This window comes from Gilliamella sp. BG7, assembly GCF_046635565.1.
Taxonomy (GTDB): domain Bacteria; phylum Pseudomonadota; class Gammaproteobacteria; order Enterobacterales; family Orbaceae; genus Gilliamella; species Gilliamella apicola_P.
On record NZ_JBIDFB010000002.1, the window covers coordinates 173,014 to 230,684 of the forward strand.

Here is a 57,671-nt window from a genome sequence, read left to right on the forward strand (position 1 = left end):
GGCCGCTGTGCAACACTTTGCGTTGCGGTCGATAATATTGCCAAACACACAACCATGGCAAATTATTCTGAACTCTGTTTACTTTATTGTGAATGCACTAGACATGGAGAAAAACAGCTAATTGCAGCAGCAATGACAGCAGGACAAGGTGATTTATTAATTGAAGGTCGCAATGGTGTGTTTATTGACAATAAAGGTAACGATTGGGATGCCAATGTTGTTAAAATAATCACTAAGCCAATCAGCATCCAACAAGCAATTTGGGCTCCTTATCAACGTATGGGACGTGTGATTACCGAACAAATTAACAAATGGGCAAGCAGCAAAGATGCCGATGTTGAAAAATCAAGTGAACAAGCACTACAAAATCCAGCTAATAAATTTGATATTGGTAAAAGTGTAGGGATTTTTGCTGCAATTGGTTTAGCCATTGGCGCAATCGGCACAGCATTAGCCACAATATTCCAAGCCATTTTTGCACTAGCTTGGTGGCAAGTACCTTTAGTTTTTATTGGGTTATTTCTAATTATTTCAGGACCTTCTGTTATTTTAGCATGGTTAAAATTACGTCGAAGAACGCTTGGGCCATTACTAGAAGCATCTGGTTGGGCAATTAATGGGCAAGTCAAAATTAATTTAATGCTAGGAAGCTTGCTCACTAGCAAAGCCCAGCTCCCTACCAATGCAAAACGTAATTTGCACGATCCAATGAAACAACGTCACAACAAATTAGTTATTATTTTTTGGTTAGCAATTTTACTTAGTATTGGAGTTACAGGAGGCTGGTTATGGCATGAAGGTTACCTTGACCGCTATATCGAACAGCACAAACAAGCACAAACCCAAAACAAAACTGACACAAATGCCAATATTGGTAAATAAAAGCAAAAAACCATTTCGCCGACAACCGTCGGCGAAATGAAACAACCATTAATGCTGATAAACCGGCAAACGACGGCAAATTGCAAGCACCTTTTCTTTCACAGCTTGGATGTTTTGCTCGTCATCGATATTATCTAAAACATCACAAATCCAATTAGCTAAATCTCGCGACTCGGCTTCTCTAAAGCCTCGGCGAGTAATAGCCGGCGTACCGATACGCACACCAGATGTTACAAATGGGCTTTGTGGATCTTTTGGTACACTATTTTTATTAACGGTAATATTAGCACTACCTAAAGCCGCATCAGCTTCTTTACCTGTAATATTTTTATCGACTAAATCAATTAAAAACAGATGGTTTTGTGTTTCGCCAGAAACTACTTTATAGCCACGTTGCAAAATCACCTCGACCATAGCTTTAGCGTTTTTCACCACTTGTTGTTGATAGATTTTATACTCAGGCTCCATCGCCTCTTTTAACGCAACTGCTTTAGCGGCAATTACATGCATTAAAGGACCACCTTGCGCTCCTGGAAAGACAGCCGAATTTAACTTTTTATATAATTTTTCACTACCACCTTTAGCCAAAATCAAACCGCCACGAGGACCACCTAAAGTTTTATGAGTTGTAGTAGTAACAACGTGAGCATAAGGAACTGGATTTGGATAAACACCTGCCGCAACTAGCCCTGCCACATGCGCCATATCCACAAACAAATAAGCGCCCACACTATCTGCGATTTCACGCATACGTTGCCAATCCACCACCCCAGAATAAGCCGAAAATCCACCAATAATCATTTTAGGTTTAGATTCTTGGGCTGTTTTAACTAACTTGTCATAATCAATACGCCCTGAATCATCAACACCATAATCCACAACATGATAAAGTTTACCCGAAAAGCTAACGGGCGAACCGTGCGTCAAATGCCCACCTTCAGACAGGTTCATACCTAAAACCGTATCGCCTGTATTTAAAAGTGCCATATAAACGGCAAAATTAGCTTGTGAACCTGAATGCGGTTGCACATTAGCATAATCAGCACCAAATAAAGCTTTAGCCCGTTCAATTGCTAATTTTTCAACAATATCAACATACTCACAACCCCCATAATAACGTCTTCCGGGATAACCTTCGGCATATTTATTGGTTAATTGCGAACCTTGCGCTTGCATTACTCGTGGGCTGGTGTAGTTTTCTGATGCGATCAGTTCAAGGTGATCTTCTTGGCGCTGTTCTTCACCTTTAATAGCATTCCACAATTCCGCATCATAATCGGCAATAGTCATATCTTTACTAAACATGTTAACTCCTAGTTATTAATCGCAACAAACCTTAAACGTTGTCGTACACTACAGTATAAAAAAACAACACTAATTATCCTTACTTAATCAGTGCTTAATTTCAATCTTTTTTTTTGAGTTATAAAAAATATTTATATATTGTTGAAATGTAGTATTATGACTGAGGTATGGCATACAAGGCATATTGCTAAAATAATTAAAAATTTTATTTGGTTTATAATGCAACTTCATTTAGTCGTTAATACATTCGGTTCCGATTTACAACGTCGTTATGGCGAAAAGATCTATAAACTTACTTTACATGGTGGCTTTAGCTGTCCCAATCGAGATGGCACTATTGGTCAAGGTGGTTGTACTTTTTGTAATGTTGCCTCAATCATTGATGAATCTATTCAGGTTAAATCAATTTCTGAGCAATTAACTTCGCAAGCCCAACAAATGAAAAAATCTAAACGATACCTTGCTTATTTTCAGGCTTATACCAGCACCTACGCCGAGGTTGAAATTCTAAAAAATATGTATGAAGAAGCCCTGAATAGTACAGATATTGTTGGGCTTTGTGTTGGTACTCGCCCTGATTGTGTTCCTGATGAAGCGCTTGATTTGCTTGCGCATTATCAATCCAATGGCTATGAAGTTTGGTTAGAACTTGGTTTACAAACTGCTCATAACAAAACCTTACACGATATTAATCGAGGGCATACTTTTGATGATTATTATCAAACCGTACAAAAGGCACGCAAGCTTGGCATTAAGGTCTGTACTCACTTAATTATTGGTTTACCGAAAGAAACCAAACAAGATAACTTTATAACCCTTGAGCGTGTGCTCGACTGTGGTGTCGATGGTTTAAAATTACACCCTTTACATATTGTTGAAGGTAGTATTATGGCAAAAGCGTGGCGGGCTGGACGGCTTCCAGTATTAACATTAGATAAATATGTCGATATTGCTGGCGATATCATTCGCCAAACTCCAGCAAATATTTTGTATCATCGCATATCAGCTAATGCCAGAAAACCAACTTTACTCGCCCCTGATTGGTGTGAAAACCATTGGCAATCGATGAATGCCGTTGATCACAATTTACGCCAGTTTGGTGCTCAAGGTAGTGCTATTGGTGATAGTTACTTTTTTAAATCATAAGTGGATTTAATGATTATGAAAAAGGACATCCTTTCATTTATCCACTTCGCGTTTTATTAATAATTATTAATTTATTTTCAACCGATAAATATGATGGATGATTTTTACAGGTGATCCAGACAACCTTTGTACGTTACCATTAGGTGGAAGAAATAGTGAAGACGTTTTCCTTATCCTTACCATGCCCTTAATTTTGTGTTTATTTTTTATCAAAAATAGAAAAATAAGATATATCTATTTGTCCCTTGCTATTCGCTATTGTTTTTGGTAATTCTTTTTACGTTTTCAATGGTGCTAACAATTTCATTTAAAATTATTATAGTTTGAGAGATTATCAATAGCGTAACGCACCCACACTAATAATAAAACAAAATTATAATGGTATAGACTCTTGAATTATTTTTACAAATGACAGTATGCTTATTCAACTGTCACTATGACCAAAATTTTCCAGCAAATTTGGTTCTATAAAAATCAAACTTTGCACCCAAATAAATACTAAGTATATAATACTCCTTTAAAACTTGAGGCAATCTGCATGCAACTGGCGTTTTGTATTTATAAATATTTTCCTTTTGGTGGTTTGCAACGTGATTTTTTGCAAATTGCTAAGGCTTGCCAAGCTCAAGGTCACCATGTACGAATTTATGTGATGTCATGGCAAGGCGATAAACCAACAGGCTTTGATGTGGTTTTGGTGCCTAAAAAAGGCTGGTCTAATCATAGCCGTAATCAATCTTATTACCGTTTGGTGAAAGCTCATTTACGAGCAAATCCTGTTGATTGTGTGGTTGGCTTTAATAAAATGCCTGATTTGGATGTTTATTTTGCGGGTGATACTTGTTATGCCGAAAAGGTTTCACACAAGGGCTTTTTGTATAAATGGTCAAAACGCTGTAAGCACTATTTGGCTTTTGAAGATGCGGTATTTAATCAACAAAGTCAAACCAAAGTTATGGTACTAACAAAACAGCAAATTAATGACTTTGAACGCTATTACCACACTGTTCCATCACGCTTTTACCTATTGCCACCCGGTATTGCGCAAGATCGTCAATATCATTCCCAATCAACGGCTAAAGGTAAGCAATTTAGGCAAGCCAACAAAATTGATGAGCACAATTTTGTTATTGTGCAAATTGGATCAGATTTTAAGCGTAAGGGAGTGGATCGTTCTTTAACCGCCATTGCCGCACTACCTTGCGATTTGAAGCAAAAAGTGACTTTTTTAGTGGTGGGGCAAGATAATCCCGAAGCTTATCAAAAACTAGCTAAGCAACTCGGCATTGAGCATCAAGTACGTTTTTTTGCCGGCCGTAATGATATCCCTGACTTTTTATTCGCGGCAGATTTGCTATTGCACCCTGCAAGACAAGAAGCAGCCGGTATGGTACTTATTGAAGGGTTAGCCGCTGGGGTGCCAGTGATTGTGTCAAGCATTTCGGGCTATGCTTATCATATTGATGATGCCAATGCTGGTGTTGTGCTTGATGAGCCTTTTGTACAATCGGCGCTAAATGAGGCCTTGCAAAATGCTATAACAAATCACGATCAGTTATTAACATGGCATCAAAACGCAATACATTATGGTAAAACCACTGATTTATACCATTTAGCACAGCGTGCCACAGAGATTATTTTAGGTTGTGATAATCATGAATGAAATTAAGTTAAAATCGCCTTTTGAGCAGTTATGGGCTGATAAAGATCCCTTTGCAGAAGTTGAGTTAATATCGGGCAAAGTCTATCGCGCAGTAAAACAACGTAAGACGTTGAATTTTGAGCTTGGTGGGGAATCATATTTTATTAAAATTCATCGAGGCACCACAGTGAAAGAGATTGTTAAAAATCTTATTTCGTTACGTTTGCCTGTTTTGGATGCTAAGCAAGAGTGGGATACGATTGAGCGTTTGGAGCAAGTTGGCGTTAATACGATGGATGGGCGAGCATTTGGTCGTAAGGGACTAAATCCGTTAACTCGTCATTCGTTTATTGTGACAAGAGATCTTAACCCGACTGTGAGTTTAGAAGATTTTACTAAGCCATGGTTAACTAACCCACCTAGCTATCATATAAAGCTTTCTTTAGTTATTTATTTGGCAAAAATGGTGGCTCGAATGCATGCCGCTGGGGTTAATCATCGTGATTGTTATTTGTGTCACTTTTTGCTTGATATTCCGCTTTTTGAAAATCATCTGCAAATAAAATTATCGGTAATTGATTTACACCGTGCTCAAATCCGTAAAACCGTTCCTGTTCGTTGGCGTGATAAAGATTTAATTGGGCTTTATTTTTCCTCCATGAATATTGGACTAACCGATCGTGATATTTGGCGTTTTTTGAAAGTGTATTTTAATCAACCTTTAAAAACAATTTTGCGCAATGAATCTAAGTTAATAGCGAGCACGCATCGAAAAGTTGAACGAATTCGTAAAAGGACAGAAAAATATCATCTTTAAATAAATAAGGAGATTTTATGTTTATTGAGCAAATTGATATTTCCGGATTTAAAGGTATTAGTCAACTATCTTTAAAATTAAATGCAAGTTCTAGCGTACTAATGGGTGAAAATCGTTGGGGGCGGTCAAGTTTAATCAGCGCTTTGCAATTGTTATCACTGGATAACACGTTTTATCAATTTGTCGATTCCGATTTTTATCATGATCAATACCAATGTTATGGCGATAATATTATTATTAAAATCACTTATTGCCAATCGCACTTACATGAATTAAATAATCAAGATTATCAACCATTACGCTCGGTTTCGTATCAACCACACCAAGATAATCTGCATCGTATCACTTATCAAATTTCTGCTAATAAACATGATAACCAAATTATAACACAACATAAATTGCTCAATGCACAAGGCAATCCCTTTAATATAGAAAACGAAAAATTATTAATTGCAACATTAATCAAACTAAATCCAGTAATGACACTTAAAAACGCAATTAGTCCAGAGCAATTAACTGTTACTAACGAACCATTATCCGAGCACTACATTAGCCAACTTTTAAACCAACTAAAAGCCCATTCAGCCGAATTAACCCAAGATGAATTAGCTCGAGGCCTACAAGCCGCACGCTCATTATTAGAGTATTATTTTGTCGATCAAGCACACCGCAATCATTACAAACAAAAAAATGCCAAAAGTACACCAAGATCAGAAGATTGGAATATTTTGGAACAAATTAATGATGTATTGGATAATCTTGATAATGATTATTTACGAACTGTATTTTTAGGAATTTTCGGCTCTATTATTGATGCTAAAGGAAATTATTCACTTTCACAAAGTTCAATGCCTATTTTAATTTTAGAAGAGCCTGAAAGTTTGTTACATCCAATCATTTTATCCGTTGCATTTCGCTTACTAAAAAACTTCCCTACACAAAAAATTATCACGTCTAACTCAAGTGATCTGGTATCATTATTTTCATTAGAAAACCTTTATCGTTTAATTCGTCTTCCAGATAAAATTATTGCCAAATACATTGAACCTTATTCATTAAGCGTTAGTGATAGTCGCCGTATTGCGTTTCATATTCTTTATCGCCGATCAAATGCCTTATTTGCACGATGTTGGTTGTTGGTCGAGGGCGAAACCGAAGTGTGGTTGTTACGTGAACTAGCTGAACAAAGTGGTTATCATCTGAGTTCAGAGGGAGTTCAGCTTATTGAGTTTGCTCAGTGTGGTTTAAAACCGCTTATAAAATATGCCAATAAAATGGGAATTCATTGGTATGTAATTACTGATGGGGATATGGCGGGTAAAAAATATGCCGATACGGTAAAATCGTTATGTGGTGAAGATAAAAATCCTGATGATTACTTAACAGTTTTGCCTGCGCGAGACATTGAAAACTTTTTATTTAAACATGGTTTTAGTCATGTCTATAAACTTGCCGCTTATAATACAACACAGCATATTGATCTGTCTGTACATCAAATTATTCAAAAAGCAATTCATAAAAGTTCAAAACCTGATCTTGCGATTGCCATTTGTGATGATGCAAAATCACGTGGTATAAACGCTATACCGCGTTTGCTAATGGATACTTTTTCGAGAATTATTAGTTCATCTAAAGGGTTAGTTTAGATAATTACATTTTGAAAAATATTTAAAATAGCTATCAAGAAGATAAAACTATTCCGCCAATATAAATCGGCGGAATAAAATAAAAATTAATTCTATTTGGAGATTCGTTTATATTTAGCACGTTTAGGCTCTAATGCTTCAGCACCCAATGTGCGCTTTTTCCATTCTTCGTATTCGGTAAAGTTACCTTCAAAGAATTCAACATGACCTTCGTCTTGATAATCCAAAATATGGGTCGCAATACGATCTAAGAACCAACGGTCATGGGAAATCACTAAAGCACACCCCGGAAACTCTAATAATGCATTTTCAAGCGCGCGTAGCGTTTCAACATCTAAATCATTGGTTGGTTCATCAAGTAGTAATACATTACCACCCACTTGCAATAATTTAGCTAAATGTACACGACCACGTTCACCACCTGAAAGTTCACCTACACGCTTTTGCTGATCAACACCTTTAAAGTTAAAACGACCAACATAAGCACGACTTGGTATTTCAAAATTGCCAATACGCATAATATCTTGACCGTTTGAAATTTCGTCCCAAACTGTTTTTTTGTCGTCCATACTGTCACGGAACTGATCAACTGATGCAAGTTGCACTGTTTCACCTAAAGTAATCGTACCTGTATCAGGTTGTTCTTTGCCTGATAGCATTCTAAATAGTGTTGATTTCCCTGCTCCATTTGGACCAATAATGCCAACAATTGCCCCTTTAGGAATACTAAAAGATAAGTTATCAATCAACACACGGTCGCCATACGATTTAGTTAGGTTGCTTACTTCAATCACTTTATCGCCTAAACGTTGTCCAGCTGGAATAAAGAGCTCGTTAGTTTCGTTACGTTTTTGATAATCGTTACTGTTTAGCTCTTCAAAGCGAGCTAAACGGGCTTTGCTTTTTGCTTGACGACCTTTCGGATTTTGTCGTACCCACTCAATTTCTTTTTCAATCGATTTCCGACGTGCCGATTCGGTTGATGCTTCTTGCGCTAAACGCTGATCTTTTTGTTCAAGCCAAGATGAGTAATTGCCTTCCCATGGAATACCCTCACCACGGTCAAGCTCTAAAATCCAACCTGCAACGTTGTCTAGAAAGTAGCGATCGTGAGTTACTGCAACAACCGTACCTTCGTAGTCATGTAAGAATCGTTCTAACCATGCTACCGATTCGGCATCTAAGTGGTTGGTCGGTTCATCCATTAATAACATATCAGGCTTTTCAAGTAATAATTGACAAATTGCTACTCGACGGCGTTCACCACCTGATAAATTTTCAATTTTCGCATCCCAATCAGGTAAACGTAGTGCGTCAGCGGCTCGTTCTAATTGATTATCTAAATTATGCGCATCTTGTGCTTGAATAATGGCTTCAAGCTCTGCTTGTTCTTTGGCTAATTTGTCAAAATCGGCATCAGGATCAGCATAAGCGGCATATACTTCATCTAATCGAGCCAATGCTTGTTTAGCCTCACTAACCGCTTGCTCAATGGCTTCACGCACAGTTTGTTTAGGATCTAATTTCGGTTCTTGGGGTAAATAACCAATTTTAATATCAGGTTGTGGGCGTGCTTCGCCTTCAATTTCGGTATCAACACCCGCCATAATTCGTAGTAAAGTGGATTTACCCGCTCCATTTAAACCGAGTACACCAATTTTTGCACCCGGAAAAAAACTTAAAGAAATATCTTTTAAAATATAGCGTTTAGGGGGAACAATCTTCCCTACGCGATTCATGGTATAAACATATTGCGCCATAAAACATCATCCGTTTATTGGGTTAAAATAGCAAAAGGCATTTGCTATATGATTAATTGCGTATATTGTAGCGATTCTGAGGATTGGGTCTAGGGTTATTTGTAATAATGTGAGTAAATTGGTTAAATGGTGTTAACGGTAGATTTATATAAAACCGTTCAAATTCACCCCATATGCATATATAATCAACAATACCTTAAATTAAATTTATTATGCATATCTTGGTTATTTAGATATTTTCAATTTTATAAAATTGAAAAATTCAACAAAGGCTGTTTATTCTATACTCAAAAATATGGTGGTTATTTCTTCTTTAATGAAGAATTTACCCTAGAACAACAAGTACTAAAAGATAAACTCAAGCAATTTCAAAATTATTCTCAAAAATGATATAAAGCCATTTGAAGGTATCCCACCTTTTACTAGGTGGGATAATTGAAAACGTTATTTTTTTATAAAAACGTAAAAAGTTGCTCTTTAGGTAAGCGTGATTTTGGTCGATGCGCATTGCCGTCATTTTCAGCTCGATAGCCTAATGTGGCAACAACGATACTTTTAAGACCCTTGCTTTTCAGATCTAAAATTTCATCCATTTTTGCCGCATCATATCCTTCAATCGCTGTTGAATCAATACCAATTGCCGCTGCTGCAAAAAGCAGTTGCCCCAATGCAAGATAAGCTTGTTTACTTTCCCAACATTGTTGCGATTCAATGGTTGCACTATTGAGCTTTACAAAGTGCCTACGACCTTGATCTTGTGCTTGTTTAAGATCGGTTGAAGGATATCTGCCGTCTTTATCTTCTTGATTAAGTAGATTGACTAAATGGGCTTCGTCTAATGGTGTTTTAATGCAAAAGACAATCGTATGCGAAGCGCCAGTCACCCTTGGTTGATTAAATTCAAGTATAGCTGGTAAAATTTTATTCTTTGCCTCGTCGTTATCAATAACATAAAAATGCCATGGTTGTGAGTTAACTGATGATGGGCTGTTTCTTAAAACAGTTAATAATTGTTCAATCTTATCGACAGGAATTTTTTTTGTTGGATCATAATGTTTGGTAGTGTAGCGTTTTTGAGAAATATCAACTATGTTCATTATTGTGCCCTCGTGAGTTATTCTTTTTACCATTATAATTCGGTTTTATTATGTCTCAACTTATTATTTTAATAGATTTGTCAAATAGTAAAGCAATATTTATTAGTATTATATATTTGTCACTTTTTTAATAAAAATAAATATATTAAGATTGGCAGAAAATAATCATTGACACCACAAATATCATTTGGTAAAAATATCATCAGTTTTAGTTTTCATTAATTACAATCCAAATAGAGATTTTTTATGTTTGTTAACTATTTATCGCTTGACCTCAGCCTCCTCCTCGCATCAACTTGCGCGGATAGCTTGTGTGTGAAGTAAAAAGAAGTAGTTAAATAACCAACTCAACAAATTAACAAGAACCCGCGCTAAAGTGCGGGTTTTTTGTTTTTTTAACTTGAAATACCGAGATAGCGCTAAAATATATAAAAGGAAAAACAATGAGCGATCAAGTCATTATTTTTGATACAACGTTACGCGATGGTGAACAAGCATTACAAGCAAGTTTGAGCGTTAAAGAAAAGTTACAAATAGCGCTTGCTTTGGAGCGAATGCGGGTCGATGTGATGGAAGTTGGCTTTCCTGTTTCATCTCCTGGTGATTTTGAATCAGTCCAAACGATTGCTAAGACCATTAAAGATAGCTGTGTTTGTGCATTGTCTCGTTGTGTTGATAAAGATATTGATGTTGCTGCCGAGGCATTAAAAGTTGCAGATCAATTTCGAATTCATACTTTTATGGCAACATCAACCTTACATGTTAAAGATAAATTAAAAATGACATTTGATGATGTCATTGAAAGAGCTGTGCACTGTATTAAACGTGCACGTAATTATACTAATGATGTGGAGTTTTCTTGTGAAGATGCAGGCCGTACCCCAATTGATAACTTATGTCGTATCGTTGAAGCAGCAATTAAAGCAGGGGCAAGAACGATCAATATTCCGGATACTGTCGGTTATACTGTCCCTTATCAATTTGGTGGCATTATTCATACCCTATTTGAACGTGTCCCGAACATTGATCAAGCGATTATCTCTGTTCATTGTCATGATGACTTGGGTATGTCGGTGGCTAACTCGATTAGTGCGGTTCAAGAAGGTGCTCGGCAAATTGAAGGGGCGATGAATGGTTTAGGCGAACGTGCGGGTAATACCGCACTTGAAGAAGTTATTATGGCGATTAAAGTTCGTCAAAATATCTTAAACGTTCACACAAATATTAATCACCAAGAGATTTATCGTACTAGCCAAATTGTTAGCCAAATTACTAACATGCCAATTCCGGGTAATAAAGCAATTATTGGTAGTAACGCTTTTGCCCACTCCTCAGGAATTCATCAAGATGGGGTTTTAAAAAATCGTGAAACTTACGAAATTATGACCCCTGAATCAATCGGATTAAATCAAATCCAATTAAATTTAACCTCTCGCTCAGGACGAGCCGCCGTTAAACATCGTTTAGAAGAACTTGGTTATCACGATAAAGATTATAACTTAGATCAAGTCTATGAGGCATTTTTAGAATTAGCTGATAAAAAAGGCCAAGTATTTGATTATGATTTAGAGGCATTAATATTTATCAATCAATTAAAAGATGAAAAAGAACATTATGTTTTGGATTATTTTAATGTTCAATCAGGTTCGACGGTTGTTTCAACCGCTTCGGTTAGCTTGTTAATTGGTGATAAAAAGTATTCTGATGCTGCAACAGGTAACGGTCCTGTTGATGCTGTTTATCAAGCTATCAACCGTATTACTGGCGAGCCTATTTCGATTGTAAAATATCAGTTAGCTTCTAAAGGACAAGGTGAAAATGCTTTAGGACAAGTTGATATTGTTGCCGAATATAAAGGTCGTAAGTTCCATGGTGTTGGGCTTGCAACCGATATCGTTCACTCATCGGCTTTGGCTTTAATTAATGTATTGAATAATGTGTATAGAGCAAATCAAGTTGCACAAGAAAAACAAAAATTACATCATGACTAAAAGATAATTTGTTTTGCCGTTTAACAGCAAAACATGAAAATTAATTTAGATTGTAAAGGAATAAAAAATGTCACAAAACTACCATATTGCAGTACTTCCCGGCGACGGTATTGGCCCTGAAGTAATGAGACAAGCCTATAAAGTATTAGAGGTTATCCGCCAAAAATATCAGCTTTCAATCACAACTAGCGAGTATGATGTTGGGGGGGCTGCGATTGATATTCATGGTTGCCCATTACCTAATGAAACACTTGAAGGATGTGAAAAAGCTGACGCTATTTTATTTGGTTCAGTGGGTGGTCCTAAATGGTCTAATTTACCACCTGAAAAGCAACCTGAACGTGGTGCGTTATTGCCACTACGTAAACACTTCAAATTATTTGCTAATATGCGCCCTGCTCGTTTGTATCAAGGCTTAGAAGATCTTTGCCCATTACGCACCGATATTGCAGAGCGTGGATTTGATATTTTATGTATGCGCGAATTAACTGGCGGTATTTATTTTGGATTACCTAAAGGACGTGAAGGTAGTGGTGCTCAAGAAAAAGCATTTGATACTGAAGTTTATCATCGTTTTGAGATAGAGCGTATTGCAAAAATGGGGTTTGAAGCCGCACGCTTACGTCGCAAAAAAGTAACTTCAATTGATAAAGCCAACGTATTACAAACTTCAATTTTGTGGCGTGAGGTGGTTAATGAAGTAGCTAAAAACTATCCTGATATCGAACTTGAGCATATGTATATCGATAATGCCACAATGCAACTTGTTAAAGATCCATCTCAATTCGATGTTATTTTATGCTCAAATTTATTTGGAGATATATTATCCGATGAATGTGCCATGATAACTGGTTCAATGGGGATGTTGCCTTCTGCTAGTCTTAATGAACAAGGCTTTGGCTTATATGAACCTGCTGGTGGTAGCGCACCTGACATTGCTGGTAAAAATATTGCTAATCCTGCAGCACAAATTTTGTCATTAGCTTTGTTAGTCCGTTATAGCTTTAAACGTGATAATATTGCCTCAGCTATCGAAACAGCAGTAAATAAAGCATTAGAGCAAGGCTATCGTACTATCGATCTTGCACAAAAAGAACAACCCGTTTCAACTGATGAAATGGGAGATATTATTTGTAAACTAATTTAAGCACATTGTTTAATGATAACTGAAAATAATGTGATAAAACTAAGTCTTTAGTACTTGTTGTAAAAATAATAAGGAATATGCAATGTCAAAAACACTGTATCAAAAATTATATGATGCACATGTCGTTTACGAAGCGCCAAACGAGACGCCTATTTTATATATCGATCGCCATTTAGTGCATGAAGTAACTTCACCACAAGCGTTTGATGGTTTACGAGCTATGAACCGTAAAGTACGTCAACCACACAAAACATTTGCAACAATGGATCATAACACTTCAACAAAAAGTAATGATCTTAGCGCATGTAGTGAAATGGCTCGCATTCAGCTAACTGAGCTGGCAAAAAACGCCAAAGAGTTTGGGATTTCGTTATATGATTTGCAAAGCCCATTACGTGGTATTGTCCATGTAGTCGGCCCTGAGCAAGGTATGACTTTACCGGGTATGACTATTGTGTGTGGTGATTCACACACTGCTACACATGGTGCATTTGGTGCATTAGCTTTTGGTATTGGTACTTCCGAAGTTGAGCATGTGCTAGCAACTCAAACCTTAAAACAAGGTCGAGCTAAGACCATGAAAATTGAAGTTAAAGGGCAAGTCGCTGAAGGCATTACGGCCAAGGACATTATATTAGCTATTATTGGTAAAACCACTAGCGCTGGCGGTACAGGTCATGTAGTTGAATTTTGTGGTGATGCTATTAAATCATTATCAATGGAAGGACGCATGACATTATGTAATATGGCAATTGAAATGGGAGCAAAAGCTGGCATTATTGCGCCAGATGAAGTGACTTTTGAGTACTTAAAAGGTCGTCAATTTTCACCAAAAGGTGAAGACTTCGACAAAGCGGTTGCTTATTGGAAAACGCTAAAAACCGACGAAGGTGCACATTTTGATACAGTTGTGACGTTAGAAGGAAAAGATATCGCACCACAAGTCACTTGGGGAACGAATCCTGGTCAAGTAACTTCAATTGATGCAACAGTACCGAATCCTAATGATTTTGCTGATCCTATTGAAAAACACTCTGCAGAGCGTGCATTAACTTATATGGGATTAACCGCTGGCACCAAAATGACTGATATTAAGATCAATAAAGTGTTTATTGGTTCTTGTACAAACTCACGTATAGAAGATTTACGAGCTGCTGCGCAAATTGCTAAAGGCCGTAAAGTGGCTGAAGGTGTACAAGCATTAGTTGTACCCGGTTCAGGACCAGTGAAAGAACAAGCTGAAGCCGAAGGATTAGATAAGATTTTTATTGATGCAGGATTTGAATGGCGCTTACCGGGTTGCTCTATGTGTCTTGCAATGAACGATGATAAATTAGCACCGGGAGATCGCTGTGCATCAACTAGCAACCGTAATTTTGAAGGTCGCCAAGGACGTGATGCTAGAACACATTTAGTTAGTCCTGCTATGGCAGCAGCCGCAGCTATTACTGGTCATTTTACAGATATTCGCAAACCATTTTAAGGAGAGACTTGTCATGGCAAAATTTACAAAACATACTGGGCTAGTCGTTCCTTTGGATGCGGCTAATGTTGATACAGATGCAATCATTCCAAAACAGTTTTTACAGAAAGTAACACGCACTGGATTTGGTAAACATGCCTTTCATGAATGGCGCTTTTTAGATGATGCTGGCGAGCAGCCTAACCCTGAATTTGTCTTGAATAAACCCCGCTATAAAGGTGCTAGCATTTTATTAACACGTGAAAATTTTGGTTGCGGTTCTTCTCGTGAACATGCTCCATGGGCACTTGCTGATTATGGATTTAAAACCATTATTGGTTCAAGTTTTGCCGATATTTTTTACAATAACTCATTTAACAATCAATTATTATTGGTTAATTTATCCGAAGAAGATATCGATGAGCTATTTAAAATTGTCGAAGCTAATGAAGGCATTGAATTTACCATCGATTTAGTTAATGAAGTGGTCATTGCCGGCGATAAGCAATATTCATTTAAAATTGATGCTTTTAAACGTCATTGCTTGTTAAATGGGTTAGATAATATTGGCTTAACCCTACAACATGAAGATGCAATTAGCGACTTTGAACATAAAACTCCAAGCTTTTTAGCTTAATTTTATTAAAGGGCGCAAATTGCGCCCATGATTAAAATAAGAGATATATATCCAAAAAATTTGAATTCAAATTTAAAGCTGTTTTCGTTGACTTGATGGTGGAATTGATAAGGCTTCACGGTATTTTGCTACGGTGCGACGTGCAATAATAATGCCTTGTTCTTCAAGCATCGAAACTAATTTACTATCACTTAATGGCTTTTTACTATTTTCTGCCGATATATATTTTTTAATTAATGCTTGGATAGCTGTAGATGAAACCTCACCACCTGAATCATTATTAACATGACTTGAGAAAAAGAATTTAAGTTCATAAATTCCGCTTGGACAATGCAGATATTTTTGAGTTGTTACACGAGAAATGGTCGATTCATGCATATCAATTGCCGTTGCAACATCAGACAAAATCATTGGTTTCATGTATTCAGTACCATGTTCAAAAAAAGCTTGCTGATGCTCAACAATAAATTGGCTGACTTTTAATAAGGTTTCGTTACGGTTTTCGATGCTTTTAATAAACCAATTAGCTTCTTGCACATGAGATCTAATATATTGCCCATCACTTTCATTTGCTAATTTTGCCATATCAGCGTATTGCTGGTTAATACGTAAAGCTGGAACTGTATCGCTATTTAAATACACAACCCATTTTCCTTGTACCTTTTTTACCATGACATCAGGTATGACATAGTCTGGAGAAGCAGTATTAACCAAATCGCCGGGATAAGGTTGTAAACGTTGTATAAAATCAACAGCCTCTTTTAACTGTTCATCTGTTGTATTTAACACTTTTTTTAAGTTTCTATAATCGCGTATGGCTAATAAGTCTAAATAATTATCAATAATTTGTTTAACTAATGGTGGAGTGTCTAAATGTTGAATTTGAATAGACAAACACTCTTGCAACGATCTGGCACCAACACCGATAGGATCAAAATTCCATATTCGTTTCAATACTGCTTCAACTTCGGCAATTTCAACTTCATCATTACCTTGCTCTTCAAGTATTTCTTCTGTTGAAACTGTTAAATAGCCTCTCTCATCTATAGCTTCAATAATAGATACCGCTATCGCCCTATCTGTATCGCTAAAGGGTGTTAGTTCAAGTTGCCATTCCAGATAATCATGTAATGTTTCGTGAGTTTCACCTTGATAGATAAGCAATTCATCATTACGATAATCTGAGTTAGTTCCAGATGGAGTTCCTGCACTATAAATATCATCTAAAGATGCATCCAGTGGAATATCATCGGGAATCTCTTTGCTATCTAAAGCCTCACGCGTATCAATATTTTCTGTTTCATCGTTTTGTTTAACGTTCACTTCGTCATATTGATCATCAACTTCAAGTAATGGATTGTTTTCAAGCGCAGTTTGTATTTCTTGTTGGAGTTCTAAAGTTGACAACTGTAGTAATTTAATCGCCAATTGTAATTGCGGCGTCATGGATAATTGTTGAGAGACTTTCAGTTGTAAACTGGTTTTCATCATAATCTGAACTCGTTTCCTAAGTAAACGCGTTTAACATATTCGTTACTTAAGATGTCACTAGGTGAACCTTCAGCAATTAAATGTCCTTTATTAACAATGTAAGCACGTTCGCAAACATCTAACGTTTCACGTACATTGTGATCGGTTATTAATACACCCAACCCTCGATCGCGTAGATGCTTAATAATATTTTTGATATCTATCACCGAAATTGGATCAACCCCAGCAAAGGGTTCATCAAGTAAAATAAATTTAGGATTAGCAGCTAACGCTCTTGCTATTTCTACTCGACGTCTTTCTCCACCTGATAGAGATTGTCCTATGCTGTCACGAATATGAGAAATATGGAACTCTTCAAGTAATTCTTCGGCACGATCGATTTTCTCATTTTTATCAATATCTTTGCGCGTTTCTAAAATTGCCATAATGTTATCTATAACAGACAATTTTCTAAAAATAGACGCTTCTTGTGGTAAATAGCCAATACCTTTTTGAGCTCGCTCATGTAAAGGTAAGATACTGATATCATGATCATCAAGGTAAATTTTACCTGCATTTAATGTCACTATACCAACAACCATATAAAAAGTAGTGGTTTTACCCGCACCATTAGGGCCCAATAATCCAACAATTTCGCCAGAGTTGACGGTTAAACTCACATCTTCAACAACTCGTCTTTTTTTGTATACTTTGGCCAGATTTTCCGCTTTTAAAATTGACATTTATTTATTCATCCCTTTAACTTGGTTTGGGATAATAGTGCTTTTTACTCGCATATTCTTGCCAGGATTGGCTAAAATTTGCTGTTTTTTAACATCGTATGTAATCAGATCACTAACAATATGATTGTCTTGTTGAAATAATTCAGCATAACCTCGTAAAATAACATTATTTTGTTTTACATTGTAAATAACTTGTGAAGAATGACCCGTCACAACTTTATTGTTTTCTGATAAAATTTGCTTATAATTCACAGGATTACCATAGGCTGTAATTTTTTGCTTATTTGTGTCTTGTGTGTCGGTGATAACCACTTTATCAGCTTTTATTGTTAATCCTTCTTGGATAATAACAACATTGCCAATAAATGTAATTGTGTTATTTTCAATATCAATTTTTTGATTATCTGCATCTATCCTAATGGGTTTATTATTAGCAAACATTCTATGTTCTTCTTTAGAGTCTTTAGATTGCAAAGTAGGTTCATTAGCGAAACTACTTAAAGAGATTGGTAGCAATAAAATTAATGAAAAAACAACTTGTTTTAGCGAATTCATGTTTTATTTCACCTCTGTGTTATAATATGTTTTTACATTTTCAAGTATATTAGCCGTTTTGGTGTGTAAATTACCCGCCAAACCAATACCAGTTGAATAAAACCCCACCCCATTAATGATGACAGGATCTTTTGATTTAACTAATTGTGAAGTTAAATCTATCACTGCATTATCAGTTTTTACTTGTTTTAATTGGGTTTCTTGTGTCAAATTATCTAATTGAACATCATTATAAAGATAAATAAGTTTATCTTTTGTCAACGTCGCTGTCTTTGCTTTAATATGCCATATAGCTGAATGGTTCTGATCATAAAACGTAAAATTGGGCAAATCAAATTCAGTATTATCTGAATCATCAAAATGCCTAACATTACTGGACTCAATTTTATAAATAAGATCCCCAGATAAATCGTAAATATCTGTTAACATTTCATCACTTTGATAAATCGGCTTATCTGATATATTTGGGGTAGATTGTTCTACCGCCTCATCTCCTTTTTGATAATTATAATAAACACCGATAACAACAATGAGAAGTAAAAAACTGATTAGATTTTTTTTATTCATAACTTACGTTTTTCACATTAATTAGAAATTATTATTTCGAATGCCAAAATTTTAATTATTCTACTTTATTTTTCATTAAATTAATATCGAACATTAAAAGAAGTTAAATCGTTTTGTGGCAATAATTCAAAAATATTAACACGTGAAATACGCGACGAAGCAGGACCTCCATTTTCAATCCATTTTATCAATTTTCTTATTTGTAAGCTATCACCTTGAGCAATAATCTCAACACTTCCATTATCTAAATTTCGAACATAACCGACTAAACTCAGTTTTTGTGCTTGCTGATAAGTAAAAAAACGAAATCCTACACCTTGCACACGGCCACCAACATTTATTTTAATTTTTTTAATCATCCTTCAACCTCATTTTATTATTATTTTAAATATATTTTTAGCTTAATGATGAAATACTAATTTAGATTATAAATGCGGAATAAAATTTCTTATCATAGTTAAATAATTTATTAAAAAATAAATACTATTTAATGAATAGATACTAAACGTCTAGTTTTATATTAGATTTATTAATAATCTTACTATTATTAAGTTTTTACTTATCGACTAAATTTTATTTTTTAATATATTAAACAATTATAAATAATTAAAACGAAAAAAATAAAAATGTTATTAAAATATAGAAAAAGGCTGTTCTTTATTTGGCTATTGTCAGTATTAAGCTACTATATACTTGATTCATATTCTTTTACCAATATTGAAATTGATACACAAAAAATTAGCAGAGTCACTGATGAATTTAATAGTGTAAATGTCTATTATAATGGTAGCATCTATAATGTATAGTGGAAAAAACATTACTTAAATCAAAAACATTAATGTGTTGAATTTAACAAATGCTCTTATTATCAGCGCTTCAATCATAAAATACTAGATAGTTATGGTCATGCTAAAAATTACTTCGATGAATCAATTCCTGATGGTCAACTTAATCCTAAACGTAATTTATTACAATTTCATAATGGTTCACCAACTAAACCACAAGTTGAAGATATTATTGTTTTTGGTTGGTCAAGATATGGTCATATTGCCATTATTAGCAAAGTTAGCGATAACAAAATTGAAATTATTCAACAAAATCCTGGTCCCAACAAAAGCAGTCGTGCAACTTATACATTAATTTTTAATAAGAGATTATGGAAAATAGATAGTTTCCGTATTTTAGGTTATTTACGTAAAAATAAATAATTGCCTGCACCAGAGTAAACTACAACAAAAAAACAAATGGCATAATTACAGAAAATATTCAAAATAATAATTCAGATATTTAATCAAAGATTAATCAACAAACCATTCATTCTTCTGTTTTGATACTATTTTTATAGTCTCCAAAATAGCCGATAAATGTTCATGTTGAGCTATTGCTGCAAGATCTGGATCATGATTTTTTAAAGCTATCAGAATTTTTTCATGCTGTTTAACAAGATCTTCGGGAGGCGAAATTTCTTCTAATGAAAGAAATCTTACGCGATCCATCATAGCTTTAATATTTTCAACCATTTCCCATGCCATTTGGCAGTCTATTACGTTCATTAAAATTTGGTGGAATTCATCATCTTTTTCTAGAAAATATTGAATATTTTTATGTTTATTGGCCTCTTTTTGTTCATCAATATTTTTTTGCAGTAATAAAATATCTGAATTATTAATTTTTAATGCGGTTTGTCTAATAATTGCACATTCAACTGCATCTCGAATAAATTGCCCATCAATAACTTTTTTAATCGATATTTTTGTGACAAATGTTCCTCTTTGCGGCAAAATTTGGACAAGCCCCGCTTCGGCTAACTTAATAAAAGCTTCTCTGACTGGTTGCCTTGAGACATTAAATTGGCTAGAAATCTCTTTTTCTGAAAGTAAAACACCAGGCAATACTTGACAAGTAATAATCGCTTTTCTTAATTTACGGTAAATTTGTTGATTAACGGGTTCTGAAATATTTAAGTCGGCAGATTTAAACATATATCATCTTAGATAAAAATTAAATTATGAAGAATAGTAGGGGATTTTTAAATATAAGAAAAGTTTTTTTGATAAATGACTATCAATATAAAAAGCTTATTTGATCTAAATAGAAGTAAAGGTGAAAAATGTAACGCCCTTGTGGATAATTACACTTTGCTTTTATTAATTATGTTAGTTTTGTTAATAATGCTTTAAGAAATTTTTTCTAACTGTTTTACTGACTGTTTAGCACCAATATCCCGCAAAGACAAATAAGCTTTAGTCACCTGCTCAACAAAATATTGATTGTTAGGTAGATCATCACCAAATACATGTGATAATAACAATAACGATTTTACTCGTTCTTGATTATCTTGACTATTTGCTACTAGTTCTTTCAGCTTATCGGCAATTGGGTCACTTACCTCAATCTTCCCACCCGCATCATCAGTCCCACTTACATACCGCATCCAAGCTGCAATACCTAAAGCTAAACAATCAAATGGTGTGTTATTTGCTAAATGAAAACGGACTGAATCAAGCATACGTTGAGATAATTTTAAGGTGCCATCCATGGCTATTTGCCAAGTACGATGTTTTAAACCTGTATTACGATAACGATCAAACAACGAATCAGCATAAGCCTGTAAATCAACGCCTTTCACTCGTAGTGTACTTGCTTGTTCATTTATCATCAAATGCCTTGCAGCTTTAACATAAAAAGGATCTTGCATACATTCATCTATATGTAAATATCCAGCTAAATAGCCTAAATAAGCTAAAAATGAGTGACTACCATTTAACATACGTAGCTTCATCTCTTCATAAGGCAAGACATCACTAACAAGTTCAGCGCCAGCTTTTTGCCAATCAGGCCGGCCAGCAACAAAGTTATCTTCAATAACCCATTGCTTAAAGGGTTCGCCAGCAATACCTGCAGGATCTTCGATTCCTCCCAGTTGTTTTTGAATTTTTTCCATCGTTTCTGGTGTCACTGCTGGTACTATTCGATCAACCATTGTTGAAGGAAATGTTACATTTTGTTCTATCCAATTAGCCAAATTTGGATCGCGCAGTTTCGCTAACGCCAAAACGACATTCCGCGTTACATGACCATTTTCTGGCATATTATCACAAGACATAACTGTAAACGGTTTTAAACCTTTTTCTTTACGTAAATATAATGCTTCAACAATCACACCAGGGACAGTTTTTGGCTTAGTTGGATTTTCAATATCGTGTTTAATTAGTGTATTATTGGTATCAATTGATGCCGTTGCAGGTAAATAGCAATAACCTTTTTCGGTAACAGTGATTGACACAATAGCAATTTCAGGGCGTGTCATAACTTCTAGTATTTTGACAATACCATCTATATCGGCATGTAATGCTTCTTTAGCAACACCAACAACTTGAGTTGACCAATTGTCATAAGCCATTTCACAAACACTAAATAAGCAATCTTGCTGTTTTAAATCCTCAATTTGCTTTTCACCGCCGATTAAATTGACTTCACAATATCCCCAATCACTACCATATTTAGCCGCTAAGATATCAGTAAAAACTGCCTGATGAGCACGATGAAAGGCACCAAGACCAAGATGGACAATTTTAGTTTTAAGCTTATTTCTATCATAGTTTGGTACAACTACCTCTTTAGGTAGTTGTGATAAAGTTTTAGTTGATAGTTTCATTATTTTTCCTTCAAAATTTTAAATTATAATGCGGCATCATTTAAATCAGATAAATCACGGTCTTTAACTTCCGGCATAAAAATCGCTGATATCAAACCAATACAAGAATAAACAATGATCATAACAACAATTGGCCACCAATCGTTGACAATATTACAGAAAATTCCGGCTAATAAAGGACCAAACCCGACTGCAATAAGACCTCCAGCTTCTTTAGATATTGCCATTTGAGTAAAGCGATTACGAGCACCAAACATTTCAGCCATTGTAATATTTTCTAGTGCAAATAGCCCTAGTACGGCAATATTATGAATAATAATAAAACATAACATTATAGTGCTAACGGAATGACTTTTATCAACAACAATAGATAGCATTGGATAAGCAAGAATAATTGAAGAAACAGTCAAAATAATATATGGAATTCGTCGCCCAATTTTATCCGATAACCATCCTAAAAAAGGAATAGTGATAAATCCTACAATCGAACTAATCATTAAAGCATCTGTGGGTATACCTTTTTCGAATAATAAAGCCTGCACTAAATAACCTGCTAAAAAAGTTTGAATTAATCCTGAATTTCCTGCCTGTCCGAAACGTAAACCAGTTGCTAGCCAAAATGATTTACTTTTTATCATTTCAACTAATGAAATGTGTTTGATTGGTTGGATATTTACATCATTAACACCATCAAATACAGGGCTTTCTTTTAAGTTCATTCTAAGCCATATGGCAAAGATCATAACGATCGCACTTACAAGAAAAGGTACTCTCCATCCCCATGCAATTAACTGTTGTTTATCTAACAAAAAAAACGTAATTGCCCAAATTGCAGTAGCACTCAATGTACCGCAATTAGTGCCCATTGCAACTAATGAAGAAATGGTTCCTCTTTTTCCTATAGGAGCATATTCTGCAAGCATAGTGCCTGCCCCTGAAATTTCAGCACCAGCGCCCAATCCTTGTACTATACGTAAGAGAACCAACATTAAAGGAGCTAAAATACCTACTTGAGCATAAGTTGGTAGTACACCAATTAGTGTTGTACAAATACCCATCATAGTAATTGTAATAAATAATACTTTCTTTCTACCAATTGCATCGCCCATTCGTCCAAAGATAAAAGCACCAACAATTCGGGCAATGTATCCTGCCCCATAGGTTCCCATAGCTAAAATTAATGCCATAATTGCCGATTGTTCAGGAAAAAATATTTCACGAAATACTAGTGCTGCACCTAAAGAATATAACTGAAAATCCATAAATTCTAATGCTGTTCCAAGCCATCCAGAAACAGCGGCTTTAACTAAATCTGAAGCATTTCTTTCACATTTAATCTTTCCTATGTTATTCATATTTTACTCGCCTTATAATTTTATATATAAAAAGATCATCAATAAAAATGTATTTAAAAATTTCTAACTAATAGTGAGTAACACCTTGCAACACAGTTTTTGATCTTTTTCAAAAGTTTCTATCGCTTGAATGACTTGTATATAATCGAATTGATGTGTAATTAACTTTTGTGGGTCAATTAATTTTTTCTTAAGCCAATCAATTACAACTGGAAATTTATTAGCATTTAATCGAGATGAAAAAATAGATAATTCTTTACTTGTAATACATTGCTGAGTTATCTGACAGGCATCACCTGAGAATCCCATAATCAAGATTCTTGCTGCTGGTGATGCAATACTAATTGCTTCTTGCAAAATGGAGGGATGACAGGCTGCATCTATAATAACTGTCGGTTTAATACTAAGCTTATCCAGCTCATCTTTTAAAAATAAAGAAGTGTTGTTTATTACTCTGTCAGCACCACTAATTTTTGCCATATCTAAACGTTCTTCAATTCGATCAACAACAATGACCTCTTTAACGTTATAAACTCCTTTTAACGCTTGTACTGAAGTTTGTCCCATTGGGCCTGCGCCGTAAATTAGTGCAATATCATTTTCAGTTGGTTTTAAATGGCTGGTTGCATTCGCTGCGATAGTAAATGGCTCAATCATCACTGCAAATTTATCACTAATTTCATCTGGGATAACATAAGCATTTTTACTTGGAACTACTGCGTACTGACTAAATCCACCATCTCGATGAACACCTAATACAATTAGAGATGTACAAACATTAGGACGGCCTACTAAACAAGAATAGCACTGCCCACAACTAATAACGGGATCGACGGATACTCTTTCTCCAATTCTAGATCTATCAACCCCTTCACCAACTTCATCAATCACACCAAAAAATTCATGACCAATAACCCTTGGATATTTAACAAATGGGTTATGCCCACGGTATATATGGCTATCTGAACCACAAATACCTGCTAATTTTACTTTTACTCTTACTTCCCCCTTTGCAGGCTGAGGAACTTTTCGTTCCTCAATTACCAATTCATTAGTTTTTTTGATTACAATACTTTTCATATAACCTCCTATAATTTACCAATTCCACAACGTACCATCTTCTAAACGAGCAACAGGTAAATAAGCTGGGTTGTAGGGATATTTTTCAGCAAGTTTTTCGTCAAAATCGATACCTAGTCCTGGTTTGTCACTTGGGTGCATGTAACCATCTGTAAAGGTCCAATTTGGTGAAAAGACTTCTAGCATTTGCTGTGAATACCCCATAAATTCTTGCACACCAAAATTAGGTACCCACATATCGAAATGTAGTGCTGCAGCATGGCAAATTGGAGATAAATCAGATGGTCCGTGAGATCCTGTTCTCACTTGATAAAGAGCAGAAAAATCAGCAATACGGCGCATATGGGTAATACCACCTGCATGAGTAATTGTGGTTCGTATATAATCAATTAATTGCTCTTGAATCAGTTGTTTGCAATCCCAAATGCTATTGAACACTTCACCGACTGCAATTGGTGTGACAGTATGTTGACGAATTAAACGGAAACATTCTTGATTTTCAGCAGGTGTTGGATCTTCCATCCAAAATAGACGATAATCTTCTATGCTTTTCCCAAAACGAGCGGCTTCGATAGGTGTTAGGCGATGATGCATGTCATGCAGTAAATGCTCATTAAAACCAAATTTACTTCGTACTGCATCAAACAATTTAGGCATAAAATCAAGATACTTCTCGGTTGCCCAATATTGTTCTTCAGGATAATTCCCTCTTGTTGCAGGTTCATAAGCAAGGTTTTTCCCTTTACTTTGACCATAGGTTGTCTTCATGCTAGGGATACCACATTGTACGCGAATTGCTTTAAACCCCATTTCCTTATGTTTAGCGTAATCATCTAATGCTTCATCAATACTTGAACCAGTCGTATGACAATACACCATGACCCCTGTTCGTGATGCACCACCTAGTAGCTGGTAAAGTGGCATATTAGCCAATTTTCCTTTGATATCCCAAAGTGCCATATCTATGGACGAAATGGCTGACATGGTAACTGGGCCACGGCGCCAATACGCACCTTTATAGAAATATTGAAAGATATCTTCAATTTGATGAGGATCTCGCCCTATAAGTTGCGGGCAAAGATGATCTTTAAGATAGGATGCTACAGCTAATTCTCGACCATTAAGTGTTGCATCTCCAACACCATAAACACCTTCATCGGTAGTTATTTTTAATGTAACAAAATTCCGCCCCGGACTACATACAAATACTTCTGCTTTTAAAATTTTCATTTAAAACCTCTTTTGTAAATTTAAGCATGATAAAAATAACGACATAAATACTACCATACAAGTAGAGTTGCATGTCTTTGTGAGATTTATCACAGAGAAAGAGAATTTTTGTTAAAAAGTTTCAGGTAATACTATGTTTCAGTATAAAAAAGGAAATAAAAAGATAGCAAACTGGCAATCATATCTGTTTTTAACTGTATTAACGGTATAATGACTCTGGGTATGACTGGAATTTGGCTGTTATAAATGCCAATGGTTTAAAAACAATACGCTATGTAATTAATGGACTCTATTTTGATATTATTAATAGATAATTATGATTCTTTTACTTTCAATATTCACAATTATTTGTGTCAAGTTGGCGCAGAAATTAAAGTGATTAAAAATGACGAAATGACAATTGAACAAATAAAAGAGCTTAGCTTTTCTAAGATTATCATTTCACCTGGTCCGGGATCCCCTACCGATGCTGGAATATCACTTGCAACTATTGCCGAATTTAGTCATATTTGCCCAATATTGGGAGTTTGTTTAGGGCACCAAGCGATTGCTCAATATTATGGTTATAAGATCATCAAAGCACCAACACCTATGCATGGAAAAGTCGATGAAATAACGCACGATGGTCAAGGCGTGTTTAAAGGGATCAAAAACCCACTTTCTGTGGTTCGTTATCATTCATTAATTGCTTGTGATAAGCTTTTACCAAAAGACTCTCAATTAATCGTAACAGCAAGAAACAATCAAGGATTGATTATGGGATTACGTCACAAAAAGTTACCCATCGAGTCAGTCCAATTTCACCCTGAAGCAATTAAAACCGAATTTGGTTTACAAATGATTGATAATTTTGTCCATGAGTAATACTAGAATGAAAATTCATATCGACTTTGAAGATCAACATAAATATTTTTGCAACCCTATCGCCATTTTAAAGTCTGATGATTATTCAACAATCAAACAACAATTTGATTCAATCGAAAAATTCACACAACAAGGCTATTATGCGGTTGGATATCTCGCTTATGAAAGCGCAATGGGGTTCAATAGTGAAAATAAAACAAAACAGAATTATGATTTGCCGCTATTGATATTTGGTATTTTTGATAAATTTTCTATCATTGAGCAAAAACATGTAGAAATAAGTGATTACACTCCACCAACTTTTGATTTGATAAGCGATACATCAATTGAGGAATATAATCAAAAAATTAACTTTATTCGATCTCAAATTGAATCAGGCAATACTTATCAAACCAACTATACAATTCAATTTACTACTTCATTTAATGAAAGTGCTATTAATTATTACCACTTTCTACAAAAGAACAATCAAGCCGATTATTGCGCTTATATTGAGTTTGACGATTATTGTATTTTATCAATTTCGCCAGAATTATTTTTTAAGTTAGAAAATAAAATTATTACAACAAAACCAATGAAAGGAACAACTGCGCGCGGTTTAAATAATCACCAAGATAAACAACAATTAGAATTATTATTCTCTGAAAAAAACCAAGCTGAAAATATGATGATTGTTGATTTATTACGTAATGATTTAAGTCGGGTTGCAAAGGCAGGATCAGTTACAGTTCCTAAATTATTTTCAGCCGAAAAATATCCAACCGTTTGGCAATTGACTTCTATGATTCAAGGTGAATTGAAAGAACATGTTAATTTATATCATATTTTTCAAGCACTATTTCCTTGTGGATCAATAACTGGAGCGCCTAAAACCAGTACAATGCAAATTATTGCAGATATTGAAAACTCACCACGTGGAGTTTACTGCGGGACAATTGGTTATATTGAACCATATATGAACAAAGCTATATTCAATATCCCAATTCGGACTTTAACCATACACAATCAACAAATGCATTATGGTGTTGGCGGAGGGATCACTTGGGATTCAACCTCACAAGAGGAATATAATGAGATTTTAGCTAAAACAGCAATTTTAACTCGCACCACCTCTTCTCCCAAATATGTCATTGAATCATTATTGCTTGAAAAAGGACAATTTTTCTTATTGGAAGAACATTTAAGGAGACTTTCTCAATCAGCTGATTATTTTGATTTTAACTATGATATCAATGCAATTAAGTTGCAACTTATTAAGTTAGCAAATGCAACTAATAAAAATATTGGGAATATCTATAAAGTCAGAATTTTACTGCAAAAAAATGGGCTATATACCATTAGCGAGAATATAATTAACTCGCCAATGGAGATCAATGAAATCGCATTTGCAAAGCAGTGTGTTCATAACCAAAATGTATATTTGTATCATAAAACGTCTAATCGGGAGCATTTTCCTAATTTAATTACAGGAAAGGAATATATTAATTTTAACCAACACAATGAAATAACTGAATTTGTTAACGGTAACCTCGCATTGCTGATTAATGATCAATGGATTACCCCTAAAAAAGAATCGGGGTTACTAGCTGGCACCATGAGGCAATTTTATTTAGATCACAATCAATTGTTAGAAAAAACGATTTTAAAAGATGACCTTTTAAAAGCCGATAAAATCGCATTTATCAATAGTGTTCGTAAATGGGTAGAAATTGATGACAAGGTTTTTAGTCAGTTCAAACGATCATTAAGATCAATTACTGTTTAAATTCAAATATTCCGCCAACATTATGGCGGAATATTATTATGACATTAAAGTTTTATTGAGTTTGCAAAGTCTAGTTCTTCATCCTGCCAACCTTTAGATAGCGCGTTAACTAAAGCATCATATCCATTACTTGCTAAAGGAACATGGCGTTCAAATGGTTTGCTTTCAATATTATTTTTACTATCAGTAACAACCCATCGTCCTTTAATCACCGCATCACCAGTATAGCTTCCATGAAACCCATCAATAAATAACTTAACCGTCAATGTTGGCGTTGTAATTGATCTGCTAGAGACTAAATAATTTGGTAACATGACCGTTAAATCTTGCGTCAATCGTTCTTGCAATTGCTGAGATAGTGTTGAAGCCCATAAATGATGCATTGCTGTTTCATATTTGATATTATCAGTTTGTAATACAATACCTGGTTTATTTAAAAAACTCACCACATCTACCGACTCAATCCAAATAAAATATTTGGTAGTTTTTATTTTTTGCGATACTGGACTCTGTAAATTACTAGTTAGTTGAAAATAGCTTTTACTTGGGTTGTTAGCTGAACAACCGACTAATATAGCAAGTAATGGCATAAATATGACTGTAAGTAGCTTTTTATATATTTTGTTCATCATTTTTTACCTTTTGCTTTAGGCTCTTGATCTTTCTTCGCTGGAGCAGAAAAAATCAGTGCATTGCTCTTATCATTAAGAGTATTAAGTAATGGCGTTAATTCATCCATCATCTGTTGCACTTTTTGTAAACTCTCTTTCATTTGGGTATTGAGTTCAGAACCAGGTTGTAATTCTTTCATTGTTTCATTTAATGATCGTAATGTCTTTTGCAGATCTTTTGGTATATTTTGCATCTCTTTACTTGCCATAATACGATTTAATGATTTCATTAATCCTTCACTCGAAGCTAATGATTGATTAAATTGTGATAGTGTGTTGTTAAGTGGCAAATTATTAAAATTGTCAAGTAACTGCATAATTTTTGCCTGAATTTGTGCAATCCCTGTCGAAGTCGCCTCAATTGTATCGTAACCAAACTGCTTCGCTAGTTGAGGATCATACTTATTTTTTAACTCAGGATAAAAATCAAGATCTATATATAACGCACCAGTGAACATATTTGAAGTTTTTAATGACGCTCTTAACCCATTTTTTTGTTCTTTCATTATCAAAGCGGCAATATCGATTTTCTCATCAACTAATTCAGATAAACGATCAGGCTCTATCCTAATTAATATCGGCACCCTTTTATTTAAAATTGATGATTTTTCTAACATTTCAGCGGTATAAAATGGTACTTTAAATACTGTTCCTAATCTAATACCATGATATTCAACTGGTACTCCCTCTGTTAACCCTGAGATAGAATCTGAAAGCATAATAAGAAATTCTTTATATTCAGTATACTGTGAATCTTGGATAGATTTTTTATCTTCATATAATGTATAAACTGCATTTTGCTCAGCAGGTGCACCTAATTTGGAGCCTTCAGGTAAATCAAAACTAATTCCTCCAGACATTAATACATCCAGAGAAGGAACATCTAGACTTGCCCCTCGAGATGAAAGAGTTAAATTGATACCCCCTTCTTTCCAAAATCGTACGTTTTGTGTTACTAACACATCATAAGGTTTAGTAATAAAAATTTGATATTTCATCTTACGCGATTCAACATCAAATTCCGAAGTCTCCACATTGCCTACGCGATAGCCATGAAACATAATAGCTGCCCCTCGAGGAATTACACCATTTTGCTCACTTTCTAAATTCAGGCGAATTCCTTTGATACTAGGATCGGACAACGGAGGCGTATCAAAAAGCGCAAAAGGCTTGTTTTGAAAACCGTGAGTATCGTTTCCAGCGGCCAATTCTATATAGATACCGGATAAAATAGTACCTAATCCCGTTACTCCATCACGACCAATTTCTGGCTTAACAACCCAAAAAATCGAATCATTTTTCAGTAACGGCTCCATATCATTATAAATACGGCCTTTTATAACCACTTGCTGGTAGTCATCAGATAACGTCACTTCATCGACTATACCAATATCAACACTGCGATTTTTAATTACCGTTTTACCTGCAACAATGCCACTTGCATCTTTTGCTAGTAATGTGAACGAAGTACCTCTATAAGCATAATGAGAGTAGATTATCCAAAGACCAACAATTGCAGTAACAATAGGAATAATCCATATTGCTGAAATAGCTCTAATTTTAATTATTTTTGCCAATTTACTTGATGTAGCCATATTGTTCCCATTAAACTATTTTTTATTTTGCGGACGATCCCAAATTAAACGAGGATCAAATTTTTGTGATGCAATCATTGTGATAATAACGACAGTTGCAAAAAATGTAACACCAATATCTGGATAAACCCCCATCATTTGCTGATTTCTCACTAAAGAACAAACAACAGAAACAACAAATATATCTATCATTGACCATTTACCAATAAACTCAACTGCAGTATATAATTTTTTCATTTTTAAGCAATTATTCTTATTTTTCCGTTTTACTGCTAATGCAAAATAACAAAGCCAACTTAGTGAAATAATTTTTAAAATTGGTATAACGACACTAGCGAGAAAAATAACAAGAGCTACAGGTACATCACCTGCTTGCCACATATAAATAACTCCATCCATGATATTTGAAGTTGATGCCACCCCCAAAACAACAGTTATCATAATTCCAAACAAATTAGCTGGAATGTAAAGAATTAATGAAGTAATTAATAAAGCTATAGTCCATTGTATTTTATCACGATCTCTAATTTTACTTTTTTGTTTACATCTAGGGCATTTTTTATAATTTATGGGTAATATAGCCTGACAACAATTACATAATTTTAGATTTTGGCTAATTCCTGTTTTTCCAACTTTCAATGAATTAACAGCAAAGTTATTACGATGAATTTCGTTCCAAATTACTTCAGGAGAGAAAATAACTAAAGATTTTATATAAAAAAAGACAAATAGACAAAATGCCCAAAACGTACCAGTGACCCCAATACTGCCATAACTCATTAATTTAACAAAACTGACCAAAACACCAGTAAGAAAGATTTCCGGCATACACCAATGTTGAAATTTTTCATAAACAATAAGTAGATCGCGTTTGCGATATTTTGTTAATTGAATTCTGGAGCAAAGCAGGACGGTAATTAACAAATTAAATATAGGAAAAAGCAAAACAAATAAAATAAAAAGCGCTGAAACATAGCTATATTTATCTAAATAAAGGGTTTTAGGAATATCTAATGCACTAACACCAATGTAATTTCCTACAATTCGGATATCAATAAAGACAAAGCCGCAGGCGACAATAATCATAATTAATGAACAAGTAGCATACATAGCAGCTCTAAACTTCATATTGCTACCATTTTTAGCTAATGTAGTATTACAGCGCGGGCAAACAGCTTTATGCCCTACTGTTATATCAGCTAATTCTATGACCAAATCACAGTGTGAGCATAAAACATAATGTTGTTTATCAATGGCCATTATTTTCCTTTATTTCGAAATATTTTTGAATCTGTATAAATATTTTAGATTAGCATTACATTTAAATGTAAAACTAATGCATTATTATTAAATAATCTTTTGAAGAACAAATATTTTAATGAATAAAAGTTGGTTGTGTCTGATTCAAAACCAATCATATCAAATGATTTTTTTTTATGAAAGTATTACTAAATTAAATTGGCGAATTTTAATTATTATTAAATATAAAAGAAAACAATCTTTATCAAATACATTATTCTTTCATTATTAGCTTAAATTTGATAAAAATTTATAGTTATAAAATTAACAGAATAAACCAATAAATTTAATCTTGAATATTGATATTTTATCACCATTTGTTAGTTTCAGTTATTACATCAAATAAATTATCCATAAAAATTTGTGAAGTAATTTCCATAATTAACTAAATAATTGTTGTGTATAAAAAAACTTGATACTGTATAACAATACAGTATAATGATTATCAATCTTAACTTCTTGGAATTTTACAATATGAACGAAAATAAACAACGCGCACTTTCCGCTGCATTAAGTCAAATAGAAAAACAATTTGGTAAAGGTTCAATTATGCGTTTAGGAGATACCCAAACGTTAGATGTGGATGCTGTATCTACAGGTTCTTTAGGACTTGATATTGCACTAGGTATCGGCGGTTTACCAATGGGTCGTATTGTTGAAATTTTTGGACCAGAATCATCTGGTAAAACAACACTTACCTTATCTGTCATAGCACAAGCTCAAAAAGAAGGTAAAACTTGTGCATTTATTGACGCTGAACATGCACTTGATCCAATTTATGCTGCTAAACTAGGCGTTCAGGTTGACGACTTATTAGTTTCTCAACCTGATACTGGAGAACAAGCTCTTGAAATTTGTGATGCATTGGTTCGTTCTGGTGCTGTTGATGTTATCATTGTCGACTCAGTAGCTGCATTAACACCAAAAGCTGAAATTGAAGGTGAAATGGGCGATTCTCATATGGGATTACAAGCTCGCTTAATGTCACAAGCCTTACGTAAACTAACTGCGAATATAAAAAATGCAAATTGTTTAGTTGTATTTATTAACCAAATTCGTATGAAAATTGGTGTTATGTTTGGTAGTCCAGAAACAACAACTGGCGGTAATGCACTAAAATTCTATGCTTCTGTTCGCCTTGATATTCGTCGTACAGGATCTGTTAAAGAAGGCGAAGATGTTATTGGTAATGATACTCGAGTTAAAGTAGTTAAAAATAAAGTTGCAGCACCTTTTAGACAAGCAGAATTCCAGATTCTTTATGGTTGTGGTATTTCCAAAGAAGGCGAATTGATTGACTTAGGGGTTAAACATAAATTAGTCGATAAAGCTGGTGCATGGTATAGCTACAATGGCGAAAAAGTTGGGCAAGGTAAAGCTAATTCAATTAAGTTTTTACAAGAACATCCTGAAATCGCAAAAGGACTCGAAACAAAACTACGTGATTTATTACTAAATAGCCCAGCAGATTTTACAGCACCTGAAGACGATATTTCATTAGAGAATGACAGCCTTGAATAATGAAAAAAAACTCAATAAATCAATCTTAAATAAAGCTGTGCAATTACTTGCACAGCGCGATCACTCTTCATATGAACTAAGCAAAAAAATGATATGCTTTTTTGCAAAAAAGCAACAAAGTACAGAAGAAGAATATCATGACCAATTGACTAAACTAAAAACTGAAATACAAGATGTGATTGAATATTGTATTAATCAAAATTGGATAAATGACACCCACTATATTGAAAAATATATTGTTATTCGTGCCAATAAAGGTTACGGAAAATATAAAATTGCAATGGAACTTAAACAACGGGGCTTATCTATTGACTTAAGTCGTCAACTATTGCAAACATCTAATATCAACTGGGAAAACCTTGCATATAAACAATTATTAAAAAAGTCAAAACAAATCAAACCTGAAAATAACAATAAAAAACAAAAAGTTGTTAATTTTTTAATTGCTAGAGGTTATACACAAGATGATATTAAAGCTGCTTACGATTTGTTGACTTAAATAATTATAATATCTAGAATACAAAATATATAATTTAAAGCCTATTACAAATAAAGCTCATTAATTCTTTTTTATTTTATCCCTATTTACTTGTAATATTAGTTAGCACCACTCCAATTTAGGAATATTTACTTTTCAACTTTAGTTGTAACGGGTATATTACTATGTTTAAAAATCTATCGTTTTATATGGAAGCATAAATGAAAAGTACTGCAGAAATTCGTCAAAGTTTTCTTGACTTTTTCCGTGACAAAGGACATGAAGTTGTCGCAAGTAGTTCCCTTGTTCCACACAATGATCCAACACTATTATTTACCAATGCTGGAATGAATCAATTTAAAGATGTATTCCTTGGTGTTGATAAGCGTTCTTACACTAGAGCAACAACATCGCAACGTTGCGTTCGTGCTGGTGGTAAACATAATGATTTAGATAATGTTGGTTACACTGCTCGGCATCATACATTCTTTGAAATGTTAGGAAACTTTAGTTTCGGTGACTACTTTAAACATGATGCAATACATTTTGCATGGGAATTATTGACCAGTAAAAAATGGTTTAACTTACCTAAAGAGAAGTTAACCGTTACCGTTTATGAGACAGATGACGAAGCATATGCAATATGGGAAAAAGAAATCGGTATCCCTAAAGAACGCATAGTACGTATCGGTGATAATAAAGGTGCTCCGTATGCCTCAGATAACTTCTGGCAGATGGGGGATACCGGCCCTTGTGGTCCTTGTACCGAAATTTTCTATGATCATGGTGATCATATTTGGGGAGGACCTCCTGGTAGCGCAGAAGAAGATGGTGACAGATTTATAGAAATTTGGAACATTGTCTTTATGCAATTTAATCGCCATCCTGATGGCACAATGGAACCACTACCTAAACCGTCTGTTGATACAGGTATGGGACTGGAGCGTATTGCTGCAGTTTTGCAACACGTTAACACTAATTATGAAATAGATCTGTTTAAGAAATTAATTAATGATGCAGCTAACGTTATTCAGACTAAAGATTTAGAAAATAAATCGCTACGCGTTATTGCCGACCATATTCGCTCTTGTGCATTCCTAATTTCGGATGGTGTTTTGCCTTCGAACGAAGGGCGAGGCTATGTATTACGCCGCATTATTCGCCGCGCAGTGCGCCATGGGCACATGCTAGGAGCAAAAGATATTTTCTTCTATAAACTAGTTAAACCACTAATTGATGTGATGGGAAGTGCAGCGATTGAATTAGAAAATAATCGAAAACTAGTCGAAGACGCACTCAAAATTGAAGAAGAGCAGTTTTTGAAGACACTTGAAAGAGGATTATCCTTATTAGATCAGGAATTAGCCAAAATAACAGGTAAAGTTTTACCTGGAGATATTGCTTTTAAACTATATGATACTTATGGTTTCCCATTAGATCTAACGGCAGATGTGTGTCGTGAAAAAAACATTACTATCGATGAAGATGGCTTTAACCAATGCATGGAAGAGCAACGAAAACGAGCTCGCGAATCAAGCTCATTTAATGTTGATTATAGTAATGTTATCAAACTTGATGATAAAACTGAATTTTTAGGTTACCAAGCAACAGAATCATCAGGAAAAGTTATTGCTATATTTAAAAACGGTCAAAAAGTCGAGAATATTCACGCTGGCGATGAAGCTATTGTCGTTTTAGACAAAACACCATTTTATGGAGAGTCTGGTGGCCAAATTGGTGATAAAGGCTTACTAAGTGCAGCTAACCTTGAATTTAGTGTTTTTGATAGCCAAAAATATGGTAACAGTATTGGTCATATAGGACAAATCATAAAAGGTTCTTTAAAAGTTGGTGATAATGTCACTGCTGCTATTGATGTTGAATTACGTGAACGTATTCGCCGTAATCATTCAGCTACGCATCTATTACAAGCTGCTTTACAACGTATTTTAGGTAACCATGTTCATCAAAAAGGGTCTTTAGTTAATGATAGCTATCTGCGTTTTGACTTTTCACATAATCAAGCCATTACGCCAGAACAAATTATTGAAATAGAGAACTTAGTAAATCAACAGATTCGTCATAATTTACCAGTAGATATTGAGCTAATGCCAATTGATAAGGCTAAAAATAAAGGCGCAATGGCTTTATTTGGTGAAAAATATGAAGATATCGTTAGAGTTCTGACAATGGGCGATTTTTCAATTGAACTTTGTGGTGGTACTCACGTAGATAGAACTGGTGATATTGGTTTATTTAAAATAATATCAGAATCAAGCATAGCTTCTGGTGTACGCCGTATTGAGGCAACTTCAGGGCAAAATGCAATAGATGTGATACATAATGAATCCAATTTATTAACTCAGATTGGACAACTAACTAAAAGTGATAAGTCGGCAGTTTTAGTGCGCATTGAGCAATTGATCGATCAAAATAAACAGCTTGAAAGAACAATTGAACAATTAAAAGCACAGAGAGCTAGCCAAGAAAGTGCACAACTACTTAATCAATGCGAAAAAATCAATGGTAAAAATTTACTAATTGCTAAACTTGATAACGTTGAAGCAAAATTATTACGAACGATGATTGATGATCTTAAAAATCAATTAAAGACAAGCGTGATAATTTTGGCCGCCGTCAATGGTGATAAAATCAATTTAGCTGCTAGTGTAACCAACGATTTAGTCAATATAGTTAAAGCTGGAGAATTAGTTTCCCAATTAGCTTTAAAAATAGGTGGTAAAGGTGGTGGGCGACCTGATTTTGCTCAGGCAGGTGGAATGGATCTCTCAGCATTACCAGAAGCTTTATCTTCTGTGAAAAAAGAAATCAGTAATAAATTACAAGCAAGTTAGCCAGATATGCTCAAATATTTGTTAGTTGAATATTAAGTGTTTCTGTAATATTCCGTCTTTCTGTCTTATTGATGGGGGCTGACGAAGCTATATATTAAAATTGTTTGAATATACTTAACTGATATTAGGAGATCTAATGTTAATTTTAACTAGGAGAGTAGGTGAAACACTAATAATTGGTGATGATGTAGTTATTACTATCTTAGGCGTGAAAGGAAATCAAGTCAGAGTAGGTATTAATGCACCTAAAGAAGTTTCTATTCATAGGGAAGAGATATATAACAAAATTCATCAATCACAAGATACAAATGATGAATTATTGGAGCCAAGAGAGTAATATTGAGTAGTAAATAAACAACTAGCACGCGTAAACAAAAAAATGTTTGACTTATTTTTTGTAAAACGTAATATGTGCGCCACACATTATGATTTTGTTGTTCAAGCAAAGTCATAATGTATTGGTGAGATGGCCGAGAGGCTGAAGGCGCTCCCCTGCTAAGGGAGTATGCGGTCAAAAGCTGCATCGAGGGTTCGAATCCCTCTCTCACCGCCATTTAATAAATTAAAGTATGCATCCGTAGCTCAGCTGGATAGAGTACCCGGCTACGAACCGGGCGGTCAGGGGTTCGAATCCCTTCGGATGCACCATTTTAAATAAATTCAAAACGCATCCGTAGCTCAGCTGGATAGAGTACCCGGCTACGAACCGGGCGGTCAGGGGTTCGAATCCCTTCGGATGCACCACTTTTTTAACGAACTTACACGCATCCGTAGCTCAGCTGGATAGAGCACTCGGCTTCGAACCGAGCGGTCAGGGGTTCGAGTCCCTTCGGGTGCGCCATTTCGGTTGAATCCCAATATAATTCTAGTATACTAAGCTCACAAATTTTTATATTGGTAAATCAATCTACTTTTAATTTATATGTTCTCTTTTCTATAATAGAATAACGATAAAGTAGAAACATATTTCCTAGTTAATAATAATGGACATTATTTATGTTGGACCCAAATTTACTCCGAAATGAATTGGATGTTGTTGCTAATAAATTAGCACGTCGAGGATTTAAATTAGATGTTGATACGATTCGTCACTTAGAAGAAAGACGCAAAGTATTACAAATTGAAACCGAGAACTTACAAGCCGAACGTAATGCTCGTTCAAAAGCAATTGGTGAAGCCAAAGCACGAGGCGAAGATATTACCGCTGTCCGTGAGGAAGTCAATAAACTTGGTGAAAAACTCAATAGCGCTAAAGCAGAGCTTGATATCCTACTAAGCAAAATTAGAGATATCGCTTCCACTATCCCAAATATTCCTGATGCCTCTGTTCCCGACGGAAAAGATGAAAATGATAATGTTGAAATTTCTCGCTTTGGCACACCAAGAAAATTTGATTTCCCAATTCAAGATCATGTTGCATTAGGAGAACGCTTTGGTGATCTTGACTTTGCAGCAGGGGTAAAACTCACAGGTGCTCGTTTTGTGGTCATGAAATCACAAATAGCACGCTTACATCGTGCGATTACTCAATTCATGTTAGATTTACACACAGAACATCACGGTTATGCCGAAATTTATGTTCCGTATTTAGTCAATCAAGCGACACTTTTTGGAACAGGACAATTGCCAAAGTTTGCTGGTGATTTATTTCATACTAAACCGCTTGATGAAGAAGCTGAAAGCAGTAATTATGCGTTAATTCCAACTGCCGAAGTGCCTGTAACTAATCTTGTGCGCGATGAAATCCTTGATGAAAGTGTATTACCTTTAAAAATGACAGCACACACCCCTTGCTTTCGCTCTGAAGCAGGATCTTACGGTAAAGATACTCGCGGCTTAATCCGTATGCATCAATTTGATAAAGTAGAATTAGTTCAAATTGTTAAGCCTGAAGAATCGATGAAGGCATTAGAAGAGTTAACTGCTCACGCAGAAAAAGTATTACAATTACTTGAATTACCATATCGAAAAATTGTGTTATGTACTGGCGATATGGGCTTTGGCTCTTGTAAAACCTATGATCTTGAAGTATGGATACCAGCTCAAAATACATACCGAGAAATTTCTTCTTGCTCAAATATGAGGGATTTCCAAGCTCGCCGAATGCAAGCTCGTTATCGTAATAAGGCTGATAATAAAACATATTTAGTACATACACTAAATGGTTCTGGTCTAGCTGTTGGACGTACACTTGTTGCTATTATGGAAAACTATCAACAAGCAGATGGTTCAATTAAAGTTCCATCCGTTTTAGTACCTTATATGAATGGTGTTGAGTTTATTAAATAACTCACATTATCTTAGAGAATAGCGCTATCTATTAGCGCTATTTTTTTATTAATAAAGGTGAAAAAAATGATAAAAGGTGTAGCGCTTTCAATACTGGCATCATGTCTCTTTGGGTTACTTTATTACTACCCAGTTTTGTTACACTCCTTATCTGTTGTTGATATTTTTTGTTGGCGATTACTAACTTCATTTCCTACAATAGCTATATTAATCATTGCAGGAAAACAGTGGTCAGTTATAACTGCACTTTTTAGACGAATAAAACAACAACCACTTTTTTTATTAGGGTTATTATTTTCTTCTGTTTTGCTCACAATACAGATGATGATTTTTATTTGGGCACCACTTAACGGACATGGGTTATCAGCATCGCTAGGTTATTTTTTATTGCCACTAGCAATGGTGATTTCTGGGAAAATTTTTTATAAAGAAAAGCTCAGCTTCTTGCAAAAAATAGCTGTTGCACTTGCAATATTAGGCGTTGCTATTGAAATTTACATCACTGGTGCTTTCTCATGGGAAACCGCTGTTATTGCTTTGGGGTATCCAATCTACTTTATGACAAGGCGCAAATTGCGAATAGATGGCATTGTGGGCACGTTTTCTGACTTTTTCTTTATCTTCCTAGGGTGCCTTATATATTGTGCCTTAAATTATCGTTTAGACAAAATAATTAGTGATCTTTCTGATTTCCCGATTTACATACCAACCTTGGGGATCATCACGGCTATTGCTTTTGCAATCTATTTTGTTGCAAGTCGCTTACTGCCTATGGGATTATTTGGTTTATTAGGATATGTAGAGCCAGTACTACTAACAGTTATTTCTATACTGTTTTTGCATGAGAAATTTTCATCAGAACATATTGTATCATATGGATTTATTTGGTTATCTGTTTGCATTCTAGCTTTTGAGGGTGGGATTTTTGTTATACGTGCAATAAAACGAAAAAGATTACAATAGATACAAAAGAGGCACAATTGAATGCGCCTCTTATCAAACAATCTATCAACTATTTACTAAATGTAACATAATGACCATAGCTTTCTAAAATACCTTGGATCCTATCAAGGGTTTCTCTTGGTGGAGCCTCAACGCCTTCCAACTTATATTTATCACCAATCGTATCCCATTTATAAGCACCTAGTTTATGATAAGCAAGTAATTCTACACGCTCAATATTATCCATCCCCTCAATAAATTTACCAAGCAGATGTGCGGAATTATCATCATCAGTCCACCCAGGAACAACAACATAACGTATCCAAGTTCGCTTATTAATTTTTTGCAAATATTTAGCAAATTCAAGAACTCGTTTATTTGACACTCCAACTAATTTTTGATGAATTTCATCATTAACTTGCTTTAAATCAAGCATGACCAAATCTGTTACCTCTAAAAGTTCATCAACAACATGGTCGAGTTGCCTTGCATAACCATTAGTATCCAAACAAGTACTAATGCCTTCTTGATGACAAGCTATAAACCATTGAGTAACAAACTCAGCTTGTAACGTAGCCTCACCGCCCGAAGCTGTCACACCACCACCATTGGGCATAATAAAACTTTTGTAAGAAACAATCTCTTTCATAAGCTCATCAACGGTGACCTCTCGACCAGCTTTTAAATCCCATGTATCACGATTATGGCAATACAAGCAACGCATTAGGCAACCTTGAAAAAAAACAATAAAACGAATCCCTGGACCATCAACAGTACCAAAGGATTCAAAAGAGTGGATACGGCCTTTAACAGGCGACTTAGTTGTCATAATAATATTTTGTTGTTCCATAGATAATCTCGAATCATTGCTCATATGACTTTTTAATAATTTTAACTCCACTATCGTCAAACTTAAACCAATAGTATTAATCGCCATGAATTATATTTCGATTAATTATACTGGATAAATATCAACAATATTAAATTATTATCATCGTATTAATATTTAATTAAAGTTGGCAAAATAGTGTTCGTGCTGATAAAAAAATAGCGCCCTTAAGGACGCTATTTCAATTAATCTAACAATTAACTAAACTAAATTTTTTGCGTAAATGTACGATTAATTACGTCATTTTGTTGTTCTTTAGTTAATGAGTTGAAACGCACCGCATATCCAGAAACACGAATAGTTAATTGTGGATATTTTTCAGGATGTTCCATCGCATCTAATAATGTATCACGATTTAATACATTAACATTTAGATGTTGACCACCTTCTACTGTAGCTTCGTGATGGAAATAACCATCCATTAAACCAGCTAAGTTGCGTTTACGCACATCATCATCTTTACCTAATGCATTTGGAACGATAGAGAAAGTATAAGAAATACCATCTTTAGCATAAGCAAATGGAAGTTTAGCAACAGATGTTAATGAAGCTACCGCACCTTTTTGGTCACGACCATGCATTGGGTTAGCACCTGGTCCAAATGGCGCACCAGCACGACGTCCGTCTGGAGTATTACCTGTTTTCTTCCCATAAACAACATTTGATGTAATGGTTAATACAGATTGTGTAGGAGTTGCATTACGATAAGTTTTAAGTTTTTGAATTTTCTTCATAAAACGTTCAACTAAATCAACAGCGATATCATCAACTCGTGGATCGTTATTACCAAATTGTGGATATTCACCTTCAATTTCAAAGTCAGTAGCTAAACCATCTTCATCACGAATTGCTTTTACTTTTGCATACTTAATCGCAGAAAGAGAGTCAGCTGCAACTGAAAGACCAGCAATACCACAAGCCATAGTACGAATAACATCACGATCATGAAGCGCCATTAATGATGCTTCATAGCTGTATTTATCGTGCATATAGTGAATTGCATTTAATGCTGTTACGTATTGTTTTGCTAACCAATCCATAAAGTGGTCTAAACGAGCAAACACTGTATCAAAATCTAAATATTCATCAGTGATTGGAGTCTCTTTAGGACCAACTTGCATTTTTAATTTTTCATCCACACCGCCGTTGATTGCGTATAGTAGAGTTTTAGCAAGGTTTGCACGCGCACCAAAGAATTGCATTTGTTTACCAACAATCATTGGGCTTACACAACATGCAATAGCATAGTCATCATTATTAAAGTCAGGACGCATTAAATCATCATTTTCATATTGTAATGATGATGTATCGATAGATACTTTTGATGCGAACTCTTTAAATCCACTTGGTAATTTTTCAGACCAAAGGATTGTCATGTTAGGTTCTGGAGATGGCCCCATTGTATATAAAGTATTTAAGAAACGGAAAGAAGTCTTAGTAACTAATGTACGACCGTCAACACCCATACCAGCGATAGATTCAGTTGCCCAAATTGGGTCACCAGAGAATAATTCATCATATTCTGGCGTACGTAAGAAACGAACCATACGTAACTTCATAACAAAATGGTCAACAATTTCTTGAGCGTCTTTTTCTGTAATTAAACCAGCTTCAAGATCGCGTTGGAAGTAAATATCAAAGAAAGTCGAAGTCCGACCTAATGACATTGCAGCACCATTTTGTGATTTAACCGCAGCTAAATAACCAAAGTATGTCCATTGAACTGCTTCTTGTGCAGTTTTTGCTGGGGCAGAAATATCGAAGCCGTATTTAGCTGCCATTTCTTTAATTTGGCCAAGTGCACGATGCTGTTCAGCAATTTCTTCACGACGTTGCATAATCATTGGAAGATCAACACCGTTTTCGAAATCAGCTTGTAGTGAATTAAATTGTGCAAATTTATCTTGCATTAAGTAGTCGATACCGTAGAGCGCAACACGACGGTAGTCACCAATAATACGACCACGGCCATAAGCATCAGGAAGACCAGTAATAACACCTGATTTACGGCAACGAAGAATATCTGGAGTATAAATATCGAAAACACCTTGGTTATGAGTTTTACGATATTCAGTAAAGATTTTTTTGACTAAAGGATCAAGCATTCTGTTATAAGCTTTACAAGAATTCTCGATCATTTTGATACCACCAAACGGAATAATTGCACGTTTTAATGGTTTTTCAGTTTGTAAGCCAACAATTTTTTCTAAATCTTTTTCAATATAACCTGCATCATGAGCAGTAATTGTCGAAATAACACTTGTATCAAAGTCCACAGGGGCATGGGTAGCATTTTCAATTTTAATGCCTTCCATTACTTTATCCCATAACTTAGTTGTGGCTTCAGTTGCGCCAGCTAAGAAAGACTCATCGCCCTCATATGGCGTGTAGTTTTTTTGAATAAAATCGCGGACATTAACATTATTTTGCCAATCACCATCTTTAAATCCTTTCCAAGCTGCTGCTTGTACTTCGTTTAAATTACTCATAATTTTCACCTCAGGTTTACAAAAATAGCTATTTACCCTATTACATATTAGGGTAAATATTATAAAATCAATGTGGCTTACGTAAATATAAAGCCCAATAAGGTAGTGCTACAGCTAAACCACCTAAAATATTCCCAATTGTAACTGGAATTAAATTTTTAAATACAAAATGCGATATAGTTAACTCTTTAAATGCATCTGCCGACACACCAGCTGCTTGCCAAAACTCAGGGGACGCAAAGTTCTTAATCACAATACCCATAGGAATCATAAACATATTTGCAATACTATGCTCAAAACCGCTGGCAACAAACATCGCAACAGGTAAAACCATAATTAGCATTTTATCAAGTAAACTACGACCAGCGTAACTCAACCAGGCGGCCAAACAGACCATTAGATTAGCTAGAAAGCCAAGACATACTGCCTCAATAAAGGTGTGATGTAATTTATGATCGGCGGTTTGTAAAATATTTAGTCCCCACAAACCATTAGCTACCATATACTGGCCAGAAAACCAAATAACTGTGACAAACAGTATAGCACCAATAAAGTTACCAACATAGACCAAAATCCAATTACGAATCATTTTAGTCCAACTAATTTTATGGGTCATTTTAGGTAAAATGGTCAATACTGTTGAAGTAAATAAGTCAGAACCACAACAAACAACAAGCATAAGTCCTAAAGAAAAACAAATACCGCCGACTAATTTTGCCAAACCAAAAGCAACGGTTGCTGTTCCTGTTGTTACGGTAATATAAAATACAAAAGCGATAGAAATATAAACACCAGCAAGCATTGCGGATAAAATCGTACTACACGGGTGTTTGTTTACTTTGTAATTGCCAAGGTCTTCAGCAATTTGGGTCATTTGTGCGGGAGAATATGAATCCACAAGTTTATTGGTACTCAAACTAACATCCTCAAAAAAACTAGGGTTTTATGAGACGCATAGTATACTCAAAATCTGAAGCAGATCACGTTTTTTTATTAAAGAATTTTAAAACCACAAAAAAACGCTGTTTATTAAAGAAGTTGCTAGCAGTAAAAAGTGTAATGTAACAATTTCTGAAAAAATTTATCCACACTTGATGTATTAATCTTGCTCTATTTATTTTATATATATATTAAATGGCTAAATATTGGCTGATTATGTCGCATCACCATTAAAATACGTATCACACTGTTTCAATTTTTCCCATTTATTTATGAGTAAACCGGTTGAGTAAATTTTAATATACGCAATAGGCATCACAAATTTTAACATATTATTACATGTTCCTTAACATTCGCGCTCGTTACCCGCAAAACATTCAATATTTACTACTTGCTTGAAAGAACCACACTATTCTAATCAGGCTTTTTAATACATTACAAATGGTCGGACGTTTCAACTTAAAACGTTTCAAAAAAAAGTAGTAAATATTATTATTTTTTCTTGTGTAGTCGCTCTTTTCCTTATCTGTGATAGGGTATTAATTTCAATTTTTATGTATATCCATTATTGTTGTTTCTTAAATCACTATAAACAACGCTAATAATTTTATAACTTATATTTTAATAAAAAAACAAACTTTTATAAAATCACATATTTCCCCTTTTGCCTAATCAAAGAATTATTATTCCTATCTTTTCAGAATTAACCATCACCTCATCATTTATAAGTAATGATGAGGTGATGGTTAATGATTGTTACTAGCTTATTTATTATCTAAAATCCGACTAACTTTTATTAAATAATTACGTGATTCTTTCGAGACGTGAGATGTGGCCAGTTTTCGATAAACTTGTTGTGGTGTCATTGAGTTTATGATGTTGATCGCTTCGTTGCGATCGTTAGAAAATGTGCGCAATACACTACCTGCCCCACCGTTATAAGAAGTAATCATGGCGTATCTTAACGAGATTGGATTATTGATGCCAGCTAAGTATTTGGTTTTTAGTAATGATAAGTAAGCGGTACCCATATCAACGTTATTACGTGGATCAAGTAAGAATTTTCGACTTGGTTCACCTGATTTGCCTCGTAATTTGAAAATATCACGTCCAGCGGTGTGTTGCTGTACTTGCATTAGTCCTAGTGCATCAGTACGGCTAACAGCATATGGGTTAAATGCTGATTCAACTTCCATAATGGCTAAAATCAAACGTTCATCAATAAAATAACGATTAGATGCTTCGGTTACGATTGGTAAGAATTTTTTGGCACGCTGATTTATGTGGTTAGGAACTAGTTTAATTTCAACATAAGTGATTTTATGAGAACCTGATGAGCGGGTTTTTATGTTATTGGTAAGTAGATAATCAGCAAAACTATTAGCTCTGCCACTCCAACGAATCGGTTGATGATCTTGATCTAATACCTGATTGTATAAAAATGGTTCTTGAGATAAGTCTTGACTGATTTTGTCATGGCGTATAATGTCAACTGGCTCTGACATAAGTAATGTCGAAACTATCGCTTCTTTTAGGTTTTCTATTGGTGATTCTGTCATGGTTTCAATAGTAATTACACCTGAAACGAAGTTAATATGGACGCGAGTTTTTAGGTTATCTTCATATTGAACGTAGTCTTTTGGACCTGCTATAAGGACTTCTTTAGGCCCCCAAATTTGTTCAATGTTATTAGCATATTGGCTAATTAATATATTAAAAGCATTAGTGTCTTTAATATAATAGTCTTCATCTTTTTTTGAATTCGTACTAGGACAACCTGTTAGAAGAGTTACAGTAATAATTAACGCTATGATTTTTTTATTTTTTTTCATTTTACATCTCAATTTTTGGGTTTGTATCCGTCAATAACAACTTCTTCGCCTTCAAATAGAAATTTGATCATTTCAGCTTCAATTTTTTTTCGATGTTCTAGATTCATCATATTGAATTTATTTTCGTTAATTAACATAGTTTGTTTTTTGAGCCATTCTTGCCATGCCTGTTTGGATATTTCGTTAAAAATACGTTTTCCAAGCTCTCCTGGGTAAAGTTGAAAATCTAATCCTTCTGCTTCTTTTTTTAAATAATGGCAATAAACAATACGACTCATTTTTATCTCTTTTAAGTACAATTAACAAACAAAGGCTGATTATACCTGAAAATAATTATAGATAAGAAGAAAATTATTATATTAATTTTAAATTGAATTCACCTTTAATTAGTGAATATTAATTTAAAATATTTGAATAATTATTTACTTTACACCGCAATTAGTTCGATTAAAATGATAGGAACTAGTTAATAAAATAAATAAGGATTAAACAATGCAGCCAAAAATCACACGTGAACTTTTTGATAAAGTTATTTTACCTATTTATGCACCAGCAAAATTTATCCCCGTAATGGGTAAAGGGAGTCGTGTTTGGGATCAAAATGGTGAAGAATATATTGATTTTGCAGGTGGCATCGCTGTAAATGCGCTTGGGCATTGTCATCCAAGATTAGTTAAAGCATTACATGAACAAAGTGAAAAGTTATGGCATGTAAGTAATGTTTTTACTAATGAGCCGGCTTTAAATCTTGCTCAAAAACTTATCGATAATACGTTTGCTGAACGTGTTTTTTTTGCAAATTCTGGTGCCGAAGCTAATGAAGCTGCGTTTAAATTAGCTCGTCATTACGCAATACATAAATACAATCCTTATAAGACTAAAATTATTGCTTTTTATCAATCTTTTCATGGGCGTACATTTTTTACCGTCTCTGTTGGTGGTCAGGCTAAGTATTCGGATGGTTTTGGTCCAAAACCAGCTGATATTATTCATGTTCCTTTTAATGATCTTGATGCAGTTAAAGCCGTAATGGATGATCATACTTGTGCGGTTGTACTAGAGCCTGTGCAAGGTGAAGGTGGGTTAACTTCAGCCACACCAGAATTTTTACAGGGTTTGCGGGAGCTATGTGATGAATATAAAGCGTTACTGGTGTTTGATGAAGTGCAGTGTGGAATGGGTCGAACAGGCAGTTTATTTACTTATCAACAATACGATGTAAAGCCCGATATTTTGACCTCGGCTAAAGCACTGGGCGGTGGATTTCCTATTAGTGCTATGTTAACAACAGACGAAATTGCTTCAGTTATGCATCCTGGTGTGCATGGTACAACTTATGGTGGTAATCCTTTAGCTTGTGCTGTGGGTTGCGAGGCTTTTGATATGATTAATTCTCCTGAAATACTTGAAGGTGTGCAAAAACGACGTGCTGTATTTATTGAGCAATTAGAGGAAATTAATGATAAATTTAAATTATTTCGAGAGTATCGTGGGAAAGGGTTGTTGTTAGGTGCAGAGTTACAGCCCAAATTTCACAATAAAGCTCGTGATTTTTTGAACGTAGCATCCGAATTTAAAGTGATGATTTTAAATGCCGGACCTAATGTTTTACGCCTTACCCCATCACTAATTATTTCTGAAGATGAAATTAAAGAAGGTATGACTCGATTAGCAAAAGCTGTGGAAAAAGTTGTCAATTCTTAAGTTTTTCTATACAGTAACGGCATTTTAGTCAATTAAATGCCGTTGCATTTAAAGGATACTTATTTATGACCAATATTCACCCATTAAATTATGCTAAAACTCATTTTATTTTGAGTGCACCTGATATTTCTCATCTACCTATTGATAATGGTGTTGAAATTGCTTTTGCTGGCCGTTCTAATGCTGGTAAATCAAGCGCTCTTAATACATTAACCAATCAAAAAGGACTTGCTAGAACGAGTAAAACGCCAGGTCGAACCCAACTTATTAATCTTTTCGAAGTTGAAGAAAATTGCCGTTTAGTAGATTTACCCGGTTATGGCTATGCTCAAGTGCCAGAGGCGATAAAGCGTAAATGGCAAAAATCATTGGGTGAATATCTGCAAAAACGTGAGAGTTTAAAAGGTTTGGTTGTATTGATGGATATTAGACACCCGTTAAAAGATTTAGATCAACAGATGATTGAGTGGGCGGTTTCTGTTGATATCCCTATTATGTTACTGCTTACTAAAGCTGATAAATTAGCTTCTGGCGCTCAAAAAAAACAAGTTAATATGGTGAAAGAAGCCATTTTACCTTTTCAAGGAGATATTACTGTCGCTCCTTTTTCATCACCTAAGCGTATTGGACTTGAAGCTCTAAAACAAAAATTAGATGAATGGTTTAGTTTGCAATAAAGGATCATTCAATGAATAGTTCAACATTTTCGTTTCAATCTTTATCACCAGATTTAATTATTGATAGCCTATCTTCAATAGGATTGAGTATAGATTCTGGTTTGACTGTGTTAAATAGTTATGAAAATCGTGTTTATCAATTTCAAGATGAAGATCATAAACGTTATGTGGCTAAGTTTTATCGACCAAATCGTTGGGATCGTCAGCAAATTCTTGAAGAACATCAGTTTACTAAGCAATTAGCTGATGCTGAGGTTCCCGTTATTACGCCATTAACATTTAATAATACGACACTACACGAATATCAAGGTTATCTGTTTACGTTGTTTGCTAGTGTTGGAGGGCGACAATATGAGATGGATAATATCGAGCAAATGGAATCTGTGGGTATGTTGCTTGGTCGTATCCATCAAATTGGTGCTAAGCAGACATTTTTACATCGTCCAACTATTGGATTAGAAGAGTATCTTTATCGGCCACAAGATATCTTGCTATCTAGCGCTTATATTTCTAAAAAAGTTCAAACTGACCTTAAAGATATTTTAGCCCAGTTAATAAAAACTGTTGAACAGCATTGGCATAACGATTGGCAGCCTATTCGATTACATGCCGATTGCCATGCGGGTAATATTTTATGGCGCGATAATGCAATGTTTGTTGATTTTGATGATTCTCGTAATGGCCCTGCAATTCAAGATCTGTGGATGTTACTGCATGGTGATCGTCAACAGCAACGTTTACAGTTGGATTTATTGATTGAAATGTATCAGGAGTTTTGTGAGTTTGATCATCATCAATTAAAGCTTATCGAACCTTTAAGAGCGATGAGAATGGTTCATCATTTAGCATGGATTTTAGAGCGTTGGCAAGATCCTGCTTTTCCTATCGCCTTTCCATGGATTACTGATGAGGATTTTTGGCGTCAACAATTAGCTGAGTTTAATAAGCAAATTGATGCAATTAAAGCTCCTGCAATACAGTTAATGCCAATGATGTGAATATAAAGCGTATTAATTGAGTAGTTTTAATAATTCGTTTAAATTAGGTTGGTTTGTGACTAACTTCTCTTTTTTTTGTTTAGAAAGCTGTTTTATTTTTATTCGGTACTCAAGCCTGAGCGCCATCGATCTGTCACCAATATAGATTTGGTACACAATAGTTAAATCTTTTTGCCCTTTTAGATGCTTTGCACCTTTGTTGGTTTGATGTTGGTGAAGCCTTCTTTCCACATTTGTTGTAATACCAGTATAGAGTGATTTTTTTGCTGTTCTAATAATATATAAAAACCATTCGGATGAGCTATTAGACATAACTAACCAATAATATAAATTCAATTATTTAACCATAATATCATTTTAATGGCATAGCAAATATTCATCACTTTTTAATTAATATTAATCGTACTACTAGTTAAACGTTACTGTTTCATTTACTTTAACGCAGATAATGTTTAAGATAAGTCAACTTTTTTGATGTATTCTGGGATAATAAAATTTGAATAACTTTGCAAAGATTATTGAAGTTCAACGTGGCGATATGAAGTTCGCCTATGTGCAAAATGACGAAATCAATTATTTAGAACTTTTTGACCAATTTTTGGCAGAAGAAGGACATCATGAATTACTCGATCCTAGCGATAAATTAGAGCGATATACTTATTTAATCGATCATAATGAATCAAAATTTATTTTTAAAATTGATGGCGGTGTTGAGCATCGTTTAGAGCGTCGTTTAATCGCCAAAATTACAGGCGACTTTTATTTCAATTTGATTCGTAAACTCGCCAAAATATCACTTGATAATGCCGATATTGCTTATGAACTGTATTTGGTTGCTTTTGATCAAAAATCTAAACGCCATTATATGATTTTTAATTTTATCGAAGGACGTTCTTTAAAGTGGGAAGAAATGAAAGAGTATGGCGAGCAAGTTAAAAACTGTATTGAAAAACTGCACAGTTATAATTTAGTATCTAATGATATTCATGGCGGAAATTTTATCTTAACGCCTGAAGGAAAAATCAAGGCCATCGATTTAACGAACTCAGGGTTTATTTGGTTAACTAAAGCCAATGATGCAATCGAGCTGAAAGAACGCTTTGATATCAAAATTAAGGTTCCTTTTTTGGCAATGACAATTAAAAAGTTTACTCATGGGTTTAAACGATTGTCTCGGAAGATCCGAGGGAAAGAAGATTAATTATTTTACCATGGTGAGAGTATCATCATTCACAATGGTAATTGATGTTTGTATCTGGCCTTGGTTATTAATGCGTAATCTTTCAATTAATCTATAATTTTAATTTGATCTGTATTGATCATTTTAAACACTCGTAAATCAATAGGTAAATAGCTAGGATAAAGCTGCCTCTATATTTCAATTTATGCAATCCAAATTATTTAATGACTTACATTAATTACATAATTAGTTATATAACTTTCTTATTCTTCTGATTTTTATATCCATGATTATACTGATTGTACTTTTGAAATAAATTAGGAGTGCAAGAGGTTATATTATGAGCATGATGCAAAAATTAAAAGAAAATAAACTTTATATAGGTTCTTTACCTTTACCTATTTTCGTTGTTTGTTCCATCATCGTTATTATCGCTGCCCAATTAGATATGCTACCAAGAACATTAATTGGAGGCTTTGCTGTTATTTTGCCATTAGGTTGGTTTTTAGGAACGCTTGGGCAAAATATTCCTTTTTTTAAAAAATTTGGTGCACCTGCAATTTTATCTTTAATTGTTCCATCACTGTTAGTTTACTATGGTGTTTTTGACGAAAATACTTTAACTGCAACAAAAATGTTGATGAAAGATTCTAACTTTCTACTTTTTTATATTGCGAGTTTAGTTTGCGGTAGTATTTTAGGTATGCATCGGGTTATTTTAGTTCAAGGCTTTATTCGGATGATGATTCCGATGTTACTTGGTATGTGCCTAGCCACATTGGTTGGTGTTTCAGTAGCCGTTGCTTTTGGTGACACTTGGAGGCATGCTTTTTTCTATACTGTTTCGCCTGTTATGGCTGGTGGTATTGGCGAAGGTGTTTTGCAACTATCAAACGCTTATAGCAATATTCTTAATCAAAATTACGATTCATTTGTTAGTGCGTTAATTCCTGCAACTGTCGTAGGTAACTTTTTTGCCATTACCTTTACCGCCATAATGAGCAGAATTGGAGAAGTCAAACCAAATTTAAGTGGTCATGGTCAATTAGTGAAAATTGAATTTGATGGTTTAGCTGATGCTTTAAAAGGAGATAAAATGCCATTAGATGCTAGAGCTATGAGTGGTGCTGTTATGATTTTAGCTACATTATTTATCTTTGGTATGATTTTAGAAAAGATTACTCACTTTCCTGGGCCTGTATTAATGATTATTGCAACTGCTGTTGTGAAGTATTTTCGTTTATTACCTGAAAGTGTGGAGCGCGGTAGTCAACAATGGTATAAATTTATTTCAGGTAATTTTACTTTTCCGTTAATGGCTGGATTAGGTTTGCTATATATTGATTTGGGTAGCGTTGTTAATGTGTTAACTATCCCTTATTTTATTACAATCATTTCTGTCGTGTTTACCGTTTCTATGACAGGATTTATTTGTAGTTTTTTCTTAAAAATGTATCCGGTCGAAGCATCAATTATTTCTTCATGCCAAAGTGGTATGGGAGGAACTGGGGATGTGGCAATACTTTCTACCGCTAATCGAATGAATCTAATGCCTTTTGCACAAGTAGCAACTCGATTAGGCGGTGCGCTAATGGTTATTTGTGCCACAGCATTGTTGCGCTATCTAAATATGTAATAAAAAATGATAAGCTATTATTAGATAATTAGTTTTAAAATAAATTGTTATATGAAAACATAATATTAAAAAGTGATTTTAATCTTTATTAAAAATAATTTGAAGGGAATAATTATGACAACAGTTCAAGAAAAAGCATTAGCAATTAGTAAACAAATGCATGGAAAATTAGAAATTCATTCAAAAGTACCAGTAAATTCTATGGCGGATCTGAGTATCACTTATACCCCTGGCGTGGCGGCAGTCTGTACAGAAATAGCTGAAAATCCTGAATCTGTGTACGAATATACAAGTAAGCGTAATTTAGTTGCAGTCATCACTGATGGTTCTGCTGTATTGGGTCTTGGGAATATTGGGCCAGAGGCAGCTATTCCCGTGATGGAGGGCAAAGCGATATTATTCAAACAATTTGCTAATGTAGATGCAATTCCTTTGTCATTAAATACTCAAGATCCTGATGAGTTGGTTAAGCATATTGCGGCTCTAGCCCCTTCTTTTGGTGGTATTAATCTTGAGGATATTAGTGCTCCGCGATGTTTTGAAATTGAAAAACGTTTGCAAGAAATATTAGATATACCTGTATTTCATGACGATCAGCATGGAACGGCTATTGTTGTATTGGCTGCATTATATAATGCATTAAAAGTTGCCGGTAAAAAGATTGAGTTTGTCAAGGTTGTTATAAATGGTGGTGGCGCAGCAGGCTTAGCCATTGCTGACATGTTATTAGCAGCTGGTGTTAACAATTTAAAAGTAGTCGATAAGGTAGGTATTTTATCTGAGGATGATGATTCATTACCGCCACATCATTTAGCAATGGCTAAAAAAACCAATCATGAAAAACAAAAAGGGACGTTAGAAGATGCGGTAAAAGGAGCTGATGTATTTATTGGTGTTTCTGCTCCCGGTGTATTAAAACCTGAATGGGTTTCAACCATGGCAGAAAAATCGATTATTTTTGCAATGGCTAATCCAACCCCTGAAATATTCCCTGAAGAAGCAAAATCCGCTGGTGCTTATATTGTTGGAACTGGACGTAGTGATTATCCAAATCAAATTAATAATGTTTTAGCATTCCCAGGTATTTTTAGAGGAGCTTTGGATGCAAGAGCTAAAAATATCACACTTGAAATGCAATTAGCTGCAGCTAGAGGTTTAGCAAGTATTGTGTTTGATGATAAATTATCGACGGAATGTATATTACCTAATGCATTTGAACTCAATGTTGCTAAAGTTGTTGCTGAGAGCGTAAAAAACGCTGCAAAATAGATGTACTATTTGCTAGTTAAGGCGTATTAATTATAATCTGCTAATTATCTATTTTATTAGCAGATTTTTATCATTTTTAGGTTAATATAAATTCACAATATTGCTGTCGAAAGATCTATGAAATGAAATACTTTTTTAATCGGTTAACACTTAAATTTAAGCTGATAAGCTTGTTCTTTTTAGTTTTTATGTTATCAGCCATAGCTGAAAATGTCTATATTATCCAACTTGTTAATAATGAATATTTACAAACATCTCGCCAACGAGTTGAAAATATCGCTAAAATTATTTCTTCTTCAAATAATACAATAAAAAGTATACAAACACCTACTTTTGAAAATTTAGCTCTTCTCCAAAATAAAACCGAAAAAATACGAAGATTAACACAAGTTGATTTTGTCGTTGTTTTTAATATGCAGGGAGTACGACTTTCTCATCCTGATAAAAGTAAAATAGGATTGTCTATTGTTGGTGGCGACGAACACAGAGCATTAAAAGGGGAATCTTATACATCAATTGCCAAAGGAACTCTCGGAAATTCGGTGCGTGCATTTAGTCCTATTTACAATGATGAGCATCAGCAAATTGGTGCGGTATTAGTTGGACAAACACTACAAAAAATTAATCAACTTGCATCAAGAACAAGTCAATCAATTTGGTTATCTTTGTTCGCATCATTAGTCGTGGCAGTTATCTTATCTTTATTGTTATCTCGCAATATTAAAAAAATATTATATGGTCTTGAGCCTACAGAAATGGTGCATTTATTTGAGGAAAGAGACGCTATAATCAGAACAGTTAAAGAAGGTATTGTTGTCATAAATCGGGAGGGTTACATTACACAAATTAATAATGAAGCTAAACGTATCTTGCGTATTAATAGTAATAAAAAAGATGTAATCGGGGAACAAATTGTAGATGTTATTCCAAATACTCGTTTGCATGATGTAATGGTTAGTGGGATTGCTGAATATGATTGTGAACAAAATATAAATGGAGTAGTTATTCTAACAAATCGAGTCCCTTTACTTGTTAATGGTTCATTAGTTGGTGCTATTGCCTCGTTTCGGGATATGACCGAAATGAGACAATTGGCAGAAAATTTAACTGGAGTAAACCGTTATGCCGACGCCTTACGTTCACAATCGCATGAATTTAATAATAAATTGCATGTTATTTATGGTTTGGCGTTTAATAATAATAAACAAGAGTTAATTGATTATCTTGAAAAGATTATTGGTAATCAGCAAGCTGAATCGAAACTTGTTACTCAAGCAATCAAAGATCCTATTATTTCTGGTTTTTTAAATAGTAAATTTAGTCGAGCTAGAGAATTGGGAGTAAGTTTGTCGTTTAATATTAATGGAGAATTATCTCCAATTACAGATATTTCAATTACTCACTCTTTAATCACAATCCTCGGTAATTTAATTGATAATAGCTTAGAAGCGGTACAATTTTTAGACAATAAGAAGATAAATGTCAATTTGGAAATTAATAATGATACTCTCCAAATTGAGGTTAATGATAATGGTGAAGGTATTTTTGATGAGGATACTCAATACATCTTCCAAAAAGGGTATTCAACCAAAGGCGATAATCGTGGAATCGGATTGTATTTAGTATTAGCCAGTATTGATGAACTTGATGGGCATATTCAATTATGTGACCTAAGTAATAAAAAAGGAGCCTGTTTTAAAGTATTATTACCACTAAAAGCGATTTATAGGGAAAAAGTAACTCATGGTTGATGTTTTAATTGTTGAAGATGATCCTATGGTGGCAGAACTTAATAAGAAATATGTACAAATGGTACTTGGTTTTAATTTAGTCGCTAATGTTAGTAATGGTGAACAAGCCCTACATTGTATTCATGATAATCATATTGATCTTATCCTACTTGACGTATTTATGCCCAAACTCAATGGGTTAGAATTATTACAGCATATTCGTATTAGTTATCCAAAAATTGATATTATTATGGTGACCGCTGCTTGTAAAACCAATGAGATTCAAGCAGCTCTACGTTTAGGTGTAATTGATTATATTGTTAAACCTTTCACTTTTGAGCGTTTACGCACCGCATTAGTTTCTTATCAGGAGCGTGTTCGTTTGTTATCATCGTCTAAAATATTAAATCAGCATCAATTAGATGATCGGATTTTTGCTAAACCGACTACTCATAACAAAGGGTTGCCTAAAGGTATTGATAATCTGACCTTACAAAAGGTTCGAGAGGTTATTATTCAGTACAATTGTGATTTTTCAATGAGTGATATCGTTGAATTAATTTCGTTATCTCATATATCACTAAAAAAATATCTCGATTACTTAGAGGAACTTGGTGAGCTTAAAAGCCATTTAACTTATCTGTCTATTGGTAGACCTGTTAAACGTTATATTTATCAAAATATAAATTATAATCTCAGGTAAAGTATATCTATTATAAATACAGTAAGAATCTTTTTGTCATCACTACATTTAACATTCTAAACAAGACGTATTTTTTATTAATAATCTATGATAGAAATAAAAAATATTTAAATAGATAAATTAATTTTACATAGTTATCTCATCTAATGATAAGCTAAAACTCGGAATAAAAACATCTAAAAAGTAATTCATTTCAGGGCTATTACGTTCAGATAAAGTCTTTTTTAAACGCTGTTCTGCTAATCTAAACTCATTATTGCCCGCACTGAGTTCTTCAATCGTTTTAAGATAAGCACATAATGCATCGGCTTGTTTTACAATACTTTTCTCGGCTTCATCATAAAAATCATCATCAATTAATGTTCTAAAATCATCTTGTAACTCTTTAGGCAACATATTGATAAGTTTATGCTGTGCTATTTTTTCAATCTTTTTATATTCAACCGTTATTTGTGGATTGTAATACTTTGTTGGTGTTGGTAAATCGCCTGTTATCACTTCCGAAACATCGTGATACATTGCCAACAATGCAATTCTTTCTGGATTAACATTTCCATTAAATTTCTTGTTTTTAATTATTGCTAAAGCATGTGCAATAAAAGCAACTTGTAAACTATGTTCTGATACATTTTCAATTCTTACGTTACGCATTAAAGGCCAACGATTAATTAGTTTTAATCGGAATAAATGAGCAAAAAAATGGCTGTTATTCATATTACTATCTCTTTAATTAAAATAAAAACGCTCCTATTAAAAATAGGAGCGTTTATAATATAAAATGTTACCTATTATTTCACGCGAGAATAAGCTGTTGGGTACCCAATGCAAGTGGTACAGTTTGCTCTTCTGTAAATGTCACGTATTCCCACGCCTCTTGTTTCGCTAGCAATGCTTGTAATAATTGGTTATTCAATGCATGACCTGATTTATAACAAACAACTTCACCAATCATATTATGTCCATTCATATATAAATCACCAATGGTATCAAGCATTTTGTGACGTACAAACTCATCTTCAAAACGTAAACCATCTTCATTAAGCACTTTATAATCATCAACGACAATTGCACAATCTAAACTACCACCTAGGCATAGACCTTTAGATTGTAATGCTTCAATATCACGCATAAAACCAAATGTTCTAGCACGGCTGAT

49 protein-coding genes, 4 tRNA genes and 1 pseudogene (2 of these 54 only partly in view) are annotated in these 57,671 nt (G+C 34.5%); 30 read left to right on the top strand and 24 right to left on the bottom strand.

The features are described from left to right. Positions 1 to 882, top strand: partial view of a phage holin family protein gene (locus ACGH49_RS02265; protein WP_065607818.1) — the 3' portion only. Its footprint begins 1,296 nt before the window's first position; the window shows 882 of its 2,178 coding nt (coding positions 1,297-2,178); its start codon lies beyond the left edge, outside the window; the stop codon is at positions 880 to 882. Between the two features lie 48 nt (positions 883 to 930). On the opposite strand, the gene glyA is transcribed toward ACGH49_RS02265, so the two are convergent. Beyond that, a complete protein-coding gene (glyA, locus tag ACGH49_RS02270) occupies positions 931 to 2,187 on the bottom strand; it encodes a serine hydroxymethyltransferase (protein ID WP_411588081.1) in 1,257 nt (418 codons plus the stop codon). A 219-nt stretch (positions 2,188 to 2,406) separates the two neighbouring features. Here glyA and ACGH49_RS02275 point away from each other — a divergent pair, with 219 nt between their 5' ends. The 4 genes from ACGH49_RS02275 (at position 2,407) to ACGH49_RS02290 (ending at position 7,438) form a co-directional block, all read left to right on the top strand. Further along, positions 2,407 to 3,333 (top strand): TIGR01212 family radical SAM protein, encoded by a 927-nt coding sequence (locus ACGH49_RS02275; protein ID WP_411588083.1) that lies wholly within the window; start codon positions 2,407 to 2,409, stop codon positions 3,331 to 3,333. A 538-nt stretch (positions 3,334 to 3,871) separates the two neighbouring features. Beyond that, complete coding sequence (locus ACGH49_RS02280) at positions 3,872 to 4,996, top strand: glycosyltransferase family 4 protein (protein ID WP_411588084.1); 1,125 nt, start codon at positions 3,872 to 3,874, stop codon at positions 4,994 to 4,996. Then, complete coding sequence (gene rfaP, locus ACGH49_RS02285; protein ID WP_411588086.1) at positions 4,989 to 5,792, top strand: lipopolysaccharide core heptose(I) kinase RfaP; 804 nt, start codon at positions 4,989 to 4,991, stop codon at positions 5,790 to 5,792. Before ACGH49_RS02280 ends, rfaP begins: the two co-directional genes overlap by 8 nt. A 17-nt stretch (positions 5,793 to 5,809) precedes the next feature. Next, complete coding sequence (locus ACGH49_RS02290; RefSeq protein WP_411588088.1) at positions 5,810 to 7,438, top strand: DUF2813 domain-containing protein; 1,629 nt, start codon at positions 5,810 to 5,812, stop codon at positions 7,436 to 7,438. A gap of 92 nt (positions 7,439 to 7,530) precedes the next feature. Here ACGH49_RS02290 and ettA read toward each other — a convergent pair whose 3' ends face one another. Both ettA and nfsB read right to left on the bottom strand, forming a co-directional pair. Next, the gene (gene ettA, locus ACGH49_RS02295) at positions 7,531 to 9,198 is read right to left on the bottom strand and encodes an energy-dependent translational throttle protein EttA (RefSeq protein WP_411588089.1); all 1,668 of its coding nucleotides are present in this window, start codon (positions 9,196 to 9,198) and stop codon (positions 7,531 to 7,533) included. Positions 9,199 to 9,650: 452 nt separating this feature from the next. After that, positions 9,651 to 10,295 carry an oxygen-insensitive NAD(P)H nitroreductase gene (nfsB, locus tag ACGH49_RS02300; RefSeq protein ID WP_411588091.1) on the bottom strand — a complete coding sequence of 215 codons (645 nt, stop codon included), beginning with the start codon at positions 10,293 to 10,295 and terminating at the stop codon, positions 9,651 to 9,653. Between the two features lie 443 nt (positions 10,296 to 10,738). Between nfsB and leuA the strand changes: the two genes are divergently transcribed. The 4 genes from leuA to leuD all read left to right on the top strand — a co-directional run bounded on the left by leuA (position 10,739) and on the right by leuD (position 15,532). After that, a complete protein-coding gene (gene leuA / locus ACGH49_RS02305) occupies positions 10,739 to 12,286 on the top strand; it encodes a 2-isopropylmalate synthase (protein WP_065561214.1) in 1,548 nt (515 codons plus the stop codon). Between the two features lie 67 nt (positions 12,287 to 12,353). Continuing rightward, positions 12,354 to 13,433, top strand: coding sequence for a 3-isopropylmalate dehydrogenase (gene leuB / locus ACGH49_RS02310; protein WP_411588093.1), 1,080 nt, complete (start codon positions 12,354 to 12,356; stop codon positions 13,431 to 13,433). Positions 13,434 to 13,515: 82 nt separating this feature from the next. After that, complete coding sequence (leuC, locus tag ACGH49_RS02315; RefSeq protein ID WP_411588095.1) at positions 13,516 to 14,916, top strand: 3-isopropylmalate dehydratase large subunit; 1,401 nt, start codon at positions 13,516 to 13,518, stop codon at positions 14,914 to 14,916. A 13-nt stretch (positions 14,917 to 14,929) separates the two neighbouring features. Next, on the top strand, positions 14,930 to 15,532 hold the full coding sequence (gene leuD, locus ACGH49_RS02320; protein WP_411588097.1) for a 3-isopropylmalate dehydratase small subunit: 603 nt from the start codon (positions 14,930 to 14,932) through the stop codon (positions 15,530 to 15,532). Between the two features lie 72 nt (positions 15,533 to 15,604). Here leuD and ACGH49_RS02325 read toward each other — a convergent pair whose 3' ends face one another. The 5 genes from ACGH49_RS02325 to yccX all read right to left on the bottom strand — a co-directional run bounded on the left by ACGH49_RS02325 (position 15,605) and on the right by yccX (position 19,226). Continuing rightward, positions 15,605 to 17,020: an RNA polymerase factor sigma-54 gene (locus ACGH49_RS02325; protein WP_411588176.1), complete on the bottom strand. Its 1,416-nt coding sequence runs from the start codon at positions 17,018 to 17,020 to the stop codon at positions 15,605 to 15,607. Continuing rightward, a complete protein-coding gene (gene lptB / locus ACGH49_RS02330) occupies positions 17,020 to 17,745 on the bottom strand; it encodes an LPS export ABC transporter ATP-binding protein (protein WP_411588098.1) in 726 nt (241 codons plus the stop codon). Before lptB ends, ACGH49_RS02325 begins: the two co-directional genes overlap by 1 nt. Next, a complete protein-coding gene (lptA, locus tag ACGH49_RS02335; protein ID WP_411588100.1) occupies positions 17,746 to 18,300 on the bottom strand; it encodes a lipopolysaccharide transport periplasmic protein LptA in 555 nt (184 codons plus the stop codon). Positions 18,301 to 18,303: 3 nt separating this feature from the next. Then, positions 18,304 to 18,867, bottom strand: coding sequence for an LPS export ABC transporter periplasmic protein LptC (lptC, locus tag ACGH49_RS02340; RefSeq protein WP_411588102.1), 564 nt, complete (start codon positions 18,865 to 18,867; stop codon positions 18,304 to 18,306). 80 nt (positions 18,868 to 18,947) lie between these two features. Further along, on the bottom strand, positions 18,948 to 19,226 hold the full coding sequence (yccX, locus tag ACGH49_RS02345; protein WP_141674044.1) for an acylphosphatase: 279 nt from the start codon (positions 19,224 to 19,226) through the stop codon (positions 18,948 to 18,950). A gap of 492 nt (positions 19,227 to 19,718) precedes the next feature. On the opposite strand from yccX, the pseudogene ACGH49_RS02350 reads away from it, so the two are divergent. Further along, a pseudogene (locus tag ACGH49_RS02350) lies at positions 19,719 to 20,075 on the top strand (CHAP domain-containing protein); the annotation flags it as partial. Between the two features lie 90 nt (positions 20,076 to 20,165). On the opposite strand, the gene ACGH49_RS02355 reads toward ACGH49_RS02350, so the two are convergent. The 5 genes from ACGH49_RS02355 to manD form a co-directional block, all read right to left on the bottom strand. Further along, positions 20,166 to 20,849 carry a GntR family transcriptional regulator gene (locus ACGH49_RS02355; protein WP_411588103.1) on the bottom strand — a complete coding sequence of 228 codons (684 nt, stop codon included), beginning with the start codon at positions 20,847 to 20,849 and terminating at the stop codon, positions 20,166 to 20,168. A gap of 194 nt (positions 20,850 to 21,043) precedes the next feature. Continuing rightward, positions 21,044 to 22,525 carry a mannitol dehydrogenase family protein gene (locus tag ACGH49_RS02360; RefSeq protein WP_411588104.1) on the bottom strand — a complete coding sequence of 494 codons (1,482 nt, stop codon included), beginning with the start codon at positions 22,523 to 22,525 and terminating at the stop codon, positions 21,044 to 21,046. A gap of 23 nt (positions 22,526 to 22,548) precedes the next feature. Next, entirely contained in the window at positions 22,549 to 23,880 is a 1,332-nt protein-coding gene (locus ACGH49_RS02365; protein WP_411588105.1) for an MFS transporter, read from the bottom strand. A gap of 63 nt (positions 23,881 to 23,943) precedes the next feature. Further along, positions 23,944 to 24,960, bottom strand: coding sequence for a Zn-dependent oxidoreductase (locus tag ACGH49_RS02370; protein WP_411588106.1), 1,017 nt, complete (start codon positions 24,958 to 24,960; stop codon positions 23,944 to 23,946). 15 nt (positions 24,961 to 24,975) lie between these two features. Further along, the gene (gene manD / locus ACGH49_RS02375) at positions 24,976 to 26,190 is read right to left on the bottom strand and encodes a D-mannonate dehydratase ManD (protein ID WP_065607791.1); all 1,215 of its coding nucleotides are present in this window, start codon (positions 26,188 to 26,190) and stop codon (positions 24,976 to 24,978) included. A gap of 294 nt (positions 26,191 to 26,484) precedes the next feature. Between manD and ACGH49_RS02380 the strand changes: the two genes are divergently transcribed. Together ACGH49_RS02380 and pabB are read left to right on the top strand one after the other, a co-directional pair. Continuing rightward, a complete protein-coding gene (locus tag ACGH49_RS02380) occupies positions 26,485 to 27,054 on the top strand; it encodes an anthranilate synthase component II (RefSeq protein ID WP_411588107.1) in 570 nt (189 codons plus the stop codon). 7 nt (positions 27,055 to 27,061) lie between these two features. Then, positions 27,062 to 28,819 carry an aminodeoxychorismate synthase component I gene (gene pabB, locus ACGH49_RS02385; protein ID WP_065607842.1) on the top strand — a complete coding sequence of 586 codons (1,758 nt, stop codon included), beginning with the start codon at positions 27,062 to 27,064 and terminating at the stop codon, positions 28,817 to 28,819. Between the two features lie 44 nt (positions 28,820 to 28,863). On the opposite strand, the gene ACGH49_RS02390 is transcribed toward pabB, so the two are convergent. Genes ACGH49_RS02390 through ACGH49_RS02400 form a run of 3 tightly spaced genes read right to left on the bottom strand, consistent with a single transcriptional unit; the run spans position 28,864 to position 32,345 of the window. After that, on the bottom strand, positions 28,864 to 29,451 hold the full coding sequence (locus ACGH49_RS02390; protein ID WP_081298064.1) for a membrane integrity-associated transporter subunit PqiC: 588 nt from the start codon (positions 29,449 to 29,451) through the stop codon (positions 28,864 to 28,866). Next, on the bottom strand, positions 29,448 to 31,085 hold the full coding sequence (gene pqiB, locus ACGH49_RS02395) for an intermembrane transport protein PqiB (RefSeq protein ID WP_065607787.1): 1,638 nt from the start codon (positions 31,083 to 31,085) through the stop codon (positions 29,448 to 29,450). Before pqiB ends, ACGH49_RS02390 begins: the two co-directional genes overlap by 4 nt. A gap of 15 nt (positions 31,086 to 31,100) precedes the next feature. Next, entirely contained in the window at positions 31,101 to 32,345 is a 1,245-nt protein-coding gene (locus ACGH49_RS02400; protein WP_411588109.1) for a PqiA/YebS family transporter subunit, read from the bottom strand. A 513-nt stretch (positions 32,346 to 32,858) separates the two neighbouring features. On the opposite strand from ACGH49_RS02400, the gene recA reads away from it, so the two are divergent. From recA to rarD, 10 genes are all read left to right on the top strand, one after another. Further along, positions 32,859 to 33,905 carry a recombinase RecA gene (gene recA, locus ACGH49_RS02405; protein ID WP_065607782.1) on the top strand — a complete coding sequence of 349 codons (1,047 nt, stop codon included), beginning with the start codon at positions 32,859 to 32,861 and terminating at the stop codon, positions 33,903 to 33,905. Next, positions 33,898 to 34,404 (top strand): regulatory protein RecX, encoded by a 507-nt coding sequence (locus ACGH49_RS02410; RefSeq protein WP_411588110.1) that lies wholly within the window; start codon positions 33,898 to 33,900, stop codon positions 34,402 to 34,404. Before recA ends, ACGH49_RS02410 begins: the two co-directional genes overlap by 8 nt. Positions 34,405 to 34,604: 200 nt before the next feature. After that, the gene (gene alaS / locus ACGH49_RS02415) at positions 34,605 to 37,238 is read left to right on the top strand and encodes an alanine--tRNA ligase (RefSeq protein ID WP_411588111.1); all 2,634 of its coding nucleotides are present in this window, start codon (positions 34,605 to 34,607) and stop codon (positions 37,236 to 37,238) included. A gap of 136 nt (positions 37,239 to 37,374) precedes the next feature. Continuing rightward, on the top strand, positions 37,375 to 37,575 hold the full coding sequence (csrA, locus tag ACGH49_RS02420) for a carbon storage regulator CsrA (protein WP_065607777.1): 201 nt from the start codon (positions 37,375 to 37,377) through the stop codon (positions 37,573 to 37,575). Positions 37,576 to 37,698: 123 nt separating this feature from the next. After that, positions 37,699 to 37,791 (top strand) — tRNA-Ser (locus ACGH49_RS02425). Between the two features lie 18 nt (positions 37,792 to 37,809). Then, positions 37,810 to 37,886 (top strand) — tRNA-Arg (locus tag ACGH49_RS02430). 19 nt (positions 37,887 to 37,905) lie between these two features. Then, positions 37,906 to 37,982: transfer RNA gene (locus ACGH49_RS02435), tRNA-Arg, on the top strand. Between the two features lie 20 nt (positions 37,983 to 38,002). Next, a tRNA-Arg gene (locus tag ACGH49_RS02440) sits at positions 38,003 to 38,079 on the top strand. 155 nt (positions 38,080 to 38,234) lie between these two features. Then, a complete protein-coding gene (gene serS / locus ACGH49_RS02445) occupies positions 38,235 to 39,527 on the top strand; it encodes a serine--tRNA ligase (RefSeq protein ID WP_411588112.1) in 1,293 nt (430 codons plus the stop codon). A 66-nt stretch (positions 39,528 to 39,593) separates the two neighbouring features. Next, positions 39,594 to 40,490: an EamA family transporter RarD gene (gene rarD / locus ACGH49_RS02450; RefSeq protein WP_065607773.1), complete on the top strand. Its 897-nt coding sequence runs from the start codon at positions 39,594 to 39,596 to the stop codon at positions 40,488 to 40,490. A gap of 49 nt (positions 40,491 to 40,539) precedes the next feature. Here rarD and pflA read toward each other — a convergent pair whose 3' ends face one another. The 5 genes from pflA to ACGH49_RS02475 all read right to left on the bottom strand — a co-directional run bounded on the left by pflA (position 40,540) and on the right by ACGH49_RS02475 (position 46,896). Continuing rightward, entirely contained in the window at positions 40,540 to 41,298 is a 759-nt protein-coding gene (pflA, locus tag ACGH49_RS02455; RefSeq protein WP_065607838.1) for a pyruvate formate lyase 1-activating protein, read from the bottom strand. A 266-nt stretch (positions 41,299 to 41,564) separates the two neighbouring features. Further along, positions 41,565 to 43,847 (bottom strand): formate C-acetyltransferase, encoded by a 2,283-nt coding sequence (gene pflB / locus ACGH49_RS02460; protein ID WP_411588113.1) that lies wholly within the window; start codon positions 43,845 to 43,847, stop codon positions 41,565 to 41,567. Positions 43,848 to 43,914: 67 nt separating this feature from the next. Further along, entirely contained in the window at positions 43,915 to 44,763 is an 849-nt protein-coding gene (gene focA, locus ACGH49_RS02465; RefSeq protein WP_034914633.1) for a formate transporter FocA, read from the bottom strand. Between the two features lie 787 nt (positions 44,764 to 45,550). Further along, the gene (gene mltC, locus ACGH49_RS02470; protein WP_411588114.1) at positions 45,551 to 46,618 is read right to left on the bottom strand and encodes a membrane-bound lytic murein transglycosylase MltC; all 1,068 of its coding nucleotides are present in this window, start codon (positions 46,616 to 46,618) and stop codon (positions 45,551 to 45,553) included. 8 nt (positions 46,619 to 46,626) lie between these two features. Next, positions 46,627 to 46,896 (bottom strand): oxidative damage protection protein, encoded by a 270-nt coding sequence (locus tag ACGH49_RS02475; protein ID WP_411588115.1) that lies wholly within the window; start codon positions 46,894 to 46,896, stop codon positions 46,627 to 46,629. 214 nt (positions 46,897 to 47,110) lie between these two features. Here ACGH49_RS02475 and ACGH49_RS02480 point away from each other — a divergent pair, with 214 nt between their 5' ends. The 3 genes from ACGH49_RS02480 (at position 47,111) to ACGH49_RS02490 (ending at position 49,997) form a co-directional block, all read left to right on the top strand. Beyond that, entirely contained in the window at positions 47,111 to 48,322 is a 1,212-nt protein-coding gene (locus ACGH49_RS02480) for a bifunctional acetylornithine/succinyldiaminopimelate transaminase (RefSeq protein WP_411588116.1), read from the top strand. A 65-nt stretch (positions 48,323 to 48,387) separates the two neighbouring features. Then, entirely contained in the window at positions 48,388 to 48,999 is a 612-nt protein-coding gene (gene yihA / locus ACGH49_RS02485) for a ribosome biogenesis GTP-binding protein YihA/YsxC (protein WP_065560420.1), read from the top strand. Positions 49,000 to 49,010: 11 nt separating this feature from the next. Beyond that, positions 49,011 to 49,997: a serine/threonine protein kinase gene (locus ACGH49_RS02490; protein ID WP_411588117.1), complete on the top strand. Its 987-nt coding sequence runs from the start codon at positions 49,011 to 49,013 to the stop codon at positions 49,995 to 49,997. A 12-nt stretch (positions 49,998 to 50,009) separates the two neighbouring features. Here ACGH49_RS02490 and ACGH49_RS02495 read toward each other — a convergent pair whose 3' ends face one another. Further along, positions 50,010 to 50,309 (bottom strand): GIY-YIG nuclease family protein, encoded by a 300-nt coding sequence (locus ACGH49_RS02495; protein ID WP_411588118.1) that lies wholly within the window; start codon positions 50,307 to 50,309, stop codon positions 50,010 to 50,012. A 184-nt stretch (positions 50,310 to 50,493) separates the two neighbouring features. Between ACGH49_RS02495 and ACGH49_RS02500 the strand changes: the two genes are divergently transcribed. The 5 genes from ACGH49_RS02500 to ACGH49_RS02520 all read left to right on the top strand — a co-directional run bounded on the left by ACGH49_RS02500 (position 50,494) and on the right by ACGH49_RS02520 (position 56,515). Continuing rightward, entirely contained in the window at positions 50,494 to 51,198 is a 705-nt protein-coding gene (locus ACGH49_RS02500; RefSeq protein WP_065560418.1) for a lipopolysaccharide core heptose(II) kinase RfaY, read from the top strand. Between the two features lie 319 nt (positions 51,199 to 51,517). Then, complete coding sequence (locus ACGH49_RS02505) at positions 51,518 to 52,813, top strand: 2-hydroxycarboxylate transporter family protein (RefSeq protein WP_411588119.1); 1,296 nt, start codon at positions 51,518 to 51,520, stop codon at positions 52,811 to 52,813. A gap of 114 nt (positions 52,814 to 52,927) precedes the next feature. Beyond that, positions 52,928 to 54,082 (top strand): NADP-dependent malic enzyme, encoded by a 1,155-nt coding sequence (locus ACGH49_RS02510; RefSeq protein ID WP_411588120.1) that lies wholly within the window; start codon positions 52,928 to 52,930, stop codon positions 54,080 to 54,082. A 122-nt stretch (positions 54,083 to 54,204) separates the two neighbouring features. Then, entirely contained in the window at positions 54,205 to 55,833 is a 1,629-nt protein-coding gene (dcuS, locus tag ACGH49_RS02515) for a DcuS/MalK family sensor histidine kinase (protein WP_411588121.1), read from the top strand. After that, a complete protein-coding gene (locus ACGH49_RS02520) occupies positions 55,826 to 56,515 on the top strand; it encodes a response regulator (RefSeq protein WP_411588122.1) in 690 nt (229 codons plus the stop codon). The genes dcuS and ACGH49_RS02520 overlap by 8 nt, the downstream gene beginning before the upstream one ends. Before the next feature lie 126 nt (positions 56,516 to 56,641). Here the strand turns inward: ACGH49_RS02520 and yfbR are convergent, their stop codons facing one another. Next, complete coding sequence (yfbR, locus tag ACGH49_RS02525; RefSeq protein ID WP_411588123.1) at positions 56,642 to 57,229, bottom strand: 5'-deoxynucleotidase; 588 nt, start codon at positions 57,227 to 57,229, stop codon at positions 56,642 to 56,644. Positions 57,230 to 57,308: 79 nt separating this feature from the next. After that, positions 57,309 to 57,671 carry the final stretch of a UDP-3-O-acyl-N-acetylglucosamine deacetylase gene (gene lpxC / locus ACGH49_RS02530; RefSeq protein WP_065607752.1) on the bottom strand. It continues 552 nt past the right edge of the window, so only the last 363 of its 915 coding nucleotides appear in the window; its start codon lies off the right edge, out of view — the gene reads right to left on this strand; the stop codon is at positions 57,309 to 57,311.

What these genes read in the sequence shown, in the direction of transcription:
- lptB (WP_411588098.1), bottom strand. Translation starts at nt 17,745, where the DNA reads ATGTCAATTTTAAAAGCGGAAAATCTGGCCAAAGTATACAAAAAAAGA.
- leuA (WP_065561214.1), top strand. Translation starts at nt 10,739, where the DNA reads ATGAGCGATCAAGTCATTATTTTTGATACAACGTTACGCGATGGTGAA.
- pflA (WP_065607838.1), bottom strand. Translation starts at nt 41,298, where the DNA reads ATGACAACTAAGTCGCCTGTTAAAGGCCGTATCCACTCTTTTGAATCC.
- glyA (WP_411588081.1), bottom strand. Translation starts at nt 2,187, where the DNA reads ATGTTTAGTAAAGATATGACTATTGCCGATTATGATGCGGAATTGTGG.
- csrA (WP_065607777.1), top strand. Translation starts at nt 37,375, where the DNA reads ATGTTAATTTTAACTAGGAGAGTAGGTGAAACACTAATAATTGGTGAT.
- ACGH49_RS02280 (WP_411588084.1), top strand. Translation starts at nt 3,872, where the DNA reads ATGCAACTGGCGTTTTGTATTTATAAATATTTTCCTTTTGGTGGTTTG.
- alaS (WP_411588111.1), top strand. Translation starts at nt 34,605, where the DNA reads ATGAAAAGTACTGCAGAAATTCGTCAAAGTTTTCTTGACTTTTTCCGT.
- ACGH49_RS02400 (WP_411588109.1), bottom strand. Translation starts at nt 32,345, where the DNA reads ATGGCCATTGATAAACAACATTATGTTTTATGCTCACACTGTGATTTG.
- leuB (WP_411588093.1), top strand. Translation starts at nt 12,354, where the DNA reads ATGTCACAAAACTACCATATTGCAGTACTTCCCGGCGACGGTATTGGC.
- ACGH49_RS02355 (WP_411588103.1), bottom strand. Translation starts at nt 20,849, where the DNA reads ATGTTTAAATCTGCCGACTTAAATATTTCAGAACCCGTTAATCAACAA.
- ACGH49_RS02325 (WP_411588176.1), bottom strand. Translation starts at nt 17,020, where the DNA reads ATGAAAACCAGTTTACAACTGAAAGTCTCTCAACAATTATCCATGACG.
- ACGH49_RS02505 (WP_411588119.1), top strand. Translation starts at nt 51,518, where the DNA reads ATGAGCATGATGCAAAAATTAAAAGAAAATAAACTTTATATAGGTTCT.
- yihA (WP_065560420.1), top strand. Translation starts at nt 48,388, where the DNA reads ATGACCAATATTCACCCATTAAATTATGCTAAAACTCATTTTATTTTG.
- ACGH49_RS02275 (WP_411588083.1), top strand. Translation starts at nt 2,407, where the DNA reads ATGCAACTTCATTTAGTCGTTAATACATTCGGTTCCGATTTACAACGT.
- ACGH49_RS02290 (WP_411588088.1), top strand. Translation starts at nt 5,810, where the DNA reads ATGTTTATTGAGCAAATTGATATTTCCGGATTTAAAGGTATTAGTCAA.
- rfaP (WP_411588086.1), top strand. Translation starts at nt 4,989, where the DNA reads ATGAATGAAATTAAGTTAAAATCGCCTTTTGAGCAGTTATGGGCTGAT.
- yfbR (WP_411588123.1), bottom strand. Translation starts at nt 57,229, where the DNA reads ATGAATAACAGCCATTTTTTTGCTCATTTATTCCGATTAAAACTAATT.
- ACGH49_RS02495 (WP_411588118.1), bottom strand. Translation starts at nt 50,309, where the DNA reads ATGTCTAATAGCTCATCCGAATGGTTTTTATATATTATTAGAACAGCA.
- ACGH49_RS02480 (WP_411588116.1), top strand. Translation starts at nt 47,111, where the DNA reads ATGCAGCCAAAAATCACACGTGAACTTTTTGATAAAGTTATTTTACCT.
- dcuS (WP_411588121.1), top strand. Translation starts at nt 54,205, where the DNA reads ATGAAATACTTTTTTAATCGGTTAACACTTAAATTTAAGCTGATAAGC.
- pflB (WP_411588113.1), bottom strand. Translation starts at nt 43,847, where the DNA reads ATGAGTAATTTAAACGAAGTACAAGCAGCAGCTTGGAAAGGATTTAAA.
- lptC (WP_411588102.1), bottom strand. Translation starts at nt 18,867, where the DNA reads ATGAATAAAAAAAATCTAATCAGTTTTTTACTTCTCATTGTTGTTATC.
- ACGH49_RS02510 (WP_411588120.1), top strand. Translation starts at nt 52,928, where the DNA reads ATGACAACAGTTCAAGAAAAAGCATTAGCAATTAGTAAACAAATGCAT.
- pabB (WP_065607842.1), top strand. Translation starts at nt 27,062, where the DNA reads ATGAAAATTCATATCGACTTTGAAGATCAACATAAATATTTTTGCAAC.
- manD (WP_065607791.1), bottom strand. Translation starts at nt 26,190, where the DNA reads ATGAAAATTTTAAAAGCAGAAGTATTTGTATGTAGTCCGGGGCGGAAT.
- ACGH49_RS02370 (WP_411588106.1), bottom strand. Translation starts at nt 24,960, where the DNA reads ATGAAAAGTATTGTAATCAAAAAAACTAATGAATTGGTAATTGAGGAA.
- lptA (WP_411588100.1), bottom strand. Translation starts at nt 18,300, where the DNA reads ATGAATTCGCTAAAACAAGTTGTTTTTTCATTAATTTTATTGCTACCA.
- serS (WP_411588112.1), top strand. Translation starts at nt 38,235, where the DNA reads ATGTTGGACCCAAATTTACTCCGAAATGAATTGGATGTTGTTGCTAAT.
- ACGH49_RS02365 (WP_411588105.1), bottom strand. Translation starts at nt 23,880, where the DNA reads ATGAATAACATAGGAAAGATTAAATGTGAAAGAAATGCTTCAGATTTA.
- ACGH49_RS02490 (WP_411588117.1), top strand. Translation starts at nt 49,011, where the DNA reads ATGAATAGTTCAACATTTTCGTTTCAATCTTTATCACCAGATTTAATT.
- mltC (WP_411588114.1), bottom strand. Translation starts at nt 46,618, where the DNA reads ATGAAAAAAAATAAAAAAATCATAGCGTTAATTATTACTGTAACTCTT.
- ACGH49_RS02475 (WP_411588115.1), bottom strand. Translation starts at nt 46,896, where the DNA reads ATGAGTCGTATTGTTTATTGCCATTATTTAAAAAAAGAAGCAGAAGGA.
- recA (WP_065607782.1), top strand. Translation starts at nt 32,859, where the DNA reads ATGAACGAAAATAAACAACGCGCACTTTCCGCTGCATTAAGTCAAATA.
- ACGH49_RS02360 (WP_411588104.1), bottom strand. Translation starts at nt 22,525, where the DNA reads ATGAAACTATCAACTAAAACTTTATCACAACTACCTAAAGAGGTAGTT.
- nfsB (WP_411588091.1), bottom strand. Translation starts at nt 10,295, where the DNA reads ATGAACATAGTTGATATTTCTCAAAAACGCTACACTACCAAACATTAT.
- leuC (WP_411588095.1), top strand. Translation starts at nt 13,516, where the DNA reads ATGTCAAAAACACTGTATCAAAAATTATATGATGCACATGTCGTTTAC.
- rarD (WP_065607773.1), top strand. Translation starts at nt 39,594, where the DNA reads ATGATAAAAGGTGTAGCGCTTTCAATACTGGCATCATGTCTCTTTGGG.
- ACGH49_RS02390 (WP_081298064.1), bottom strand. Translation starts at nt 29,451, where the DNA reads ATGATGAACAAAATATATAAAAAGCTACTTACAGTCATATTTATGCCA.
- ettA (WP_411588089.1), bottom strand. Translation starts at nt 9,198, where the DNA reads ATGGCGCAATATGTTTATACCATGAATCGCGTAGGGAAGATTGTTCCC.
- ACGH49_RS02520 (WP_411588122.1), top strand. Translation starts at nt 55,826, where the DNA reads ATGGTTGATGTTTTAATTGTTGAAGATGATCCTATGGTGGCAGAACTT.
- pqiB (WP_065607787.1), bottom strand. Translation starts at nt 31,085, where the DNA reads ATGGCTACATCAAGTAAATTGGCAAAAATAATTAAAATTAGAGCTATT.
- yccX (WP_141674044.1), bottom strand. Translation starts at nt 19,226, where the DNA reads ATGATTAAAAAAATTAAAATAAATGTTGGTGGCCGTGTGCAAGGTGTA.
- leuD (WP_411588097.1), top strand. Translation starts at nt 14,930, where the DNA reads ATGGCAAAATTTACAAAACATACTGGGCTAGTCGTTCCTTTGGATGCG.